48 protein-coding genes and 1 pseudogene (1 of these 49 running past the window's edge) are annotated in these 57,671 nt (G+C 40.6%); 10 read left to right on the top strand and 39 right to left on the bottom strand.

Translation table 11 applies throughout. From position 1 onward, the window contains the following. Nucleotides 1–70: 70 nt before the first annotated feature. From hemG to pepQ, 4 genes are read right to left on the bottom strand one after another with little or no spacing between them, the layout of a single operon-like run. Nucleotides 71–595, bottom strand: coding sequence for a menaquinone-dependent protoporphyrinogen IX dehydrogenase (hemG, locus tag PSF28_RS19345; protein ID WP_210835753.1), 525 nt, complete (start codon nt 593–595; stop codon nt 71–73). A 60-nt stretch (nt 596–655) separates the two neighbouring features. Beyond that, complete coding sequence (gene trkH, locus PSF28_RS19350) at nt 656–2,107, bottom strand: Trk system potassium transporter TrkH (RefSeq protein ID WP_004914863.1); 1,452 nt, start codon at nt 2,105–2,107, stop codon at nt 656–658. A gap of 28 nt (nt 2,108–2,135) precedes the next feature. Further along, entirely contained in the window at nt 2,136–2,750 is a 615-nt protein-coding gene (locus PSF28_RS19355; RefSeq protein ID WP_210835755.1) for an IMPACT family protein, read from the bottom strand. After that, complete coding sequence (gene pepQ, locus PSF28_RS19360; RefSeq protein ID WP_210835757.1) at nt 2,750–4,084, bottom strand: Xaa-Pro dipeptidase; 1,335 nt, start codon at nt 4,082–4,084, stop codon at nt 2,750–2,752. Before pepQ ends, PSF28_RS19355 begins: the two co-directional genes overlap by 1 nt. 257 nt (nt 4,085–4,341) lie before the next feature. Here pepQ and fadB point away from each other — a divergent pair, with 257 nt between their 5' ends. Then, nucleotides 4,342–6,534, top strand: coding sequence for a fatty acid oxidation complex subunit alpha FadB (gene fadB, locus PSF28_RS19365; protein WP_272685498.1), 2,193 nt, complete (start codon nt 4,342–4,344; stop codon nt 6,532–6,534). A 4-nt stretch (nt 6,535–6,538) separates the two neighbouring features. After that, nucleotides 6,539–7,705, top strand: a complete 1,167-nt coding sequence (gene fadA / locus PSF28_RS19370) for an acetyl-CoA C-acyltransferase FadA (protein ID WP_272685499.1) — start codon at nt 6,539–6,541, stop codon at nt 7,703–7,705. Nucleotides 7,706–8,207: 502 nt separating this feature from the next. Here fadA and fre read toward each other — a convergent pair. The 3 genes from fre to pepE all read right to left on the bottom strand — a co-directional run bounded on the left by fre (nt 8,208) and on the right by pepE (nt 11,233). Next, nucleotides 8,208–8,909, bottom strand: a complete 702-nt coding sequence (gene fre / locus PSF28_RS19375) for an NAD(P)H-flavin reductase (RefSeq protein WP_210835763.1) — start codon at nt 8,907–8,909, stop codon at nt 8,208–8,210. A gap of 10 nt (nt 8,910–8,919) precedes the next feature. Next, nucleotides 8,920–10,395 carry a 4-hydroxy-3-polyprenylbenzoate decarboxylase gene (gene ubiD, locus PSF28_RS19380; RefSeq protein ID WP_272685500.1) on the bottom strand — a complete coding sequence of 492 codons (1,476 nt, stop codon included), beginning with the start codon at nt 10,393–10,395 and terminating at the stop codon, nt 8,920–8,922. Nucleotides 10,396–10,507: 112 nt separating this feature from the next. Then, nucleotides 10,508–11,233: a dipeptidase PepE gene (gene pepE / locus PSF28_RS19385; RefSeq protein ID WP_210835767.1), complete on the bottom strand. Its 726-nt coding sequence runs from the start codon at nt 11,231–11,233 to the stop codon at nt 10,508–10,510. A gap of 165 nt (nt 11,234–11,398) precedes the next feature. On the opposite strand from pepE, the gene rfaH reads away from it, so the two are divergent. After that, on the top strand, nt 11,399–11,893 hold the full coding sequence (gene rfaH / locus PSF28_RS19390) for a transcription/translation regulatory transformer protein RfaH (protein ID WP_272685501.1): 495 nt from the start codon (nt 11,399–11,401) through the stop codon (nt 11,891–11,893). A 76-nt stretch (nt 11,894–11,969) separates the two neighbouring features. Here rfaH and tatC read toward each other — a convergent pair whose 3' ends face one another. From tatC to ltnD, 17 genes are all read right to left on the bottom strand, one after another. Beyond that, nucleotides 11,970–12,737 carry a Sec-independent protein translocase subunit TatC gene (gene tatC / locus PSF28_RS19395; protein WP_004914879.1) on the bottom strand — a complete coding sequence of 256 codons (768 nt, stop codon included), beginning with the start codon at nt 12,735–12,737 and terminating at the stop codon, nt 11,970–11,972. A 3-nt stretch (nt 12,738–12,740) separates the two neighbouring features. Beyond that, a complete protein-coding gene (gene tatB, locus PSF28_RS19400; protein WP_210835778.1) occupies nt 12,741–13,286 on the bottom strand; it encodes a Sec-independent protein translocase protein TatB in 546 nt (181 codons plus the stop codon). A gap of 3 nt (nt 13,287–13,289) precedes the next feature. Further along, nucleotides 13,290–13,571, bottom strand: coding sequence for a twin-arginine translocase TatA/TatE family subunit (gene tatA / locus PSF28_RS19405; protein ID WP_096865125.1), 282 nt, complete (start codon nt 13,569–13,571; stop codon nt 13,290–13,292). A gap of 113 nt (nt 13,572–13,684) precedes the next feature. Beyond that, entirely contained in the window at nt 13,685–15,319 is a 1,635-nt protein-coding gene (gene ubiB, locus PSF28_RS19410) for a ubiquinone biosynthesis regulatory protein kinase UbiB (RefSeq protein ID WP_210835784.1), read from the bottom strand. Next, complete coding sequence (locus PSF28_RS19415; RefSeq protein WP_210835786.1) at nt 15,306–15,959, bottom strand: ubiquinone biosynthesis accessory factor UbiJ; 654 nt, start codon at nt 15,957–15,959, stop codon at nt 15,306–15,308. The genes ubiB and PSF28_RS19415 overlap by 14 nt, the downstream gene beginning before the upstream one ends. A 1-nt stretch (nt 15,960) precedes the next feature. Beyond that, nucleotides 15,961–16,716, bottom strand: a complete 756-nt coding sequence (gene ubiE / locus PSF28_RS19420) for a bifunctional demethylmenaquinone methyltransferase/2-methoxy-6-polyprenyl-1,4-benzoquinol methylase UbiE (RefSeq protein ID WP_047756010.1) — start codon at nt 16,714–16,716, stop codon at nt 15,961–15,963. A gap of 75 nt (nt 16,717–16,791) precedes the next feature. Then, the gene (rmuC, locus tag PSF28_RS19425) at nt 16,792–18,147 is read right to left on the bottom strand and encodes a DNA recombination protein RmuC (RefSeq protein ID WP_210835788.1); all 1,356 of its coding nucleotides are present in this window, start codon (nt 18,145–18,147) and stop codon (nt 16,792–16,794) included. A gap of 107 nt (nt 18,148–18,254) precedes the next feature. After that, nucleotides 18,255–18,785 (bottom strand): DedA family protein, encoded by a 531-nt coding sequence (locus PSF28_RS19430; protein ID WP_004914898.1) that lies wholly within the window; start codon nt 18,783–18,785, stop codon nt 18,255–18,257. Between the two features lie 150 nt (nt 18,786–18,935). After that, the gene (locus PSF28_RS19435) at nt 18,936–19,718 is read right to left on the bottom strand and encodes a tyrosine-protein phosphatase (protein ID WP_210835791.1); all 783 of its coding nucleotides are present in this window, start codon (nt 19,716–19,718) and stop codon (nt 18,936–18,938) included. Between the two features lie 274 nt (nt 19,719–19,992). After that, entirely contained in the window at nt 19,993–20,751 is a 759-nt protein-coding gene (gene udp, locus PSF28_RS19440; RefSeq protein ID WP_004914901.1) for a uridine phosphorylase, read from the bottom strand. Between the two features lie 289 nt (nt 20,752–21,040). Continuing rightward, entirely contained in the window at nt 21,041–22,417 is a 1,377-nt protein-coding gene (locus PSF28_RS19445) for a GntP family permease (RefSeq protein WP_004914902.1), read from the bottom strand. A gap of 10 nt (nt 22,418–22,427) precedes the next feature. Next, complete coding sequence (denD, locus tag PSF28_RS19450; RefSeq protein ID WP_272685502.1) at nt 22,428–23,387, bottom strand: D-erythronate dehydrogenase; 960 nt, start codon at nt 23,385–23,387, stop codon at nt 22,428–22,430. Nucleotides 23,388–23,450: 63 nt separating this feature from the next. Further along, entirely contained in the window at nt 23,451–24,218 is a 768-nt protein-coding gene (locus tag PSF28_RS19455; RefSeq protein WP_210835795.1) for a DeoR/GlpR family DNA-binding transcription regulator, read from the bottom strand. Between the two features lie 12 nt (nt 24,219–24,230). After that, the gene (gene otnI / locus PSF28_RS19460) at nt 24,231–25,010 is read right to left on the bottom strand and encodes a 2-oxo-tetronate isomerase (protein ID WP_272685503.1); all 780 of its coding nucleotides are present in this window, start codon (nt 25,008–25,010) and stop codon (nt 24,231–24,233) included. 10 nt (nt 25,011–25,020) lie between these two features. Continuing rightward, nucleotides 25,021–25,662, bottom strand: a complete 642-nt coding sequence (gene otnC, locus PSF28_RS19465; RefSeq protein ID WP_004260842.1) for a 3-oxo-tetronate 4-phosphate decarboxylase — start codon at nt 25,660–25,662, stop codon at nt 25,021–25,023. Beyond that, complete coding sequence (otnK, locus tag PSF28_RS19470) at nt 25,655–26,932, bottom strand: 3-oxo-tetronate kinase (RefSeq protein WP_272685504.1); 1,278 nt, start codon at nt 26,930–26,932, stop codon at nt 25,655–25,657. The genes otnC and otnK overlap by 8 nt, the downstream gene beginning before the upstream one ends. Next, nucleotides 26,929–27,837, bottom strand: coding sequence for an L-threonate dehydrogenase (gene ltnD / locus PSF28_RS19475; RefSeq protein WP_210835801.1), 909 nt, complete (start codon nt 27,835–27,837; stop codon nt 26,929–26,931). The genes otnK and ltnD overlap by 4 nt, the downstream gene beginning before the upstream one ends. 382 nt (nt 27,838–28,219) lie before the next feature. On the opposite strand from ltnD, the gene PSF28_RS19480 reads away from it, so the two are divergent. Next, entirely contained in the window at nt 28,220–28,609 is a 390-nt protein-coding gene (locus tag PSF28_RS19480) for a YidB family protein (protein ID WP_004914918.1), read from the top strand. Between the two features lie 56 nt (nt 28,610–28,665). Here the strand turns inward: PSF28_RS19480 and metE are convergent, their stop codons facing one another. After that, a complete protein-coding gene (gene metE / locus PSF28_RS19485; protein ID WP_272685505.1) occupies nt 28,666–30,939 on the bottom strand; it encodes a 5-methyltetrahydropteroyltriglutamate--homocysteine S-methyltransferase in 2,274 nt (757 codons plus the stop codon). 108 nt (nt 30,940–31,047) lie between these two features. On the opposite strand from metE, the gene metR reads away from it, so the two are divergent. Further along, entirely contained in the window at nt 31,048–32,004 is a 957-nt protein-coding gene (metR, locus tag PSF28_RS19490) for an HTH-type transcriptional regulator MetR (protein WP_210835804.1), read from the top strand. Here metR and PSF28_RS19495 read toward each other — a convergent pair. From PSF28_RS19495 to PSF28_RS19505, 3 genes are all read right to left on the bottom strand, one after another. Next, nucleotides 31,889–32,788, bottom strand: coding sequence for a carboxylate/amino acid/amine transporter (locus PSF28_RS19495; protein WP_117163035.1), 900 nt, complete (start codon nt 32,786–32,788; stop codon nt 31,889–31,891). The genes metR and PSF28_RS19495 overlap by 116 nt on opposite strands. 57 nt (nt 32,789–32,845) lie before the next feature. Next, nucleotides 32,846–34,495, bottom strand: coding sequence for a Na+/H+ antiporter (locus tag PSF28_RS19500; RefSeq protein WP_272685506.1), 1,650 nt, complete (start codon nt 34,493–34,495; stop codon nt 32,846–32,848). Between the two features lie 263 nt (nt 34,496–34,758). After that, the gene (locus PSF28_RS19505) at nt 34,759–36,105 is read right to left on the bottom strand and encodes an NCS2 family permease (RefSeq protein ID WP_004914933.1); all 1,347 of its coding nucleotides are present in this window, start codon (nt 36,103–36,105) and stop codon (nt 34,759–34,761) included. A gap of 614 nt (nt 36,106–36,719) precedes the next feature. Between PSF28_RS19505 and PSF28_RS19510 the strand changes: the two genes are divergently transcribed. Then, complete coding sequence (locus PSF28_RS19510; RefSeq protein ID WP_272685507.1) at nt 36,720–38,408, top strand: hypothetical protein; 1,689 nt, start codon at nt 36,720–36,722, stop codon at nt 38,406–38,408. A 47-nt stretch (nt 38,409–38,455) separates the two neighbouring features. On the opposite strand, the gene PSF28_RS19515 is transcribed toward PSF28_RS19510, so the two are convergent. Both PSF28_RS19515 and PSF28_RS19520 read right to left on the bottom strand, forming a co-directional pair. After that, complete coding sequence (locus PSF28_RS19515; protein ID WP_140172661.1) at nt 38,456–39,739, bottom strand: MFS transporter; 1,284 nt, start codon at nt 39,737–39,739, stop codon at nt 38,456–38,458. A gap of 94 nt (nt 39,740–39,833) precedes the next feature. Further along, nucleotides 39,834–40,586 carry a sulfite exporter TauE/SafE family protein gene (locus PSF28_RS19520; RefSeq protein ID WP_210835810.1) on the bottom strand — a complete coding sequence of 251 codons (753 nt, stop codon included), beginning with the start codon at nt 40,584–40,586 and terminating at the stop codon, nt 39,834–39,836. A 211-nt stretch (nt 40,587–40,797) separates the two neighbouring features. On the opposite strand from PSF28_RS19520, the pseudogene PSF28_RS19525 reads away from it, so the two are divergent. After that, nucleotides 40,798–41,356, top strand: a pseudogene (locus tag PSF28_RS19525) (helix-turn-helix domain-containing protein). Here the strand turns inward: PSF28_RS19525 and PSF28_RS19530 are convergent. The 4 genes from PSF28_RS19530 to ivbL form a co-directional block, all read right to left on the bottom strand. Then, nucleotides 41,353–42,015 (bottom strand): hypothetical protein, encoded by a 663-nt coding sequence (locus PSF28_RS19530; protein WP_272685508.1) that lies wholly within the window; start codon nt 42,013–42,015, stop codon nt 41,353–41,355. The pseudogene PSF28_RS19525 and the gene PSF28_RS19530 overlap by 4 nt on opposite strands. Before the next feature lie 194 nt (nt 42,016–42,209). Next, nucleotides 42,210–42,494: an acetolactate synthase small subunit gene (ilvN, locus tag PSF28_RS19535; RefSeq protein ID WP_070927583.1), complete on the bottom strand. Its 285-nt coding sequence runs from the start codon at nt 42,492–42,494 to the stop codon at nt 42,210–42,212. A 2-nt stretch (nt 42,495–42,496) separates the two neighbouring features. Further along, nucleotides 42,497–44,194, bottom strand: coding sequence for an acetolactate synthase large subunit (ilvB, locus tag PSF28_RS19540; RefSeq protein ID WP_210835831.1), 1,698 nt, complete (start codon nt 44,192–44,194; stop codon nt 42,497–42,499). 102 nt (nt 44,195–44,296) lie between these two features. After that, the gene (gene ivbL, locus PSF28_RS19545; protein WP_109912586.1) at nt 44,297–44,386 is read right to left on the bottom strand and encodes an ilvB operon leader peptide IvbL; all 90 of its coding nucleotides are present in this window, start codon (nt 44,384–44,386) and stop codon (nt 44,297–44,299) included. A gap of 333 nt (nt 44,387–44,719) precedes the next feature. Between ivbL and PSF28_RS19550 the strand changes: the two genes are divergently transcribed. The 3 genes from PSF28_RS19550 to PSF28_RS19560 all read left to right on the top strand — a co-directional run bounded on the left by PSF28_RS19550 (nt 44,720) and on the right by PSF28_RS19560 (nt 47,945). Further along, nucleotides 44,720–45,892: an MFS transporter gene (locus PSF28_RS19550; RefSeq protein ID WP_210835814.1), complete on the top strand. Its 1,173-nt coding sequence runs from the start codon at nt 44,720–44,722 to the stop codon at nt 45,890–45,892. Between the two features lie 239 nt (nt 45,893–46,131). Further along, nucleotides 46,132–46,539 carry a helix-turn-helix domain-containing protein gene (locus PSF28_RS19555; RefSeq protein WP_117163030.1) on the top strand — a complete coding sequence of 136 codons (408 nt, stop codon included), beginning with the start codon at nt 46,132–46,134 and terminating at the stop codon, nt 46,537–46,539. A 584-nt stretch (nt 46,540–47,123) separates the two neighbouring features. Further along, nucleotides 47,124–47,945, top strand: coding sequence for an abortive infection system antitoxin AbiGi family protein (locus tag PSF28_RS19560; protein ID WP_272685509.1), 822 nt, complete (start codon nt 47,124–47,126; stop codon nt 47,943–47,945). A gap of 537 nt (nt 47,946–48,482) precedes the next feature. Here the strand turns inward: PSF28_RS19560 and avs4 are convergent. From avs4 to PSF28_RS19585, 5 genes are all read right to left on the bottom strand, one after another. Then, nucleotides 48,483–53,246: an AVAST type 4 anti-phage nuclease Avs4 gene (avs4, locus tag PSF28_RS19565; protein ID WP_272685510.1), complete on the bottom strand. Its 4,764-nt coding sequence runs from the start codon at nt 53,244–53,246 to the stop codon at nt 48,483–48,485. Between the two features lie 74 nt (nt 53,247–53,320). After that, nucleotides 53,321–53,581, bottom strand: coding sequence for a hypothetical protein (locus PSF28_RS19570; RefSeq protein WP_080348002.1), 261 nt, complete (start codon nt 53,579–53,581; stop codon nt 53,321–53,323). Between the two features lie 151 nt (nt 53,582–53,732). Further along, complete coding sequence (locus PSF28_RS19575) at nt 53,733–55,766, bottom strand: integrase (RefSeq protein ID WP_272685511.1); 2,034 nt, start codon at nt 55,764–55,766, stop codon at nt 53,733–53,735. Beyond that, nucleotides 55,759–57,321 carry a site-specific integrase gene (locus PSF28_RS19580; protein WP_272685512.1) on the bottom strand — a complete coding sequence of 521 codons (1,563 nt, stop codon included), beginning with the start codon at nt 57,319–57,321 and terminating at the stop codon, nt 55,759–55,761. Before PSF28_RS19580 ends, PSF28_RS19575 begins: the two co-directional genes overlap by 8 nt. After that, nucleotides 57,308–57,671 carry the 3' portion of a tyrosine-type recombinase/integrase gene (locus PSF28_RS19585; RefSeq protein ID WP_272685513.1) on the bottom strand. 884 nt of this gene lie beyond the right edge of the window, so 364 of the gene's 1,248 nt are visible here — the last part of the coding sequence; the start codon falls outside the window, past its right edge — the gene reads right to left on this strand; it ends in the stop codon at nt 57,308–57,310. Before PSF28_RS19585 ends, PSF28_RS19580 begins: the two co-directional genes overlap by 14 nt.

The following is a 57,671-nucleotide window of genomic DNA, read 5'->3' on the forward strand; positions in this document are numbered from 1 at the left end:
ATTTATTTTACCAAGCGATGATTTATTAAACAAATCACACAAAATAACTACGTTTTGTTGAAATTACGAACTACAAATCATCAAATTCAACCGCGAATTCAGCAACCTTTTCCCAGTTAGTATATTCAATCTCTGTTTTTGGATCGGTTGGACCATCCGTCATTTTCATTATTAGACGAATCATCATTCTATCAAACCATGTATAGCGTGGATAAAACAGCGCTCCGGCAAAAACAGACTTCAATGTCGGCTTCCAAGGACATGCTTCTAAAAACTTTCGCGTATATGCGTTGGTTTCTACCGTATTCTTGCCTTCTTTTCTTGCCGTCAAATTTACAGCAAAAAAACCCGTCTTCATTGAGTTCAATTGATTTTGATGAGAAAGCACGAAGCGTTGTAGCTTTTTATTAAAGTGCCCATAACGAATGGATGCCCCTACTAATACTTTATCGTAGCCTGATAAATTAAGCTGTTGGTCAGTATTTAAATCACGAATATCACATTCACGACCAGAGTTTCTCAGTTGCTCCGCTATTTTTAGAATAATTTTTTTAGTTTGCCCATCCGTACTGGAGTGTAAAAGTAAGTAGCTCATTATTGTTCCTAAATTAATATCATTTCTATATAGGTAATATTATTTATTAATTGTACCCAACTATTCACGCCAAAAAGTGGGAGTCAGTAGCACTAATAAAGTGAAAACTTCCAAACGCCCAAATAACATCGTGACAACTAATATCCATTTCCCTGTAGGGTTCATCGTTGTGAAATTATCAGCCACAGTCCCTAACCCAGGCCCTAAGTTATTCAGTGTCGTTGCAATTGCTGAAAAAGCAGAGAATTCATCAACCCCTGTAGCAATCAGTAATAATAAGCTGACAACAAAGACCAGTGCATATGCAGAAAAGAACCCCCAAACAGCTTCGATGATCCTTTCAGGTAATGCGCGTTGCCCTAATTTGATTGTGTAGACTGCATTTGGGTGAACTAGGCGCTTTAACTCACGCGAGCCTTGTAAGAAAAGTAACAATATACGAATAACTTTTAACCCACCACCTGTCGAGCCTGCACATCCTCCAACGAATGCGGCGCACAATAGCAGCATAGGTAAAAAAAGAGGCCAACCAGAAAAGCTATCTGTCGTAAATCCAGCCGTTGTCGCCATGGACACGACTTGGAAGAATGCCTGATCAAGTGTTTGACCAAAGCTACTATAAACAGAATGGAACATAAGTACTAAGGTACAAATAACCACCAAGACAAACTGGAAGCTAATAAACATTCTAAATTCAGGATCGCGCCAATAAATCCCTAAACTACGTCCAGTTAATACTGCAAAGTGCAAACCGAAGTTACAACCAGAGATAATCAGGAAAATACCAATGATAGTGTTAATCGCAGGACTATTGAAATAACCAATACTGGCATCATGAGTTGAAAACCCACCAATAGCGATAGTCGAAAAGCTGTGAGAAATAGCATCAAAAACATCCATACCGGCTATCCATAAAGCAACTGCACAGGCAATCGTTAGCAGTACATAGATAAGCCATAATGTTTTTGCTGTTTCTGCAATACGAGGCCGCATTTTATTGTCTTTCAAAGGACCAGGCATTTCTGCGCGATATAGCTGCATTCCCCCGACGCCCAAAAGTGGCAAAATTGCAACGGCAAGTACAATAATCCCCATCCCCCCAAGCCATTGAAGCATCTGCCGATAAAATAAAATAGCTTTGGGCAGGGAATCAAGCCCTGTTAGCGTTGTCGCACCTGTCGTCGTCAAGCCTGAAAACGATTCAAAAAAAGCATCAGTTACTGAAAGATTAGGTCTTTCAGAAAAAATAAAAGGCAATGCCCCTACGCTTCCCAGTACCGTCCAAAATAAAACAACAATAAGAAAACCTTCTTTCGCTTTCAGTTCGTGCCGGCTATTACGGGTTGGTAGCCACAAAAAAAGGCCAATTAGCAAAGCAGTGACAAAAGTCTGGCTAAAAGCTCGCCCTGCACCATCACGATAAATTAGCGCAACAATACCAGGAATAACCATGGTAAAAGAAAAGATGATGACAAGCAGCCCGACTATACGGGTTATTGCACGAAAATGCATTCGGCAGGTTCCTTGATAAAACTGTTTACTATTGTGATTCTGACGTGAGCGTTATGGCTCCACGGCTTATATCGCGTAATTTATCATTGACTTCCTGCTCAAGAGTAGCAGGAATTGCAATTTGTAAAGAGACAGTTTCATTATAATCACTGTGTAAAACCGTGCCATTCACCTGGACAAGCAGTTGTTCAATCGCATTAATCAATGAATAGTCACACACTAAATTAAAGATTTTTTGTGGTACTTTTGTCTTTGTTGGTAATATTTTTAATGCTTGCTGAGCACCATTTCCATAAGCTTTAACTAGCCCACCAGTGCCTAGTTTTATCCCACCAAAATAACGTACAACAACACAGGTAACCTCCCCTAGGTTGCTACCTAATAGTTGCGCCATGATGGGTTTTCCTGCTGTTCCTGTCGGCTCCCCGTCATCAGAGAACCCCAATTTTTGTGAATCATCAGGCCGACCAGCAACAAATGCCCAGCAATGGTGCCGGGCATCTGGGTATTGAGCTTTAATCGATTGAATGTAATCTTTTGCCGCTTCAATACCATCTGTATGAGCTAAATACGTAATAAATTGGCTTTTTTTGATCTCTTCTGTAAAAGAAATGGTTTCAGCCGGTATTAAATAAGGTTTCATTAACGTAAATGTAAATCTCGAGTCATATTCTCAATACGATTTGCATGGATCACGATATTATCTTCAATACGAATCCCACCGTAAGGTTTGAAGAACTCAATTTTATCCCAATTAAAGTGCTGGCTGAACTCTCCATTTCTCCATTCAGATAACAGAGATTCAATGAAGTAGAGCCCTGGCTCAATAGTTAACACCATTTTAGGTTCTAAAACACGAGTACAACGCAAGAATGGATACATTTTAGGAGCGGCGAGATGAGTACCACTATCATCTTGCATAAAACCAGCAGCATCATGAACTTGTAGCCCAAGAGGATGGCCTAAACCATGAGGCAAAAACGGCGTTGTTAAGCCACATTCCACCATCGACTCTTCGCTAATACCTTTAACAATATCATGTTTAATTAGTATCTTAGCAATCCTATGATGCATATCCACGTGATAATCTGTATAGCGAACCCCCGCCTTAATCGTATCAATTAAAGCAAGCTGTTCTGTATTGACATCTGCAACCAATTCAGCAAATTCGTCTTTACCTTTCGCCGCATAAGTTCTTGTAATATCAGCAGCATAGCCATTATATTCAGCGCCTGCATCAATAAGAAAACTGCGTAATTCGTTCGGCACAGTTTGCTGTAGTTTAGTGTAATGTAATACCGCCGCATTTTCATTCAGCGCAACAATGTTACCATATGGCACATTAGTATCTCGATGGCCGGTAGATTGTAAGTAACTGACATTAATATCAAATTCGCTCATACCTGCTCGGAATGCTTCGAGAGCTGCAAGGTGTCCATTTACTGCCATTTTTTGAGCTTCTCGCATACAGTAAAGCTCATAATCTGTCTTATAAGAACGATGATAATGATAGTAATCTAAAACCGATTTGGGATTGATATTATGTAAGGAAATCCCTAAAGATTCTGCTCGTGCTGTTGCTGAGCCTATATAGGCGACATTTTCTTTTGATAAGCTTGCGAGAAACGTTTTGATGTCATCCGCATTTTTTAAATGGATTAACTCAATATCTTTAGTCCAAAAACTGTTTGGTAGTGGCTCAACACTATGCCAATAGTCAACGGGAGAATAAAACCATAGCTTAGGCTTATTTATACCATCAACTAATAACCATGAATGTGGAACATCGGTAACAGGTACCCACGCTTTGAAATGAGGGTTAACTTTAAACGGATAGTCGCTATCATCAAGAAAGATGCGTAGGGGTTCACCTGAATGAATCAATATGGCATCTAATTTGCTGCGCTGTAAAACTTGCTGAGTTCTGTTTTGTAACGTTTTAATGTGTTCAGCGTAGAGTGCAGTCAGTTTTTCCATTTCCTTCAACCTTTCAGCATTAATTAGAAAAATTAAGCTTACCACGTTCTGTTATTAACGGATATGCACTCTGTTGCAAACCCTAATTAATTAATTGATATATAATACATTTATCATTTAAATCATTAATTATTTCACTTAATTGCTGTGACCAACCTTCCATTTTTGTCATTAATCATTTGCAATTAATTAACATTCTAGTCACACTCTTTTCATCTGGTCGTACCAGATAACACTACCACGTAGAGGAGAGCAGAATGCTTTATCAAAGTGACACTATCTATATTCAATGGTTGAAACAAGGGATTGCAGAACTGGTTTTTAACTCACCAGGGCCAATTAATAAATTGGATACCCACACCGTTGCTTCACTTGATGAAGCCGTGTCTGTTCTTGAGCAACAAACCGAGCTGCAAGGTGTAATTTTCCGTTCTGATAAACCCGCTTTTATTGTTGGTGCTGATATCAAAGAGTTTCTGTCACTCTTTGAAGCATCAAAAGAAACACTAAGCGATTGGTTACACTACGCTAATAGTATTTTTAATCGTATTGAAGACTTGCCTGTTCCAACGATTTGCGCCATTAATGGCTATGCACTAGGTGGTGGTTGTGAATGTGTTTTATCCACTGATTTTCGTATCGCCTCTCCTGATGCCCGAATTGGGCTTCCTGAAACAAAACTTGGGATCATGCCTGGCTTTGGTGGTTCTGTTCGGCTACCTCGATTAATTGGTTTGGATAGCGCATTAGAAATTATTACTGCGGGTAAAGATATCGATGCCTCTCAAGCTTTAAAATTTGGCCTTATTGATGCCGTTGTTAATACAGAAGCTCTCGCACAATCAGCGCTACAAGTCATTGAATCTGCAATTACCGGAGCCTTCAATTGGCAGCAAAAACGCCAACCTAAACTTAGTCCTCTGCAATTGAAGCCTATTGAGCAAACGATGAGTTTCAATGTCGCTAAGGGAATGGTGTATAAGGTTGCAGGCAAACACTATCCAGCCCCTATGGCTGCGGTGAATACAATAGAAAAGGCAGCAAACTGTACTCGCGATGAGGCCTTGAAGCATGAAACAGCCGCATTTGTTCCTCTAGCACATAGTGATGTTGCACGTGCGTTAGTGAATATTTTTCTAAATGACCAACAAGTTAAGTCAAATAGTAAAAAAATCGCACAACGTGTTGATATTCCAACACATGCCACCGTATTAGGTGCAGGAATTATGGGCGGAGGCATTGCTTATCAGTCTGCCAGCAAAGGCGTACCTGTTTTAATGAAAGATATTAATGTTAAGTCATTAGAATTAGGGATTGAAGAGGCACAAAAGCTATTAAATAACCAATTTGAGCGTGGAAAAATTACAGCTATAAAAATGGCGGCAACCTTATCATCTATTCATCCTTCATTATCTTACAATGGTGTAGAAAATAGCCAAATCGTCGTTGAAGCCGTTGTTGAGAACCCGAAAGTCAAAGCCGCTGTATTATCTGAAGTTGAGTCCTTAGTAACAAGTGAAACTATACTGGCTTCAAATACATCAACGATTCCAATTTCAATCCTTGCTAAATCACTAAAGCGCCCAGAAAATTTCTGCGGAATGCACTTTTTTAACCCTGTGCATCGAATGCCATTAGTCGAAATTATTCGCGGAGAACAAACCTCTGATAACACGGTTGCTAAGGTTGTTGCATACGCCAATAAAATGGGGAAAACCCCTATTGTTGTCAATGATTGCCCTGGCTTCTTTGTTAACCGAGTACTTTTCCCTTACTTTGCTGGCTTTAACTTACTGTTACAAGATGGAGCTGACTTTAGAGAAATAGATAAAGTCATGGAAAAAGAGTTTGGCTGGCCCATGGGGCCTGCTTATCTCCTTGATGTGGTTGGTATTGATACTGCCTTTCATGCAGAGCAAGTTATGGCTCAAGGTTTTCCTGAACGAATGGGAAAAAAAGGCAAAAATGCCATTGATGTGATGTATGAACAACAACGCTTTGGCCAAAAAAATGGCCAAGGGTTTTATCAATATGAAAAAGATAAAAAAGGGAAACCGAAAAAAGTTGATGACCCGCGGGCTGATGAACTACTTGCTACTATTTGCTCAACAAGACGCTCTTTCACCAAAGAAGAAATTATTGCTCGAATGATGGCTCCAATGATCAACGAAGTTGTTCGTTGCTTAGAGGAAGGCATTATCCAAAGCCCTTCGGATGCAGATATTGCTTTAGTTTACGGTTTAGGCTTTCCACCATTTAGAGGCGGAGTATTCTGCTATTTAGATACCTTAGGTAGTCAATCTTACTTAAAAACAACGGAGTCTTTACAGCATTTAAGTCCTCTATATCATGCGCCTAATGGCTTAAAAGAAAAAGCATCTACCAATGCAAGATATTACCCACAGCCACCAGTAGTGGCGATTGATGTCAAAAAAGTTGCGAGAGGTTAATTCTATGGAAAATGTCGTCATTATTGATGGAATACGTACACCTATGGGCCGTTCAAAAGGTGGGGTATTTCGCCATGTTAGAGCTGAAGACCTTTCTGCGCACCTCATGAATGCGATTTTTGAACGTAATCCAAACGCAAGTAAAAAAGAATTGGATGACATCATCTGGGGTTGCGTTCAGCAAACACTAGAGCAAGGGTTTAATATTGCGAAAAATGCAGCATTACTCACAGATATACCTCATACGGTTCCTGCCGTTACAGTAAATCGCCTTTGTGGTTCATCAATGCAAGCGATACATGATGCGAGCCGGTTAATTATGACTGGTGATGCAAAATCAGTACTCATTGGTGGAGTTGAGCATATGGGCCACGTCCCAATGACTCATGGTATAGATTTCAACCCTAAACTGACTTTACGCGTTGCTAAAGCCGCAGGCGCTATGGGACTGACCGCTGAAATGCTTGCCAAAATGTATAAAATTAGCCGAGAAGAGCAAGATGCATTTGCATTAAGGTCTCACCAACTTGCAGCCCTAGCAACGGAAAAAGGGAAGTTCAATAACGAGATCGTTCCAATTAGTGGCCATGATGCCACAGGTAACCTCATTTCAGTAAATTATGATGAAGTGATTCGCTTTGATGCAAACCTTCAAAGCTTAGCCGCTCTTCGCCCCGCCTTCGACCCTATTAGTGGTACAGTGACTGCAGGTAATTCGTCTGCTCTATCTGATGGTGCATCTGCGATGCTGCTAGCCAGCGAAAGTTATGCCACACAGCAAGGCATTAAACCTCGAGCTAAAATACGCGCAATGGCAGTTGTTGGCTGCGACCCGTCGATCATGGGATTTGGACCAGTACCAGCAAGTGAACTTGCTTTAAAGCGCGCAGGACTAACTTTAAATGATATTGATATTATCGAATTAAATGAAGCTTTTGCGGCGCAATCTATTGCATGCTTAAAAGGCTTGAAGCTATCAGAAAACCAACTAGATGATAAAGTAAATCTCAGTGGTGGAGCTATTGCGCTAGGCCATCCTTTGGGATGCTCAGGGGCAAGGATTTCAACAGCATTACTTAATCAATTAGAACAAAACGATAAACAATTTGGTTTAGCCACCATGTGCATCGGGTTCGGCCAAGGTATTGCTACAATTATTGAGCGTGTTTAACAATTTAGTTTTAGTTTTCGCAAACATTGTATTTTGTCGATGTTCCCGCCTAGTCAGGGGCGGGTTTTTTTGCCTTTTTCTGGCCAAATAGCCACGAAAAATTTAAAGATTATCGATAGGCGGTAAGTGAATGAGGCCCTAGGAGCATACAAAAGTATGTAACTAGGGCGAATGAGCGAAGCCAACATCTCTACAATTTGAACGGGTCTGATTTCACGCAAAAACTATGACGAGTTTAACCCTCATAGTTCAGATTATCGATAGGCGGTAAGCGAATGAGACCCTAGGAGCATACAAAAGCATGTGACTAGGGCGAATGAGCGAAACCAACACCCCTACAATTTGAACAGATCTGATTTTACGAAAAAACCATGACGAGTTTAACCCTCATAGTTCAGATTATCGATAGGCGGTAAGTGAATGAGACCCTAGGAGCATACAAAAGTATGTGACTAGGGCGAATGAGCGAAACCAACACCCCTACAATTTGAAGTAGGACGGGTTAAATGAATTCGTAAGCATCTCCAAAGAGTTGTTCTGCCTTAGCTCCTCGCTCATTACAAAACCGCTCTCTCGCTATTTTAGCCATTTCAAAGCGACCTGCGATATAGATATCATGACTGGACAAATCGCCAAAATCTTCTAATACTGCGCTCAGGACTGTTCCTGTTCTACCACGCCATAGTTCGTCTGGTTGCTCTACAACTGGAGTGATCTTCAAATTAGGGTAATTTTCACTGAGAGCCTGCAATTCACCAAGGTCATATAAGTGCTCCAATTGGCGCCCCCCCCAATAGAAAGTTATGTCACGATTCGAGTTTTCAGCTAAAGCTGCAAGTAATACAGAGTGGGTATAGGAAAAACCAGTTCCACCTGCAATTAAGATCATTGCGTTACTGCTATTTTCCCGAAACCAAGCTTTACCGTGAGGAATGTCAATATTTATACGTTTCTGGTCCAAAATTCTATCCATGACAGCCATTGCGTATAAATTAATCTCGGAAGCACCAATATGTAATTCAATAGTTTCTTTATTATTCGGTGTAGAAGCCATTGAAAATGGTCGCTTGTCTCTCTCATCCATCACGACCATTAAATATTGACCTGCTTTAAAATGAAAAGGACCATCTGGCAACAAAATCACCCGATAAACCGTATCCGTGATAGATTCAACAGATGTTACTTTACAGCTTAAAGTTGCCATGGTTTCCCTCTTATTTTGTGTCAAAAATATTTAACTGTTCCCAAATATCATCAATGCGAGATTTAACGGTCTCTGTCATTACAATAGGACGCCCCCACTCACGATCTGTCTCACCTGGCCATTTGTTGGTGGCATCAAGCCCCATTTTTGAGCCTAATCCTGATACAGGAGAAGCGAAGTCGAGATAATCTATGGGTGTGTTTTCCATCATTACTGTGTCACGAACAGGATCCATACGGGTTGTAATTGCCCAGATGACATCTTTCCAGTCTCGTGCATTAATGTCATCATCACAAACAATAACAAACTTAGTGTACATGAATTGGCGCAGGTATGACCAGACTCCCATCATGACTCTTTTAGCATGTCCTGCATATTGTTTTTTCATTGTCACAACGGCAAGACGATACGAGCACCCTTCAGGAGGAAGATAAAAATCAACAATTTCAGGGAATTGTTTTTGAAGAATGGGAACAAGGACTTCGTTTAAGGCTTCCCCTAATACTGCGGGCTCATCTGGTGGCCTTCCCGTATAAGTTGAATGATAAATTGCATCACGACGCTGAGTCACATGAGTCACAGTAAATACTGGGAAATTATCTATTTCATTATAATAACCAGTATGGTCACCATAAGGGCCTTCAGGGGCCATTTCACCCGGTTCAATATACCCTTCTAAAATAATTTCAGCGCCTGCAGGAACTTCGAGGTCATTCGATATGCATTTAACAACCTCGGTTTTATTACCGCGCAGTAATCCCGCAAAAGCGTATTCTGATAATGTGTCAGGAACTGGTGTTACCGCGCCTAAAATGGTCGCAGGATCTGCACCAAGGGCAACTGCAACAGGAAATTTTTCACCGGGATGTGCTTGGCACCATTCTTGAAAATCCAAAGCGCCACCGCGATGAGATAGCCAACGCATAATAACTTTATTTTTTCCAAGAACTTGCTGACGATAAATACCTAAGTTTTGCCTTTCTTTATGTGGGCCTTTAGTTACTGTCAGCCCCCATGTAATTAGAGGAGCAGCATCTTCTGGCCAACAATGCATAACAGGGATTTTTGTGAGATCAACGTCTTCACCAACCCAAATTTGCTCCTGACAAGCCGCTGAACTTAACCGTTTAGCTGGCATATTCAACACTTGTTTAAATTTTGGAAGTTTATCAAAAAGGTCACGAAAACCTTTCGGTGGATCGGGCTCTTTCAGAAAAGCCAGTAATTTGCCTACATCATGTAAAGCTTTTATGTCTTCTTGCCCCATCCCCATCGCAACACGTTTAGTTGTTCCAAACAGGTTACACAAGACAGGCATGTTATAGCCTTTGGGATTTTCAAATAATAGGGCCGGTCCCCCTGCTCTTAGTGTACGATCTGCAATTTCTGTCATTTCCAAATAGGGGTCGACTTCCATTGTAATGCGTTTTAGCTCGCCTTGTTTTTCAAGTTGCGAGATGAAATCTCTAAGGTCACGGTATTTCATTATCTTCTTTTACTGTTACAGAGGGAGTCCCATTATAAGACGTCCGGCCAAGGTTACAAGTTACTGTCTAAAGCACTTAAAAATCAATCTTTTTCTGGTTTAGTATACCATTTTACTGGCAATCAAAAGGGACTAATTTTTCTAATAGTAATGTATTAAATTGCTCTGAGAATGTTTTATTATGCTGAAATAGTTTAAAACCTTCATCTTTTCCACTGAAATAATGAAGTTCATTACCTTTAATTTGTAACCCACTTCCTTCCCTGAGTGCAACAACAACTTCATGAGGATTAATCACACAAAATTCTTGTAATCGCTCATCACGAGTTTCTCCCATATGACCAGAGATGTGTGCATCAATATAATGAGGATTAATTTGTAATGGGAATAACCCCAGAGATGGCATAATTGCTGCGTTACTTACAGGCATATCATTCGTAGTACGAATACTTGGCGTCGCTACATTACATCCTGCGCTCCAGCCGATATATGGCACGCCACGTTCACGAACTGCGCGTTGAATCGCAACGATCAATCCATTCTCATGTAGGCATTTATTCAACCACCAAGTATTGCCACCACTTACAAGAATGCATTCTGCCTGTTCAATCGCGTCCACTGGACTAGAAAAATGCTCAATTGACGTAACTTTTATCCCCAATGCTTCGGAAAGCTGCTCTGCTCTTTCGTCATGTGAGCCGCGAAGAACAGCATAAGGAACCAAAACTGCTGACTTTATATTCTTACGAGTAATCATTTCTTTGATTCGAGGTAAGGCGTAACTTAGCCATACAGGATTGCCTGCTAGCTTGCCGTTACTCAACAAAAAGATATCCATTATGTCTCCTACTGATTTGGTTTTTGCATTACAGTTATCATAAGACTATATTCGATTAATATAGACTGATGAATATCAATGATATGGTGCTGTTATTCATTAGTCACATTGTTATGTCGTAATTTGTTATCATAAACATAGTTTTGTCAGATGGAATTCAAAAAAATGGAAAAATGGTATTTGCTTTATTGCAAACGAGGCCAAATTGAGCGCGCTATGGAGCATTTAAATCGACAGAATGTTGTTTGTATGACGCCCATGACTGAAATGGAAAAAGTGGTTAGAGGAAAAAGAACGACTGTGCAAGAAGCTCTGTTTCCAAATTACTTATTTGTGAAATTTGATCATAATGAAATTCATACGACAACAATCCAATCAACGAGAGGGGTCAGCCATTTTATTCGTTTTGGCCAATTGCCGACGGAAGTCCCTGAAGAAATTATTGAACTACTACAACAAACTCCTATTAGTTATTCCGTCGCACCAGATATACCAAAGCATGGTGACCAGGTGACTATTACCGAAGGTATTTTTGCGGGTGTACAAGCTATTTTTGGTGAACCTAATGGTGAGTACCGTTCTATTCTTTTACTGAATATTTTAAATAAAAGCGTACCCAAAGTAGTTGATAATACACAGTTTAAAAAAAATATAGATTGAGTATTGAAGCAATAAAAAAGCCCTTCCTAGAGGGCTTTTCATCATTCTGTATTGAATAACAATAGGTTAATACAAATCAGGACTCTTCTTTTTCTTCTTCCTCTGCACCTTCTTGTCGATTTCTACCTTTTCCAACATAGAAATTGGATAGTAAAACACCGAGCTCAAAGAGCAAATACATAGGAACAGCAAGTAAAGTTTGAGATAGTACATCTGGCGGCGTTAAAAACATCCCAACGATAAATGCCCCGACTAAAATATAAGGACGTTTACGTTTTAGGGCTTCAGGTGTAGTGACGCCTGTCCAACACAGTAAAATAATTGCAATAGGGACTTCAAATGCAGCACCGAAAGCCATGAATAATGTCATGACGAAACTAAGGTATTTACTGATATCCGGAATAAAATTAACGCTATCTGGCGTTGTTTTAACAAAAAAACCAAATGCGAGCGGAAAAACAACAAAATAGGCAAATGCCATTCCCAAATAGAACAAGAAACTACTTGAAACAAGCAAAGGCAACATGAGTTTACGTTCATGCTTGTATAAGGCAGGTGCAATGAAAGCCCATATTTGATAGAGAATAACTGGGATCGATACAAAAACCGAAACCATCATTGTCAATTTAATTGGGGTAAAGAATGTAGACGCCACATCCGTCGCACTCATTTGCGAACCTACTGGCAGCTTATCAATCAAAGGAGCTGCAACCAGCCGATAGATATCATTCGAAAAATAAGCAAGCGCAGCAAAAACAATTAAAACTGTAATTAAACAGTTGAGTAGCCGTTTACGAAGTTCAATGAGGTGGCTAATAAGTGGTTGTGTATCATTTACAGCCATGTGTTATTTTTCACTTTCAGTTTGATTAGAGTTTTTTACATTAGCATCGAGTGACTCTACTTTTTTCACGGCTGCTGAATCTTCCGGTTTCTCATCCTCCTCAACAACTGCCGCCATTTTGGCTGCATGTTCAGGGTTTGGATCAGACTCTTCAGGTTGCTGAGTATTATCTTTCGCTTCCTTTACAGCACTATCGTAACTGTCAGTGATCTCTTTTGCTTTGTTTAACTCTGTTTCAATATCATTAGTTGTCGCTTGGTAATCGCTTTTAAGCGATTGTGCCGCTGTACGCAGTTCTTCCATAGACTGCTTAAGTTCCGGAGAAAGCGCTTCTAAATTCGCTTTTTCTTCCACCTTTTTCAGCGTTTCTTGCAGCTCCTGCAGCTTTAATTCTTGCGATAACTCGTTTTGTACATTTGCAGCCATAGAGCGCATCGCACGGATCCACCCAGCGACAGTTCTCACTGCCACTGGTAACCGCTCAGGGCCTAATACAACGAGACCAATAACTGCAACAAGCAACAGTTCACTAAAACCTATGTCAAACACGGTTTAACCCTGCTCTTTGTTTTTGCTCTCAACTGGGCTTTCTTTCTTTTCAGCAGCCTGTTGTTCCGTAATATTTTTAGGTGCGAAGTCAGCATCTTGCTTTTCTTGCTCTGCTTTTGCTTTTTCGTCATCGCTCATTGCTTTTTTAAAGCCTTTGAGTGACTCCCCCAAATCCGAGCCTAAAGAACGCAATTTTTTGGTGCCGAAAATTAAAATAATAAGCAAAGCAATGATAATGAGTTGCCAAGGACTACCGAAAGCAGCCATTGCAATAGTTGATTCCATTGTTAATACCTCTATAGTTTTGGGATCAATTGTTGTTAGATCTATTATATACAACCAACACAAAATACGGAAATGTTCACAGCCTTATAAACTTGTCGCAAAACAAAGTTTACTTAATTTCCGCCTGTTTTACACCAACCAAACAACCAAGACAATGCTCCTGCCACCATAAACACAATACCAAACGGGGTGAGATTCGAAATAAGGAACATACTCCCACAGAGAATAAATGTGGCACCTATACCTAAAAGGTACTGAGATTTACGCTGTTTATTACGCTGACTTTTCAGTTGTTGCGTTAGTTGGTCTATGTTTGATTGTAAGTACTTATGTTGCCGTAATGCACCATAAATTAAATCAGGAATTTCAGGCATTTTTTCTGCCCAATACGGTGCTTTTTCTTTTAATGCTTGAGTAATTGCTGGTATCCCTACTTGGCTATGAACCCAATCCTCAAGGAATGGTTTTGCTGTTTTCCAGAGATCAAGCTGCGGGTAAAGCTGCCGACCTAACCCCTCAACATACAATAATGTTTTTTGTAATAATACCAACTGTGGCTGAACTTCCATGTTGAAACGACGTGCCGTATTAAATAAATTCAATAACACTTGCCCAAACGAAATTTCAGCCAATGGTTTTTCAAAAATAGGTTCACATACCGTACGGATAGCAAACTCAAAGTCTTCCACATTCGTGTCTGAAGGAACCCAGCCTGAGTCAACGTGTAGTTCTGCTACTTTGCGGTAATCACGATTAAAAAAAGCGATAAAGTTTTCTGCCAGATAACGTTTGTCTTCTTTGTTCAATGAACCGACTATTCCACAGTCTATTCCTATGTATTGAGGATCTTCTGGATGATCGTAACTAACAAAGATATTTCCTGGGTGCATATCTGCATGGAAAAAACTATCGCGAAAAACTTGTGTAAAGAAGACCTTAACACCACGTTCCGCCAGCAGTTTCATATTGGTTCCTTGCGCTTTAAGCGCAGCAATATCAGAAACTGGGATCCCATATATACGTTCCATGACCATCACGTTTTCACGACAATAGTCTGGATAGACCTCTGGCACATACAGCATTGCGCTGTTTTCAAAATTACGCCGAAGCTGAATGGCATTTGCTGATTCACGAAGCAAATTCAGCTCATCAATCAACGTTTTTTCGTATTCACGCACGACTTCTTTAGGTCTTAACCGTCGCCCATCTGGCAACAACGGAACCCAATTGGCAATGCGGTACATTAATTTAATGTCAGCTTTAATAATTGGCAAAATATCAGGGCGAATAACTTTGATGACAATATCTTTGCCATTTTCTTTTAATGTTGCGGTATGAACCTGAGCAATAGATGCTGAAGCTAAAGCTTGTTCATCAAAATCATCAAACCACTGTTCTAAAGGACCTTCGAGAGATTCTTCAATATAGCTTCGTGCTAGTTTGCCATCAAAACTCGCGACTTTGTCTTGCAATAGCGAAAGTTGATCTGCGATTGCGGGAGGGAAAAGATCTCGACGAGTCGATAGCATTTGGCCAAATTTGATCCAAACCGGCCCGAGTTCTTGTAGGGCGAGACGAAGCCTTTCACCCAATGCTTTGTCTTTATGCTTATTTCTGATCCAAAAGAAACCTAAGCGACCAATTCTTAATGGTAACGTTAGTTTAATTTTGGGGATTAACTCGTCTAATCCGTAAGAGAGAAAAACCCGAATAATGAAGTAAAGTCGTTTTATTTCACCGGGTGTCATTCTTCTCCTCCAACTGGCTTAACCGTTGCTCAAGCGCACTCATTGAATATTCCACTTGCTCGACTTCATCACTAAAATGAGCGAGTTCAAGCTGGTTAGGAGCCATTTTCCATTCTTCAACAATGGCGTCTTTGATATACGTTTTTTGCCGTTTTACTAAATGAGATGCAAAGCAAACACCTTTATTCAGGAACTTACTAAGGCCCTCTGCTGCAACATCACCAATGTAAGGTGACAGATAATGAGCAGGGTTCCAAATAGCTAAGTCAAGCAAAGAAGACCAGTGCTGTACAATTTGCATATCACCTTCAATCACGATATCACCACGATTGATAAGTTGAGCTAATTGCTGTTTGTCTTTCAATTTAACGAGCGTAAAGATGGATGTTTTTATGGTACAGTCCGCAGGTTCAACCCACTGGCTTAACACATCAACATGATTTTCAGCAAAAACGAGTGTCAACGTTTTATTCAGTTCTTTAAGTTCAATTGCCATAACTTTGCCGGCCAAACGCATCCTAGCTGGCTGTAGAACTTTTTCTTTGAACAACATGTGATTAAGAGAGGTTTCCATCAATGCTGTGATCAAAGAATACAAAACTGTATTTTGGTTTTCGGTATGTGTTGATGGTGCTTCCATCTTAGAATTTAAACCCTTTATGCAATGCGACAATTCCACCTGTCATATTGGTGTAGGAAACCTGTTCAAACCCTGCATTTTCCATCATACCTTTTAGTGTTTCTTGGTTTGGATGCATGCGGATTGATTCAGCTAAATAGCGATAGCTATCGGGATCATTAACTATCGCTTGGCCAATACGAGGGAGTATATGAAATGAATAGGCATCATAAGCTTTATTCAGTGGCTCAATAACTGGTTTTGAGAACTCTAATACCAATAAACGCCCACCTGGCTTTAACACTCGGAACATAGAGCGTAGCGCTTTGTCTTTATCGGTGACATTACGCAGGCCAAAAGAGATAGTAATGCAGTCAAAATAGTTATCAGGGAATGGTAGCTCTTCCGCATTGGCTTGCACGTAATTGACATTACCGACAATACCAAGATCACGTAATTTCTCACGCCCCATTTTTAGCATTGAATCATTAATGTCTGCGAGTATGACTTCGCCTTTTTCGCCCACTAAACGTGAAAATTTAGCGGTTAAGTCACCCGTTCCACCCGCAAGGTCGAGTACCCGCTGATTACGACGGACACCACTTGCCTCAATGGTAAAACGCTTCCAAATACGATGAATACCAAACGACATCAAATCATTCATTAAGTCATATTTTGATGCTACTGAGTGAAAAACATTCGCTACTAGGCCAGCTTTATCTTCTTTGCCGACAGTACGGAAACCGAAATCAATGGTTTCTTTAGTTGGTTCAGTCATTTCTCTTATGCCTGCTTATCATTCAAACTTTTGTAGGAAGTGTAACAGTCTTTGAGCCAAAACCCTATCAGAAGTCTAAGATTCCGCACAATTAGGCGTATCAGACCGCTCAACCAATTGAGGCGAGATAGGTTGCTTAATTTCGACTCCTAACTCTTTAAAACTTTCCGCCTGGCTAATTAAATTTCCACGCCCTTGAGCAAGACGCTTCATTGCCGATAGGTAAGTATTATTGGCTTTATCAAGACTGGCGCCTAAAACCTGCATATCATCCACAAACAAACGCAGCTTGTCATACATTTTTGCTGCTCTATTTGCTATCTCCTGAGCATTTTGCCCTTGGCGTTCATACCGCCAAATATTATTAATCGTTCTCACTGCCACTAACAATGTGGAAGGACAAACTAACATAATATTCTGTTTAATTCCTTCATCAAGTAACTCGGGAGCTTCTTTCAAAGCCAGTAAATACGCAGGTTCAATAGGGATAAACATTAAAACGTAATCCAGTGAACGAATTCCCGGTAACTGGTGGTAATCTTTACGACTCAACATACGCATGTGATTACGGATAGATGCCACATGATTTTTTAACGCTTGTTGCTGTTCATGTGGATCTTCGCTATTGAAGTAATGTTCATAGGAAACCAGCGACATTTTTGCATCAACAACCACATCTTTCCCTTCTGGAAGATGAATAATCACATCCGGTTGATAACGGCTATTATAACTTGTATTGATACTAACTTGGGTTTCAAATTCACTTCCTTCACGTAAACCTGAAACTTCGAGGATCCGAGTAAGAATGGTTTCCCCCCAGTTCCCTTGAATTTTGTTATCCCCTTTCAGCGCTCGTGTCAGGTTAACTGCCTCTTTGGTCATTTGATTATTGAGCTGCTGTAATTGACGAATTTCATAGGCTAAAGTGTGGCGCTCTTTGGCTTCTTCACCAAAACTTTGTTGAACTTGCTGACGAAATCCTTCTAATTGCTCACGAAAAGGTGATAACATCGCCAATAGGCTTTTCTGTTGTTGCTCAGATGCACGACGCTCATTTTGTTCAAAAATACGGTTAGCTAAGTTTTCAAACTGTGCCGTCAGCCGTTGTTCACTGTTTTGTAAAATGCGCTGTTTTTCTTCGTTGGCTAGCTGGTTCTGTTCAAAACGGGTGATTACCTCGCGAAGCTCTGCTTCTTGCTCTCGGTTAATATCCCTTTGAGTACGCAGTTCTTGATCTAGCCTGTCGTATTCTTCTTTCCATTGCGCGAGGTGAATATTTTTTTCGTCACTTGCCGCAAGTTGGCGGTTGAGTTGTTGCAGTTCCTGATCTTTTTGCGTAATTTTTTGGGCAATAGAGAACCACGTAGCCAAGCCACCAATTAAAACGCCACTCAACGCACCAATAACAGCATATAAAAGAGAGGTATCCACGGTTAAATCCTTACTTTACAAAGTCTAGTGTAAGGTAATGGGATACTGTATAAGTGTCCAGAGGTAATTTAGCCATCGAAGAAAATTTTGCGAAGCGCTTCGCAAGCTTAGCCTATCCAGCTCGCAAACCATTTCAAGCCTAATGCCCCAGGCGCTAGAATACCAAATGCCCAAATCATCGCAGAAGCGATATTAGCGAGTTGGAAATGCCGTTGTGGCATGGCGCAAATCCCTGCAACCAAGGGAACAATGGCTCGCAAAGGCCCGAAGAAGCGCCCAAAGAAAATGCCCCAAATACCCCATCGGTCAAAGAAACGTTGCCCTTTATCAATCATTTGCGGGTTACGAGAAATCGGCCACATATGGCGTACATTTTCTTTGTAATGATAACCAAACCAATAAGAAAGCCAGTCTCCAAAAAAAGCACCGAGTGCTGCTGCTAACCATATTGGCCAGAAAGTAATATTACTTTCACCAATCAAAGCACCGAGCGCGAGTAAAATGACCGTTGCAGGTAACAGAAGCGACAAAAATGCCAGAGATTCCCCAAAAGCCAGAAAGAAAATAATAGGAAGCGCCCATACTTCATGTTCGCGTGTAAAGTCCGTCACTATGGTGACAATTTCATTGAGTGTCACGGTCAGTTCCTTTCATTAGGGGATAATCAGAATACTGTAGCGAAAAAGTGGTAAATCAACGTTAAACAAAGCCAAAACACCTTTGGAAAAACCGAGTTGTGGATAAAGAAAAACGGATTATCCGACAACTCATATTCCAATTAGAGCAACTTAGTCCAGAAACTGGCTTTGCAGTGCTTCTCGTTGCGGCCTTCCTAAACCAAAATCTTTTTCTAGCCATTGGTCAACATTGCCATACTGGCTTTCAACACTGTTTAGTGCTGTTCTCAAGAAGTCTTCACGTACCGAATAGACGTACTCAAATTTTTTCACGATGCTTTCGTCCATCGTTTTTGCATGCTCTTCAAGTAAGTGTTTGCGGTAAGGTGCGAGTGTTTCATTAGTCAGTAAGTAATCTTCCATTACGGTGTCTAAATCTGCACCTAAAGCAAATAACACGAGCGCAGACCCGACTCCTGTACGGTCTTTTCCTACCGCACAGTGTTGTACTATGCCACCTTTTTCTGGTTGTTTGAGTAAATTGACTAATTGATGATAAGCAGGATTGTTCAGTGGTAACAATTCATATAAACGGAACATAAAGGCTTGCGGATCAAATTGTTCCAATATCTCTGGCGTTAATTTATCTAAATTTGCGGTGACTTCTTTGGCTAGCGGATTTGCTGGCGCATGTACATAATGCGCTCCTTGCCAAATGACATCAGGTTTATCTAAAATTTCAGCTTCATCACGATAGTCAATAATTTGGAAAAGATTTTGTGAACGCAAAACCGCTTCGTCTTCCTGTGTTAATCGGTCTAACGCACCGGAACGAAACAGGACACCGGGCTTGATTTTGCCACCGTTAGCAAGTTTTTTACCACCGAGGTCACGGAAGTTAATACCGCCCTTCAAAGGCAGAACAGAAGGATGAAGATAAGGTGTTGTTGACATAATAATTCCTTTTCGCCCTATAGCTTTCATTCCAGTTAGCAATAAAACAAACGTAACCTGAATAATTTAAGGGCACATAATATTGATAATTGTTTTTATGACAATAACAGATCTAGCAAATAAGAGGATCAGAATATTTCCTGCAAATTGATTAGTAATTGCCAAATCTATCGAGGAAATAAAGAGAAATGAAAAGTGGGTCAAGGGACTAAGCCCGCTTACTTTTTGTCCACAACCGAGTGAAAGTCAAGTAAACGGGCCAGTAAATCACGGACTACAGTAAGCGGCGTGCAGCTTCAACCACAATACTTAATACGTTACCTTCAGTTTTCTTCAGTAACGCTTCATTTGGAATTTCTTGTTGAGTACGATTCACGATAACACCCGCAACCATACCAGCTCGTAACCCTTTACTACTAGAACACATAGTCAGCAATGTGGCTGATTCCATTTCGTAGTTCATTACGCCCATGTCTTGCCACTCTTTCATCGAACCTCTGAAATGACGCATCACACGGCCAGTATAGGTATCATAACGCTCTTGACCTGGGTAGAAGGTATCCGATGATGCAGTAACACCAACATGAACGGTCGCACCGGCATCTTTCGCTGCGGCATAAAGCGCATTGGTACAGTCAAAATCAGCAACGGCTGGGTATTCTAATGGTGCGAAGTGTTGGCTAGCACCGTCTAGGCGCACTGCCCCAGTTGTCACCAAAACATCACCGACATTGATATCTTCTTGGATTGCACCTGTTGTACCAATACGTAAGAAAGTACGGATACCAAGCTGTGCAAGTTCTTCAACTGCAATTGACGTCGATGGACCACCGATACCGGTTGAACAAACAATGACGGCTTTTCCGTCGAGTTCACCACGCCAAGAGGTGTATTCACGTAATGACGCAAGGTGCACAGGGTTATCCATCAGACGTGCAATTTTTTCAACACGGTTAGGATCCCCAGGAACAATCGCTACGGTCGCACCCTGTAAGTCACTTTTCTTTAAACCTAAGTGGAAAACGTCAGACATTTCAAACTCCTTTACACAATGGCATCATTAAATCAGTCAATACTGATTAATCGTTATTTGTAATATAGCGAGAAAACGATATTTTTTTAGTGATGAACATCACTTTTAATGAAAACAATAAAATATTGATTTCATAATTTAGTGATATACATCACATAAATTCATGGGTTTTATTTCTCTTTGAATTCCATTGCCATCAGTATAGATGAAAGTTTGGCATAACGACAAAAGCGCCCCTAATTGCTGGGCGCTTTGATTATTTGGCAGAACTAAAACTGATAACGCTATGTTAGAGAATTACATCAAGAACGAGGACACCAACTAGGCCTATCGCCCACGCAATGGTGGTCGGAATAGACCAAACAATCATTTGTTGTTTAACGTCCTTAATTCCCATCATTCTGTTCACCACCCAGTACAGGCTGTCGTTGAAGTAACCGAAGAACAGAGACCCCATGGTTGCCGCTTGCGCAGCGACCAATAAGTTAATATCCGGTATTTGGCTAATGATTGGTGCAGAAATAGATGCTGCGGTAATCATTGCTACCGTACCCGAACCTTGAATCAAACGAACCAATGTCGCGATGATAAACGGAATCAATACTGGTGTAATCGGCAGATTTGCAACATGTTCAGCAAGAATATTTCCTGTGCCACTATCACGCAGTACCGCACCTAATGCACCACCCGCACCCGTAACTAGCAGGATAATACCCGCTGCTTGTAAGCCTTCTTCCATACGGTCGATGACTTCTTCTTTTGTTGCTTTTGGCATTAATGTGTAAACAGAGATCAACACACTAATTGATAATGCAATAATTGGTGCGCCTAAGAATTCAAATGTTTGGAAATACCAATTACTTTCCATACCTTGGAAAGATTCTGTTTTGAGAATTAATCCATTGATAGCATTGATAAAAATTAACAAAATAGGTGTAATAATCGGTAAAAGCGATAAGAACAGGCTTGGTAATGGCTTATTCGCTTTTTCTTCCATATAACGAGCATGAACTTCTTTCAGGTCTTCGCTGCCCGTTTCATCTGGCATAAATTCAGGGTACTTAGTCCCTAACCATTTTGCGTAAAACACAATACCGATAACACAAGGGATAGCCAGGCTCATACCCGCTAGGATCATGGCGCCAACATCGACACCAAAAATCCCTGCCACGCCTAAAGGCCCTGGTGTTGGTGGAACGGTGTGGTGTGTCACCACTAACCCACCAGCGAGTGCAACGCCTAAAGTTAGTATGCTACGTTTACCATTTTTGGCTAATGCTTTTGCCAATGGGTATAAAATCACAAAAGCAGAGTCAACAAAGATAGGAATACTAACAATATAACCCGTAATCGCTAACGCCCATTCTTCACGTTTTTTACCTAACCATTTGATAAAGCTATAAGCGATTTGTTCAGCAGCACCTGAAACTTCCAGCACCCTTCCCATCATTACCCCGAGTCCGATAACAATACCGATGCTACCAAGTGTTGACCCAAAGCCTTTTGTAATGACTGTCACTGTCTCTGCGGCGGTCAAACCACCAGATACACCCGCGATTGCCGCAGCAATTAGCATGGCTAATAACGCATGAACACGCGTGCGTAATACTAAAAAGATCAGGACAAATATGGCCACTGCGAGGCCAATAACAGGAATATAGGACATAGGCTATCTCCTACTTAGACGAGCCGTGGTGAGTGATAAACGAACGGATCGCATCACCAAACGAGCCATCTGCACGGAAACCGAGATCCAATGCACGGCTGATATCAAATTTACCCGGCCAGCTCGCCACAATGCGGTTAATGCCTTCATCAGGTTCAAAACGAATAAGATCCACCGCTTCTTGCCCTGCAACATCACGCAGTGCATCAATCATGCCTTGAACAGTAACGGTAATACCTGGTAGGTTCACAGTGCGAGATTTACCGAATTTCTCAGCAGGGATACTGACCGCTTGAATAAAGTTATTAATCACGGTTTCAGGGCTGGATAACCATAGCGCAAGGTCAGGGGAGACAGGGCAAACACTTTCAACCCCATTTAATGGTTCACGAATAATGCCGCTTGCGAATGAAGATGCCGCTTTATTGGGTACACCAGGACGAATACTGATGGTTGGCAAACGCATCACCCGACCATCAACAAAGCCTTTACGTGAATAGTCATTGACCATCAGTTCACACATTGCTTTTTGAGCACCATAGGACGATTGTGGGTTAACGACACACAAGTCTGTGATGACATCCGGTAGCTCACCACCAAACACGGCAAGAGAACTGGTAAACATAAATTTGATTGCTGGGTTCTTGGCACGAGCAACTTCCAATAATTGGCGAGTAGCTTCGAAGTTAACCTTCATACCCAAGTCAAAGTCACTTTCAGCGTGGCTACTCACGATAGCGGCAAGGTGGAAAACCACATCAGTTTGTGCATCGATCAGTTTATCGGCCGCGCCTGCTTGCGTTAAATCTAGCGCAACGCAACTGACTCTGGCATCTTCAACTGGTGATGTAGGGCATTGAATATCGGCTAAAACAAGGTGGTCAAATTTTAAACCCTGGCTATTTTTAAGCAAAGCAGCGGCTAGCTGCTGGCCCAGAAAGCCTGCGCCACCAGTAATAATAACTTTCATTGTAATTCTCCTTGCTATAGCCTTTTAGCTGGCTATGCAGTTTTAGGTAAGATTATTTATGCTTTATGTCTTGATTAAATGAAGTTTTATGTTTTGTTCTGTTATCCGCTGCACCACATCAGCTGGCAACTGGTCATCGCAAATGATGTCGTGCAATTGATTCAATGGGCAAACACGAAACATGCCATATTTGCCGAATTTGCTACTGTCTGAAACCAATACACAGCGACGGGCAACATCCAATAGCGTTTGTTTTATCTGAACTTTTTCTTCATGTGGGGTAGAAACCCCGTGCTGTAAATCCCATGAACTGGTGCTGATAAAAGCAATATCAACATTGAGCGTTTTCAGCATCATCGCAGCCGTATTTCCTACACTAGAATGGTTACGTTTATCCACCAATCCCCCGGTGTGGTATAGGTTTAGCTGCGATTTATTCATTAAGTACTGCATAATCGAAAAATCATTAGTGACAATCGTTAAGTTAAAACGCTCACCGAGTACGCGCGCTATCTCAAAAGTGGTGGTTCCTGCATCGAGATACACCACTTGCCCATCTTCAACTAATGAGCTGGCAAACTGACCAATTTCACGCTTATGGCGATGATGCAACCGCGCCTTTTCACTCCAAGGTAGCTCTTGGCGCAACACATCATTTAACTTAACGCCACCACTGATACTGAGCACCTTCCCTTCTTCTTCTAACATCCGAATATCACGTCGTACTGTCATATGAGAGACATTCATTAGATCAACCAAATCACTGATCGATACGGTTTGATGTTCATACACGTAACGGTAAATAAAATCACGACGCTCAGAAGGGAGCATAGGTTCTCCTAATTATGAATTTGCTTGTTTAAGCCAGCCTAATCCATCTTCGGTGCGGCCTGCAGGATGGTATTCACATCCTAACCAACCCTCATAACCCATTTCATCCAACTGCTTAAAAATCCATGGATAATTGACTTCACCGCTATCCGGTTCATGACGATATGGGACTGACGCTATCTGAATGTGACTAAATTTACCCCATAAACGTTCAATTGTTTTCAATAAATCACCTTCCATAATTTGGCAGTGATATAAATCCAACTGGATAAATACATTTTCACGATTAATTTCAGGCAGTAATGCTTCCGCTTGTTTTTGCGTCGTCAAAAAATACCCAGGCATATCGCGGGTATTGATGGGTTCGATAAGCACACGAATACCGTGCTCAGCCATCACATCTGCCGCATATTGAATATTTTTGATAAAGCACGCGGTTTGCTGTTCAAGTGTATAATTTTCATTCACTTTCCCCGCCATCGCATGAACTTGTTTACAGCCTAATGCTTTTGCGTATTTCAATGCAGTTTGTACGCCTTCGGCAAATTCGTTCTCACGACCCGGGATCGAAGCCATACCGCGCTCCCCCAAAGCCCAATTTCCCGCAGGCATATTAAACAGGGCCTGTGTTAAATGGTGTTTACTCAGTTCACCCGCAATGACATTGGCATCTTCTTCATAAGGGAAGAGATATTCAACACCGTTAAACCCCGCATTTGCAGCACGTTCAAAGCGCTGTATAAAAGGCACTTCGGTAAACATCATGCTTAAATTTGCAGCAAATTTAGCCATTTTCGCCTCGCTACTTTTGTGGATAACGACTTTCGAGCTGTTCAACTTGCTCTTGCGTTAATGTTGTAAAGCCATGTGGGCGTAATGTGATATATAAGCGAGCGGTATCTTCTAACTCTTCTGCATTGAAGAACGCTTGCCTTAACGTTTTGCCACCCACGACCGGACCATGATTCGATAGCAATACCGCATTATGTGTCGGTGCTAATTTTGCAATTTCCTCACCAATTCGGTCATCCCCCGGTGGCAAGTATTCAATCAATGGCAATTTTCCCACTCGCATCACATAATAAGGTGTGATTGGAGGTAAACAATTTTTTGTATCTAACCCCGGTAAGCAAGACAACGCGGTTAACCAAGGTGAATGAAGATGAACAACTGCTTGGCAATCAGGGCGTTGCAAATACATCGCCATGTGCATAGAAACTTCTTTTGTCGGTTTATCTCCCCCGATCCAATTTCCTTGTGCATCGAGTTTACTCAGTTTGTTAGGGTCTAAATCACCAAAACTGGAGTTTGTCGGTGTCACAATAATCGAACCATCAGGTAACCGAGCACTAATATTTCCTGCACCACCGCTGCTGTAACCACGGTTAAACATTGATTTAGCCCAATCGACTAACTCTTGGCGCAGCGCCTTTTCATCACTCATTAAACATCTCCTGTGCAAACTGGAAGAAATTTTCTTGGCCGAAATTACCTGATTTCAACGCTAACCAGTTACCGCTTGCTAAGTCCTGTACCCATGGCACACCTGGGGCGATTGGTGAGCCAATACTTAATTGTTCTGTCCCAAGGCTTTGAACCACTTTTCCTGATGTTTCACCACCAGCAATAATAAAGGTGTCATACCCTTTCGCTTGCAACAGCACAACGACCTCACCAAAGACCTTCTCAACCGCGAAACTCGACTCCGCAGCACCGTATTTCTCTTGTGTTTTTTTCAGTAATTCAGGTGATTGAGTGGCATAAAGCATTGGCGCCAAACCCGTTAGTTGCTGTGCTTGCACCCAATCTGCCAATGTTTTGGCATACTCAGGGTTATTTAAACACTCACCCACATCCAACATTTTTGCAGGAGCAACTTGCTGATAAGCCTGAACTTGTTTGTTAGTCATTACCGAGCAACTTCCCGATAAAATAACTGTTTTTCTATTTTTACCTGTTGGCTTTTCACCTCGTTGCGTTGTACCGCCCCATGGACATTGGCTATCCACATTGGCCAGTGCAGCACCGAGACCGGAACCCCCTGTCAACAATGGCATCGCTTTAACCGCTTGTGCGATAGGGAGCAAATCATCCATTGTTAAGCTATCAACAACCGCGTAACTCACACCTTGTTGAGCTAACTCGGTCAGTTTTTGGCTAACAACGTCGCTGCCTTTTTGAATATCCTCAAGTTTGATTAAACCAGCTTGACCTTTTGATTGTTTTTCCATCACACGCAATAAATTTGCGTCAGTCATTGGCGTTACAGGATGGTGCTGCATACCACTTTCATTGAGTAGCTGGCCATTCACAAACAAATGTCCATGAATCACCGTTCTACCGTTAACGGGTAGCGCGGGGCAAACTAATGCTAAGTTTGTGCCCAGTTGTGCCATTAATGCATCTGTAACGGGGCCAATATTGCCTTTTTCGGTTGAATCAAACGTCGAGCAATATTTAAAGAAAATTTGCTGGCAATGCGCTTTTTGTTTCAGCCAATTACCTGCATTGGTCGATGCACTGACGGCTTCATCGACAGGACAAGAGCGGCTTTTTAAACTAATCACTATCGCATCAACATCTTGTGGTACTGGTGTGCTCTCATCGGGTTCATTCAGTAACTGAACAACCTTCCAACCGTTTTGTACCATAAAGCCTGCAATATCTGTCGCACCGGTAAAATCATCTGCTATTACGCCTAACTTCACTGTCATGCTTTTTTCTCCGGTAAAGTAATACCTTTAAATGTTTTAATCACCGCGCTGTCATCCTGTTGACCTAAGCCTTCATTGCTCGCTGAAATAAACATTTGATGAGCTGTTGAAGCAAGTGGTAATGGGAAATTTAATGCTTTTCCTGTTTCCATCACTAGCCCTAAATCTTTGACAAAAATATCCACTGAGGATTTTGGCGTATAATCACCGTCTAAGACATGTTGCATACGGTTTTCAAACATCCATGAATTTCCAGCTGCATGAGTGACAATGTCGTACATCACGTCAAGCTCAATACCCGCTTTGGCGGCTAAAGCCATACTTTCTGCCGCAACAGCAATATGTACCCCAGCTAATAACTGGTGAATCGTTTTGACGGTTGAACCTAAGCCAACTTCATTCCCTACGCGGTATAGGCGCTCAGAAATAGCGTCAAATACAGGTGAAAGTTGCTCAAATAAAGCTGGCTCTCCTGAGGCCATTACGGTCAATTTTCCTTCAGCCGCTTTAATTGCCCCCCCTGAAATAGGCGCATCCACAAGGGGTAATTGATATAAGGCAAGGCGCTGAGCGATGTTTTTGGTTTGCTCCGCGGAGAGTGTGCTATGCAACACTATAATTGTACCGGGACGTAGTTGTTCAGCCAGAGGCTGTTCACCCGAAAACAAAATGGCTTCAACTTGACGACCATTAACCACCACCAGCAACAAAGCGTCAATTTCATGGGCAAATTCCGCTGCATTTTGCCCCACTGCAATTGCTCCTGCATTAAATAGGCTTTTGCATGCATCTTGGTTTAAATCAAATCCATAGGTAGGAATGTTATTTTTTATAAGAGATTGTGCGATCCCCATCCCCATAGAACCTAGGCCAATCACGCCAATTTTATTAACGAAATTTCCCATAATGACCCCTGATGTTGTTAATCTTCGTGACTGTTGTGAATTTTTACACAATAAAATTCACAAACACATGACTAACATCACATTTGAGATAATATAAAAAACCAACAAATTAAATCTAAACAATTGAATTAAAACAAAATAAAAGAAAGCTCACCTTAAACACACGTTCACAGGATGATGTGATAAAAAATGTGATGCATATTATGTTTATTCACGTTTAATTCACAAATGATAAACCGTGGTTTTTCTACTGGGCTATATTCAATGCATCATTTCTATTGACCTAAAACTTAAATTGCTGAAAATAGCCGACTACAATTTTTTGAATAATGCTCCATACTATGAATGAGAGCATAAATTGGCGGATTGCCTAGGAGATAACATGGGGTTGTTTGAGCAAATGATGGGTATGGTTGCAGGCGATAAAATGCAACAGTTTCAATCAGTAATAAACTGGGTTGAGAATCAAGGTGGCCTTCAAGGTGTTATCGAAAAATTTAATGAACAAGGCTTAGGTGGTGTTATTGCCTCGTGGATCAGTGAAGGGAATAATTTACCTATCGATGCCAGCCAATTAATGCAAGTTTTTGGAAATGCGAATATCCAAGAATTGGCTCAACAGGTAGGCTTAGAACCTCAAGCAACCTCAGAAATGATTGCTAAATATCTTCCTCAGTTAGTTGACAGTGCCACACCAAATGGTGAAGTTCCAGAAAACCTCGATCTTGCTTCTATCGGTATGAATTTACTGAAATCCAAATTATTTGGTTAATATTTTCTAAAAAGGCAGGTTTCCCTGCCTTTTTGACACACTAACTAGTCGCCATTTTACTGCTCATTTCTAAGCTGTTTCGCTGCCTCAACCATGTTGGCTAATGCTTGGCGAGTTTCTGGCCAGCCTCGTGTTTTCAAGCCGCAATCAGGGTTAACCCATAAGCGCTCAACCGGAACACGCTTCGCCGCCTTTCTTAATAGCGCAACAATCCATTCCACATTAGGTACATTTGGTGAGTGAATATCGTACACTCCTGGACCAATTTCATTTGGATAATCAAAATCTTCGAATGCATCTAACAAATCCATATCTGAACGTGATGTTTCAATCGTGATCACGTCGGCATCCAATGCAGCAATGGAATCCATGATGTCATTGAATTCGCAATAGCACATATGGGTGTGAATTTGCGTGTCGTCATCCGCAATCGCAGCACTGAGTTTGAAAGCATCAACGGCCCATTTAAGGTAAGCCGCCCACTCGTCTCGACGCAATGGTAACCCTTCACGCAGTGCAGGCTCATCGATTTGAATAATACCGATACCCGCTTTTTGTAAGTCGTCGACTTCATCACGCAAGGCTAGCGCAATTTGTTTCGCAATCGTTTCACGGCTCACATCTTCACGTGGGAATGACCAACACAGAATAGTGACTGGGCCGGTTAACATCCCTTTGACCGGTTTTTCCGTTAAAGACTGAGCATATTTTGCCCACTCTACTGTAATCGCTTCTGGGCGACTAATATCACCAATAATCACCGGCGGTTTTACACAACGTGAACCATAACTTTGCACCCAACCATTTTGGGTAAATACATAACCATCAAAGTGCTCACCGAAGTATTCCACCATGTCATTACGTTCGGCTTCACCATGTACAAGAACATCGATATCTAAAATTTCTTGTTCTTTAATGGCTTGCTTAATATGCTCACTAATATTGGTGCGATAGTAGGTTTTATCCACATTCCCTTTTTTGAAGTCTAAACGTAATGTTCTGATTTCACTTGTTTGAGGAAATGAGCCAATCGTGGTTGTCGGCCATAATGGTAAGTTAAAGCGTTGACGTTGGCGTGCTGCTCGCTGTGGATAGTGGCTATAACGTTCTGTATCCCCTTCGCTGATTGCCGCCAAACGCTGAGCCACTGAAGCATTATTCACACGGGCTGATGTTCTACGCGCTCGAATAGGTGCGCTGTATGTATCTAATTCAGCAATATGGCTGTCTGTTGGCTGATTTAACGCTTTTGTTAACAGAGCAAGTTCTTCACATTTTTGGATAGCGAAAGCAAACCAGCTTTTCACTTCAGCATCTAAACGTGTCTCATCATTTAAGTCAATTGGGCTGTGCAGTAATGAACATGACGTTCCTACCCATATATCACGCTGGCCTAAGAGCGGCTTCACCTGTAAGAATTTTTCCCCTAAGTCAGCCTTCCATACGTTACGACCATTAATAATTCCTAGTGATAATACCCAGTCTGCTGGCAGTATTTGGTGTAATTTTTCAATATCATCAGCGCCTGCAACCACATCGACATGTAGACCTTGCACAGGGAGTTGCTTAATCAAGTCTACATGATGACTAATGCCATCGAAATAGGTGGTTAGCAGTAATTTGATTTGGCCTGACAGCGCTTGGTAAGCCTGCTGATAAGCTTGCTGCCATTGCTCTGGTAAATCTAACACTAATGCAGGCTCATCAATTTGCACCCACTCAAGGCCTTTTTCTGCCAAACGCGACAGGATCTCCTGATATACAGGCAATAATTCATTCAATAATGATAAGCGATCAAACGGTTCACCTTTCACTTTACCTAACCAAAGGTAAGTAATAGGACCAATGATAACCGGTTTTACATTATGGCCTAATGCTAATGCCTCATCGACTTCATCAAACAGTTGTGTCCAAGACAGGGAAAATTGTTGCCCTTTTTGAAATTCAGGCACGATGTAGTGGTAGTTAGTATTAAACCACTTCGTCATCTCGCCTGCTGGAGCAGGTTTGCCCTTTGGTGCGCGACCGCGAGCAACACGAAATAAGGTATCTAAATCAATCGAACCATTTTCATTTTGATGGCGTGGCGGCACATTGCCCAATAGCAAACTGGTTGTCAGCACTTGGTCATACCAAGCGAAATCACCAACGGGTAATAGCTCAACGCCCGCATTTTTTTGTTGCTGCCAATGGCGCACACGTAACTGATAACCGGTTTCTAATAGTGTGGTCTGATCAATTTTACCTGCCCAATAATCTTCTTGTGCACGTTTGAGCTCTCTTTTTAGACCGACACGTGGAAATCCAAGTGCATGATTTATAACAGACATATTGACCCCTTAAAATATTTAGCCGTCTAGATGTTTACACATCCATAATCAACAGGTACTGTATAAAGCACAAGCGCAAATTATTCATTGTCACCGTGAAGGTTTCTCATGATCGAATTAAAACATCTAAAAACATTGCAAGCGCTCAGCCAATACGGTTCATTAGCGGCAACAGCAACACACTTGCACCAGACACAGTCTGCTTTATCACACCAATTTAGTGATTTAGAGCATCGGCTAGGTTTCCGGTTATTTGTTCGTAAAAGCCAACCATTGCGCTTTACGCCACAAGGGGAAGTCTTATTACAATTAGCACAACAAGTCCTGCCATTAGTGAAAGATGCCATTCGAGTATGTAATGAGCCTGGGGTTTGTGCGTTACGCATCGCTATTGAATGCCATAGCTGCATTCAGTGGTTGACCCCTGCATTACAGCAATTCAGGCAAACTTGGCCTCAAGTTAGCGTCGATTTCAAATCTGGGGTGACGTTCGACCCACAGCCTGAGTTACTTTCAAGGGAATTGGATATCGTGATGACCTCTGACATTTTGCCAGATCAAGGCATCCACTATACGCCAATGTTTGATTATGAAGTAAAATTGATTGTGGCGAATGACCATCCGTTAGCCAAAAGACCACATATTGAGCCCCATGATTTGGCGGATGAAACGTTGCTTATCTACCCAGTACAACGGGATCGCTTCGATGTTTGGCGCCATTTTTTGCAACCTGCAGGCGTGTCACCTAACGTAAAAAATGTTGATAACACATTAATTTTAATCCAAATGGTCGCAGCTAAAATGGGTATTGCCGCACTGCCTCACTGGGCGGTTGATTCATTTGAAAAGCAAGGGTTGATTAAAACCAAAACCTTGGGTAGCGGTTTATGGAGCCGGCTGTATGCAGCTTGCCGTGAAGGAGAGCAGCACCAGCCAGCTATTGAGGCGTTTACTGAGACGACGACGGATCACGCTGTGGAGAACTTGTCTTATGTGAAGGCCGCGAAAGGATCCAACGCTTATGCACCCAAAGAGAAGCAACTATTAGGCTCGATCCTATGGTAAAACTCAGCCAATCCGGATGTTGTTGCCAGATAGCAAAATTAACTAATAACCCCGCTGGGACCATCATGTTATTCATAATAGCAAGGGTTCCAGCATCCACTTTGGTTGCGCCATAGTTCCACATAAAGTAGCCAATGCCTGAAGCTGCAATCCCCAACCAGAGTAAGACCCCCCACTGGAGAGTTGTTGTCGGCATCATCGATTTATTACCAAATAGCAACCACCCAAGTAATGCAATTAACGTTGCACCAAGGTAAAACCATGAGAAAGCCTGATGTTGAGGGATCGGATGCACCTCCATCAAACGTTTATACCCCACCTGCCCAATCGCAAAAAAGATATTTGCTAGCTGCACAAAAAGCAAACCTAACCAAAAAGATTCGCTCAAGTGGTCATAGCGAATAATTGCCGCGCCAATGACCGCCAATAGAGAGCTAAACAAATAGCCTTTACGCAGCTTTTGCCGTTCTAGTAAATCATAAATTAACGTGACATATAGTGGTGTTAATACTGTAAAAAGCAAAAATTCGGCAACAGTAAGGTATTGATAAGCATGGAATACAAATAAGTACATGATGCCAAGTTGGCAAGCGCCCACTAGCATATAGAGTGCAATCACTTTAGCGCTAAACTGGCGCCAACGTAGGAAAGGTAAAAAAACGAGCGAAGCTAGTGCCACCCGTACAAGTACTGAAAACCAACTATCTACTTGGCCCGCAAGGTATTCGCCGATAAGACTAAACGACGCTGCCCAAAGCAGCGTCGTGATAACAAGTAACCACATAATGCTGTATTTCGCCCCAAACTTAACAATGTCGGCTAGAATACTCGCTTTTTGGTTTTAATGCTCTTTTTCGATCAAGACGGCTTCTAATAAATCCAGATCAACCAACAACGTTTGTAGCGTTTCATTACTGATTTTCTTAGTTGCACGTAAGTGATAAAGCTCACCACGCTCCGCACGTAATGCCGTCAAACGGAAACGTCGTTCAAGGTCTTCAATCAGCAAATTATGATCAATTTCATCTTGCCCTGCCGTGCGTCGTCTTAGATAACCTGTCACACGGGAAGCGACTTCACTGATATCTTCTGAATCGAGTTTTTCATCAACGTCTGCAGATAAACGTTCCTGCATCTTATTTAAACTGACAATCGCCACTTCTGCCATTGCGGCTTTTGCCATTCGAATTTCATTGGCATCGACTTCTTTGTCTCCCACGGTAAAATTACGCAGCAGAAGCGGTAAAGCAACCACACCTGCAAAAATGGAAAATAAGATAACCCCTGCGGCAATAAATACTAGCTGGTAACGCGCTGGGAATGGTGAGCCATCGGTTAAAAATAACGGAATAGAAAGCACACCCGCTAAGGTAATCGCCCCGCGTACCCCTGCAAAAGAGGCTAGCCAAAGCTCACGTACGGTATAGTTAGCAAATTGCAGTGGCTTTTTCTTTAAGAATAAACGGCTAAACCTTTTCATCAGCCATAGCCAACAGAAACGCAATAGCAGTAGAGCAAAATAGATGATGGCTACTGCCGCGAATAGCATCCAGGTTTCTACGCTTGGGTCGAGATCGGCTTGGATAACAGACGTTTCCCAAATACCGGGCAATTGAAGCCCTAACATGATGAAAACCAACCCGTTAAAGACAAATTCAAGCATCGACCAAACGCTATCAGCACGTAGTCTCATCGCTAACGGAGCGTTACGGATAACCCCGGATTTTGTGATGGTCATACCGGCCGCAACAGCGGCTAAAATACCTGAAAAACCAATATGTTCCGCTATCATGTATGACGCAAATGGTAGCAATAGCATAAACACAATTTGGGTTGCAGGATCATCACCACTCCAACGGCTCATTAGACGCAATGATTTACTGTATAACCAAGTCACGATAATACCCGCGAGTAGCCCACCAATCGCGACCTTGAAAAATTCAATGGTGACGCCAGAGGCACTAAATACCATCGTCCCCATAGCAATTGCTACTGCAAATTTTAATGCTACCAGACCAGAGGCATCATTCATCAATGCCTCCCCTTCTAGCACACTCATCATCCGTTTAGGGATACGCCCCTTTCCGACAATGGATGATAAGGCAACGGCGTCGGTTGGCGATAACACCGCCGCTAGAGCAAATGCTGCAATCAATGGAATACCTGGCATCAGCCAGTAAATTAAATAACCAATCCCAATCACTGTAACCAGTACAAGAACCAACACTAAAATAAAAATTTCTCGACCATTTTGAAAGAATTCGCGTGTTGGCGTTTTCCACCCATCAACAAACAGCAAAGGTGGAATTAACAGAACCATAAAAAGTTCTGGGTCAAAGGTGACATGTAGGCCGAATTGAGGCCAAGCTAATAGCGCACCAATAGCAATTTGAATGAGAGGAAGAGGAATACGAATAGGAAGAATTTTAGCGGCAACCCCTGAAACAGAGACAGCTAAAATCAAAATAAGAATAGTAAAGAAAATTTCCATGTTGCCCTTACTGAATTAACCTAGCGACTAGAACCTAAAATATTGCCTGCCGCCGCATAGTAAGAGATAGCACCGTCCAGACCATGATTATTAAAACCCAGCCAGTCACCAGTGGAAATCATGCACATCCACTTGATTAACCGCCTTCTCTCTATTTTATCCCTAGCCATCCATTTTCGGGGAAAAAATTGAGACTTTACGATTAATTAATACAATAAGTTAAAAAGGTGGCAACATTAGCCACCCTCTTGAAAGAATATACTTTAAATTGCCAATCCTGAAGCGTAAAACGCCACTAAAAGTACCGCGATAATGACAGTACCAATATTCAATTTGCGCCATTCACCCGCACAAATACGACCGATAACCAAAGCAGCAAAGCCCAACATGATACCTGTGACGATATTGCAAGTCAGAACAATGAATACCGCACACAATAAACCAGACATTGAATCTACAAAGTCATCGAAATCAAGCTTAGAGACATTACTTAACATTAAAAGCCCGACATACATCAATGCCGGCGCTGTTGCATAGGCAGGCACCAAATAAGAAAGTGGCGATAAAAAGAGAATGAGTAAGAACAGTACGCCAACAACTACTGCGGTTAAGCCTGTACGACCACCAGCAGCGGTACCCGCTGCAGATTCAATATACACCGCCGCAGGAGATGCGCCAATCGCCCCCGCAAAGATACTGCTCACTGAGTCTGCGGTTAACGCTTTACCACCATCAATAATTTGGCCGTCTTTATCCAATAAATTGGCTTGTCCTGCCACCGCGCGAATAGTCCCCGTTGCATCAAAAACAGCTGTCATCACTAATGCAAGTAAGCTTGGCAATACCATTGGCTGCAATGCGCCCATGATATCCATATTGAAAACCAATGAAAGCCCATCATCACCCAATGAAGGCAACTTGAAAAAGCCTTGATATTTAACCGCAGGATCAAAAATTAAACCAATAATTGAAATTGCAATAATAACAAGTAATACGCCACCCGGAACGCGGCGTTTTTCTAAACCAAAAATGACCGCTAACCCAGCCAATGACATTAATACAGGGAAAGAAGTAAATTCACCTAGAGCAACAGGCAGGCCTGCATTTGGGTTTTTAATCACTAAACCCACCCCATTAGCCGCAATTAACAGTAAAAATAAACCGATACCAATACCTGTGCCATGTGCAATACCCATTGGCATATTGCGTAAAATCCAACTACGGATACCTGTAACAGAAATGATGGTGAACAAACACCCCATTAAAAAGACAGCGCCCAATGCCACAGGAATACTAATTTGCTGCCCTAACACCAAACTAAACGCGGTAAATGCAGTCAGTGAGATAGCACAACCAATTGCCATCGGTAGATTGGCCCATAACCCCATCAATAAGGAACCAAAGCCAGCTACTAAGCAAGTTGCAATAAAGACCGCTGTTGGTGGAAACCCTGCTTGCCCTAACATGCCAGGTACAACGATGACAGAATAAACCATCGCTAAGAATGTGGTTAATCCTGCAATGATTTCACGGCGAACTGAAGAGCCGCGCGCTGTTATCTTGAAAAATGAATCCAATTTGCAACTGGATGAAGCCTGTTGGCCTGACATGGTATACCTCTGCTGTTTAATGGAAAACGACGACCTTCAAATACTGCTAACGACTAATTTTCACGTTGACGTAAACGATTACGTTTTTAAGAAAAAACAAACTAACTGAGAAAAAATCCCAATAAAAACAGTTACGCAATCGTTTGGTTTTTAAAATAGAATAAAACGTATCGTGAGGAGAGCAATTATCATTCTAAACAGGGGGGATGATCAAGCATTTTTAGCATTTCTTACCCGTTTGTTCTTTTTTACTCCCAAATATACAGGCTTTTAAGCAATGAACATTATTTTCAAATAATGATTCTTTTTAGTTACATTTATTTTACGTAAAAATAGCTAAATACCTTTCCATATAATATCTGTTTAAAGAGGAAGGTTATTTCTTTGATACAATCCAAGAATATTTGCTTACAAAACCAATAGCTAAAAACTTATTTACTGGTGGTAATATGCGTCTGTTAAAAATGTGGCTAAAAATCCATTTCTTATTGTTTTTCATTAAAAAAAACATCATTCGCTGAGTAAATATATATTTAAGTATATAAACTCAATTATTATCAATCGCAGTTATAGTTTCAATTTAATCAAGTAAAAAACACATAAAACGTATTAAAATGTCAAATAAGAATGCACCATTAATCATATTACAGCGGAGTATTTTACTACTTTTCATTAGTTTTCTTGCTCTGTATTTATTACCGGGAATATATAGTCATAGCCCTTGGAAGCAAGATGAAAATTATAGTTTTGGTATTATTCAAACTATGTATGAAACTGGTAAATGGTTAATTCCCACAAATGCGGGTGAACCATTTATGGAAAAACCCCCGCTTTATTATTGGGTTGCTGCGATTTCCTCTCATTTATTTTCAAGCTTTATGCCACTTTATGATGCAGCCCGTAGTGCAAGCTTAATTTTTTCGGTTATCAATTTTTCATTTTTTATCCTTTTGGCGCGTCGCTTTTTCCAAGCCACAGACTTCACTGATACTCGGATTTGGGTCGCTTTTGCACTGTATGCCTGTGCTCCCGGTATTATCAGGCATAGCCATGATATGTTTACCGACGTTGCACTAATGGCAGGAACAACTATCGGCTTGTATGGGTTATTGGGGCTGATACAACAACAAAAAATGTGTATGTCTGCACTTTGGTTATCTATTGGAACCATCGTCACCATGTTGTCAAAAGGCGTTTTCATTCCTGGCGTTCTCTGGATTTGTCTATTTTTATCACCTATTTTTCTTACTCAATGCCGAACTAAGCGGTTTTGGCTATACAGTTTAACGGCGGGGTTAATCGCGCTTATCGCCATTTTACCTTGGCCTATCCAACTGTATCTTCAGCATCCTGATTTATTTCTCGTGTGGTTTTGGGAAAACAATATCGGCCGCTTCTTTGGCTTTTCGGTTGAAAAATTAGGGGCAAAAGCTAATTTAACTCGGATTCCAGCGGCAGTATCTTTATTTGCCTTTCCTTCCGGTCTACTGGCTGTCGCTTACTTTCTAAGGCACCCTATTAAGCGTTTATTTAATTCAAACGAGTTTTTGTTGGCGCTATTTCCTTTATTAGGTATCGTTTTTTTACAGATTTCAGCATCTGGTCGCGCGCTATATTTACTGCCTTTTATTGCACCCATGGCCATTTTAGGAACCCAAACACTACTCAATTTCCCTGAAAAAATTCTTAATGGTATCGCTCGCTTTGCGGCTGTTTTATGGTCTGTACTCATTCTGTTTTTATGGCTCTGCTATTTCATCACCTTGGCTGGTCATCAACAAGAATGGCTAGCGCCATTTAGCCGCTGGCTTCCCATGAGCTACCAGATGCCCTTTTCTTCCATTGCATTTATCAGTGGTCTGTTGATTACATTAGTGTGGTTTTTACGCAATAAAATTATTCCAAACTTTATTTCACCGGCTTTTCACATGATGAAAAATTGGTTATTAGGCTTATGTGCCGTTTGGGGGATAATTTTAACCTTGTTTTTGGGATGGATAGACTACGCAAAAGGTTTCGAAGGGGTTTTTGTCGATTTAAACCAGCATTTAGCAGGCCAATTTACAAAAAACGATTGCATGGCTTCTGATAATATTGGCGAGTCTGAAGCACCAATGCTCTACTATTACACTGGCGTATTACACCAACGCCAAGACCGCTTTGAAAAACCTGAACAATGCCGCTGGTTAATTGTACTCTCGAAAACAATCCAACCTGCACCGCAAGGCATGGAATTATTCTGGCACAATCATCGGCCAGATGAATTCCGAGAAAACCTTGTTGTGTATAAAGTTATTGAGTAATCTATTTATGGTGCTTGCTAACTGAAGTAGAGCACCACAAATGCACTTTATGGGCTGACTTGTTCAACCATTTGAGCGCTATATTTTTCTCGTGTGAACCATAAAAATACTGCCACAGACAGAACCAATAGCACCGGTAAGCCCACTGGTGAGATTGAAGTCGCCACTCCCGCCAGTAATGGTCCTGATAAATTACCAATTCCCCATAGCATGGCCGCCGCTGCATTAGCGATGATCAATTCATTCCCTTTGAAATATTGGCCGATTTGTACCAAAGCAATCGTATAAATTGCCCCTGCCGTCGCCCCTAAGATAAATAGCAGCACCCAAATTAGATAAGGTTGAGTAATAAGGAAGGGTAATAATAAGCTAGCTGCGAGTGTGATAATGCCGCAAATTCGGTACAGTTTTTCTCTATTCATATGGTCGGCAAGCCAACCAAAAGGTAACTGCATAATGGCATCGCCAGCAAGGATGGCGCTAATCATTAATGCAGCAACCGCCTCTGTATGCCCCATTCCCATGCCATAAATTGGGAACATCGATAAAATGGTTCCGTCAAAAAAAGCAAAAAATAAAATTCCACCACAAATACCCGGTGCAATTTTTACAAATTGAATAATTGAAAAATTAGATTTCGCGGCATTTTCAGCTAAACGGTCACCGACTTTTTGATCCATTAAAATAAATAGCACTACAGAGATTAAATGGATCAACGTACAAATCAATAAAGGCGATTTATCTTCCACACCATAATAAGCAATGAATGAAGGCCCAAGTAGCTGACTTACTGTGAAGACGGTGGTATAGATTGCTAAGATCCGACCCCGCTTATTTTCAGGGGATAATTCATTAATCCACGTTTCTCCCAAACAAATCATCACGCCACTCGCTAGCCCCGTAACTAACCGTAATGGAAATAATAGCCAAAGTGGTAACGTGCTCAATAATGGCAATAAGCTAATGGCAGAAACGAGGGTTGCCAATAGCATTGCCTTTCGCTTACCTGACCAACGCACAATACGTTGAACTACAGGGGCAATTAAAAACATACCTAATGCAGGAGCCGCCGAAATAATGCCTATATACAACTCATTGAAACCATAATTATTTAGTCTAAGAGCCACCATTGGAATACTTAGCCCAATAACGATACCAATGACAGCAATACTCATGGTGATGGTAAAAATAGCAAAAGATGGGGAACGACGAAAATTTTGTAAACGCTGATTATCAGAGCTCATGTTGAAATTAACCCGTTTCTTTTTAGCAAAAAAACAGATTTTAACTCCATAAAATAGATTATTATGAAAAATAAAAAACCGCATCATTACTAGTAAAACTAATAATGTTTGTGGTGATTGTAACACGACTCATATATTCTGCTATTTATCTTTATAAAACTATTTTTAATATTCTAAATACTTAAAGAACGAAAAAATATCGATAAAGCAGCACAATACCTGATAATAAAATTATGACATTAATAACTTTTAAAAAACTTTCACGTGAAATTTTTAATGTTATATGCCGACCAGCCCATGTACCAATTAACATGGCAGGGGAAAATGCTAAAGCAATCAATAAAATATCTAGGTTGAGATACACACCCATAACTAAAAATATCACTACTCGAGTCAGCGTGCTAAAGCCAATTAACGTCATTTGAGTGATACGAAAACGTTGTTTGTCTTCAATTCGGCTAGATAAATACATGGCATAGATAAAACCACCACTACCAAATAAAGCACTAAAAACACCACCCACTAAACTAAATGGGATAACCAACGCTTTTGAAAAAGGTGATTTTGATTTTTTAGAAAAGAAAGCATGTAATACATAACCAACAACAAATAACCCAAGTAATAATACGAGTATATCGGGACGAGTTTTTAATAAAATCGCAGCACCCACTAAACTACCAGCTATCATTAATGGAATTATCCATTTAATTTCCTGATAATCTGCATTTTTACCATCTTTAAGTAAATTTAAAACTGCCGCGGTTAGATCTATTAGCGCAAGAATTGGAACAATCATGTTTAACGGCAAATACATGGCTAATACAGGAGTTGCAATAAGAGCAGAACCAAACCCCGCCATGCCAAAAACCAAATAAGCAAACAGCAATGTCGAGAAACAAATCGCCATTTCTGGTGATAACAATTCAAACGGCATGACCTTAACTCCAGAAGTTTTTTAACGTCCTCACTATAGATTTTTTCAAATACATAAAATAGTTTTATTTTTGTAGGATTTTAAATTTCAAATCTATATCAAAAAACAAAATAGCCGCTTTAAATACAATATACAACTAAGAGTGTATAATTTACTTCTCTGAGTGATACAGAACTAGCACAATAAATTAAAATTCAGGTAAAAACACATTGTGGATAAAAAAATTAATTTAAAAATAGGGCAGAAAATTCGGTTACTTAGGCAAGCAAGGGATCTCTCGCTTAACGAACTATCTCGTTTATCAGGAATCTCGAAAGCCGCTTTATCCAAACTGGAATCTGGTGATTCAAATCCACGCATCGACACATTAGAGTCGATCGCCATTGCTCTACGCTTCCCACTAAGCGATCTGTTTACACGGCAACATGAAGCTTATCCCTACTTGCTTAAAGCCACTCCTAGTGAAAAAGAGTATTCACAACAGTTTAAGTTTCGCATTAGCATGGGAAATATTTCTGAATATCTGGCAATTAACCATGAAACGAGGCGCTATCATTAATAGCCCCGCCCATATGAGTGGAACTCACGAACACATTATGGTGAATTCTGGCTCACTCATGTTGCGGTTGCATAACGACCAAAATATCCTCTTGGAGGCGGGGGATTTCTATGCTTTCAGTGGTGATTTCCCACACAGTTATCTATGCATGGAAGGGGAGCTCCAAGCCACCGTCGTCATGACATACTCTCATCTTAGTGATAGTGTTTAAATTATGGCATGTTGTGCATCATAACTAATGCGCAACGTTCCCTTTTTAAATTTCATCGACTTAATTGAAAAATGCTGAATATTATCTAGCGAAGAAACATGCGTTCCACCACAAGGCATTTCTTCAGTTTGGTCGATGTAACTGATCCGCAAATCACCCTTTTGCTTTATTGTAACGGGCCGTCCACTGCGAATGCTTTGGTTAACAATATCTTCGATATATTGGCTATCAAGTTTATCAAAAGGAGTGACATCACCTTCCATCATGCTAAATTCTACTCGAGATTCATCAGGAAAATGATGGCCTTTTTGTGCCAGCCAGCCAAAGCGACGTAATTCCCAATTCAGCAAATGACCTGCGGTATGTAGCGCGGCGTAACGCTGACGTTTTTCCTTATCTACCCTTGCAACCACATTATTTTCTTGGCTAAAAGTAACGCCTTCAGATAGGTATCCTACAATTAAGCCACTCGATTGTTTCTTAATACGAACAGAAATATCATTCACCCAAGCTGTATCCATGGGCTGCCCACCACCTTGTGGGTGGAAAATATTGTCTTTTAGAGCCACCCAATAACCTTCATCATCATTCCCTTGCGCCAGTAAGTCCGTTTCAATTTCACACAGATAAGTGTCCGACAAATAGATGTTGTTTTGCATAAATTTATACCTGTTTATTATTCAATTTACCAAATACAAAGCTGTAATGTATTCAAAAAATCATTATTCAGCAACTGAACTCATATCATTTCTGTTCGTTTTAAGAAACTCCAATTATCGCTATGATTAAACATAAAAGAAAATAGCCCATACTGTTATGTATGGGCTATTAGGTCATAAAATTTGCCTCAGAATTACTGCAAATAATTTTGCATTGTTTCGAAAAGACGCAAATCATCACTAAAGCGTACTTCCCGAACATCTTCTAATTTTTCAACTTGGTTAATCATTTGCGACAAACGCTCATCTTTTTGTACTAATAGCCATATACGGCTTTCATCTTTATCTTTAATTGGCATACATAGAATGCCATCAACATTAAATGCTCTGCGCGCAAATAAACCACAAATATGTGACATTACACCGGGGTGATTACGAACAATTAGCTCTAAAGCAATCGGATGATGTTCAAATACCATAATTACGCTCCAATCATATCAATGTTAGCTGCACCTGGTGGAACCATTGGATATACCTTCTGATTCACATCAATCAAGGCATGGATCAAACATGGACCTTTGGTATTCATTATCGCTTCTAATGCCATTTCTGGATCTGCTTCATTATTTAAATCGCAAGTTTGCAAGCCAAACCCTGCCGCAATCTTGATAAAATCGGTTTGATACGGATAAGCTGCAGCAAATATGCGGTTTTCAAAAAATAAATCTTGTTGTTGATGTACCATCCCTAACGCTTGGTTATTCATTAAAATAATTTTGATATTCAATTGGTGCTCCGCTGCCGTTGCCAGCTCTTGAATATTCATCATCAAACTGCCATCACCGGAAAAACACACAATGGTTTTTTCGGGTTTTGCCAACGCTGCACCAATGGCCGCTGGTAGCCCAAAGCCCATGGTACCTAACCCGCCTGATGTCAGCCATTGACGAGGTCGAGACAGAGGGTATGCTTGAGCCGCCCACATTTGGTGCTGCCCAACATCCGTTGTTACAATTGCATCTTCACCTGCCGCACGTGCCGTAGACAGAACTAAGCCATAATGGTTCAGCGGGTTATCAGCCTCGCTAAAATTCAATGGATATTGCTCTTTTAATTGATTCACTTGCGCCATCCAATCTGTGCGCGCATTGCGTTCTACTAAAGGCAATAATAATTCCAATATTTGCCCTGCATCTGCATGAATAGCGATATCTGGACGCTTAATTTTGCTGATTTCTGCTTTATCAATATCCACATGGATGATTTTCGCGTTAGGACAAAATTTCTCTGCTTTACCTATTGCCCTATCATCAAACCGTGCACCAATCACAATCAATAGATCCGATTCTTCCATGATCATATTAGTACTTGCGGCAGCATGCATACCTAGCATCCCTAAATATAACGGATGCCTCATCGGAATAGTGCCAAGTGCCATTAATGTCATGGTTGTCGGTAATGAAGCCTTTTCCGCAAAAGCGATCGCTGTTTCTGTCGAATCAGAACTAATTACCCCACCACCAAAATACAGCACAGGGCGTTTTGCGTTATTAATCATTTCAGCCGCTTGCAGAACTTTTTCCATATCAAATGCGGGTGCTTTATCTTTCGGTAATACTTCTGGTATTTCAGTTAGTTCAATTGTGGCAGTTTGCACATCTTTTGGAATATCAATCCAAACAGGCCCAGGGCGGCCTGACTCTGCAATACGAAAAGCATCACAAATCACTTGTGGCAATTCATTGATATTACGAACCAAATAATTATGTTTTGTTACTGGAATCGAAATACCATAGGTATCAACCTCTTGAAAGGCATCTGTACCAATCATTGACGAAGAAACTTGAGCCGTAATACAAACCAGCGGGATAGAATCCAGTTTTGCATCAGCAATAGCAGTTACTAAGTTAGTTGCCCCAGGTCCACTTGAAGAGATACAAACCGCGGCCTTCCCCGTGGTACGTGCAATTCCCTGAGCAATAAAACCGGCACCTTGCTCATGGCGAGCCAGTATGTGGCGGATTTTCTGGCTTTGACCTAATGCGTCATAAAAGGGTAAAGCCGCTCCACCTGGAATGCCAGAAACGATGGTAATACCATGTTTTTCCAGTAAATGTACGATTAATTCTGCACCCGTAAAGCGGGTTTTATGTGGTGTTGTGGTGCCCGATTCGCTCATCATAATTATCCTTTGCTAGCCTGCGGATCCGAGCGAGAGGTGATAAAAAACCCCGCTCGGTTTGCGCCGGCGGGGTTTCTAAATCTGCGTGATTTGTACCCGTTACGGCGCTAAGCCCACGACCACCACCACACGCACGACCACCGCGGCACGTGGCGCGGTTAGTAGTAGGTTTAAGTGATTAGTCGTCATGTTCACGGGTTCTTCCTATTTAGTCTGTCTAATTTATTGATTATTGTTTTTCAGTGTCTTTTATTAAGAAAACATAAATTTCCCAGCATGACAATCATTTTTTCTTGTTTTATCCCAAAGGGATAGTAATTGAGACACTCATCACACATTGAAATAACAGCAATATTATCTATTAAAATAAAAAAATATAGCATTAATCACTACTTAAAATACCATCTCAGACCTTGACTTAAAGTCAACTTTAAGTTGTATCCTTTGCACCATTCAGAGGGATTATTCCCTCAATGTAAGAAATATAACCAATTGATTTTTACTTAATAGACAGAGGGATATATGCCAAAATCCGTTTGGTGGTTAACCATCACACTTGCATTATTTATCACAGGAAATGCGATTGTCCTTTCTGTAGCAGTAGTTATTGGCGAAAAACTGGCTACCAACCCAACTTATGCAACTATTCCACTGGTAAGCCAGTACGTTGGCTTAATCTTAGCAACTATTCCGATCGCATTTTTAATGCAAAAATATTCGAGAAGAGTGGGCTTTATTATTGGTAATATCGGTGGGCTAATCGGTGCAGGCTTCTCTATTCTTGGTGTGATAGAAAGTCATTTAGTGTATTTTTCCATCGGGTTGTTTTTCACTGGGATTGCTATTGGTACTGCACAACAATTCCGTTTTGCCGCAATTGAAGAAGCACCAATTTCTTTACGAGCAAAAGCTATTGGCCTTGTTATGAGCGGAGGTATTGCTGCGGCCTTAATCGGACCAACATTAGCCATTACCACCCAACGCTTTTTTACAGAATACCCGTTTGCAGGGCCGTTCATCACGTTAGCTGCCATTTATGTGATCGCATTTATTCTATTACTCGTTGTGCCTTTAAAGAAAATAGTGAAAACGCCATCGGATGAAGCGTTAGTCAAACGCAACTACAGTGCATTGTATTCACAACCTATTTTAAAATTAATCGCTATTGTCAGTGCAGCTGGGTATGCCATTGTGGTTTTTACTTTTGCCTCGATACCGTTATCTATGAAACAACATGACTTCGCCTTTTCCTCTATTGCGATTGTATTTCAATTCCATGTATTAGGTATGTTTGCACCGTCATTTTTCACTGGAACATTAATTCATCATTTAGGGGCAAAACGCATTATTTTCTGCGGTATCGTACTGTTAATTTTATCAGCAACGATGAACCTGCTAGGTAACCATTTTTACAATTATTTGTTGGCGGGTATATTTGTGGGTGTTGCTTGGAATTTGCTTTTAATCAGTACCACCAACCTACTACCCCATACATATGAAATGCATGAGCGAGCTAAAGTACAAGGCATGACTGATTTTCTTATCTATTTTTTCGGTGGAATAGGCAGTTTAGGGGCAGGCGTTCTTTTCTTCACTCTCGGTTGGCAGACGATGAATGTTCTATCTGTAATCATTTCAACTACAATTTTAATTAGTTTTTGGAAGCTAAAAAAATATATCCCCAAACACCAATGAAAAGTTATATCACTGTACGATGGTTTTATATTCAGAGAGCGTAATAGTTTCATCTATTGTTAATCGATATGATGAATATATCTCCTTAAGATAAACTCTACTGGCTATAAACTAATTAAAAATCGGTATTTTGTCTGTTTTGCCAATTAACAAACTGAATTCAATTTCGTTTACTATTTATTTATTGGCTATTGACTGAATGAGGGATAAGATTAAAAAGTAACTAATAGGAAGATATTATGTATAAAGAAATCCCTGTTCCCTATAATGGGAAATACACAGAATTTCAATCTACAGTTGTTAATGAAATATTAGTTTGGATTGAAATGAATTTAACCAGTCGTCTATTACTTGATGATATTGCACTAAAATCAGGATATACAAAATGGCATTTACAAAGAGTATTTAGAAAAGTTGTTGGTATGCCTTTAGGTGAATATATTCGCCGAAGGAGGATCTGTGAAGCTGCTAAAGACCTATGCTCCACTGAACTTCAAGTTATTGATATTGCATTAAAATACCAATTTGACTCCCAGCAATCTTTTGCAAAGCGATTTAGAGCTTATTTAGGTACGTCACCGTCAATCTACCGCCTGTCCGGTGAAAGCCAAAATGACCCATTACTACTGGAACCTAAAGTAGCTTGATACGCTAATATGAAAATAAAATTTATATTTCCTTTTTTAATAACACTACCAATACAAAGCCCCATGTAAGTTAATTACTGGGGCTTTTTCTATTTTTTATTTATTTAAGAAATTCTTAATTTAAAATTAATAAACTCTTAATGTTTCAGTTCTTTATTTGTTTTATCATTCCAATAAAAAACAATATTTTCTAGATATAGATTATTTATATTTATTAAAAAATAAAGGCTTCACAAGGAAGCCTTTATTTTATTTATACATTCTAAGTCTTACTGATTAGAACGGTTCAGATAACCTGATACTTATAAATCGTAAAAAAAACCTTTTTTATCAGAAGCTAAGAGATAGGGAATGATTGAACTGTTAAGAATTTAGTTAAAATATAAACTATCAAAGTGCATAATTTTACTTTTTTTGGTGACCCAGCTCGGACCTTTGATTCAATCTGGCATAGATATTGGGAAGAGATCAAAAAACCGGAAATCTCAAAAAGTGCGAGGAACTAAACCAAGTGTGCTTACAGTACAAAGACAACTATGATAACCTTTGCTAAGTCAGGTTTTACACTATGGAACAGTTAATATATGAGTGCTATAGAAAACCAAGAAACAGTTATACAAGCAGTTAATAGTTTACATCCAACAACGTTGTTTCACTTTACTAAAAATGAAGAGGCATTCTATAGCATTTTAACAGAACTCTATTTTAAACCTTTCCTTGCCCGTGAACGCATAGTCGGAGTAAAAGGAAGAAGAAATTTCGCAGTACCAATGGTTTCATTCTGTGACATCAAGCTGTCTCAGATTAAAGATCATAGTGGAAAATATGGTGAATTTGGATTTGGGTTAACAAAAGAATGGGCTGAGAAAAATGATCTCCATCCTGTTCTATACATGAATCAAGGCAGTGAATTATTTTCAAAGTATAATAAAAGAATTAGAAAACTAAAGGATGCGTTAATTCCTCTATGGTCGAAAAGGCATATCCTTGATAATAAAGAGCGTAAGTATTTTGAAAGCCTTAAAGAAGAGTACGCTGACCTTTATAATTTATTACGTTATATGAAAAATTATAAAGGAAAATTAGAAAGGACGAACGAAAAACCCATTGAGAATTATATCTACGCTGACGAAAAAGAATGGAGATATGTACCGCATCCATTTGTTGGCGATTTATGGCCTAGCCTAAATTTAGAGCGAGTGGTGGAACCTAACCAGAAGGCCGTCTTAAGTAAAAAGTTCTCTGAATTTGGTATTAGTTTTTCTTTCGATGACATTAAATATATACTTGTTCCTGATGATAGCAACATTTCCAAATTGATAACTTGCCTTATGAGTATAAGAAATTATGATCCTTATATAATAAGTAAAGTTTTAACGATGGATAAGGTAAAACAAGATTTTTAACACTTCTACATAGAAATTTCATTAATAAACAAGAAATTAGCTTTCTTGAGGACAACTTTACCTAAAGCTGAAAAGTGCCAATTAGCAAACTTTCATCCCATAAGCTATGATATAGCACTCACTTTATTGATAAATACCGAGGTATTCATGAAAGGTCAGGTCGATATCGAACTCCAAAAATTGATACGGGCGCGGTATAACACCGCGGTAGAAAATTGGAGTGAATGGAAATGGTTAGAAATCGGGCATGGCGTCGTCATCATATATCTCGGTTAAAATCTAAGAGAAAAACATATCGAATTGTGTTGGCTAAAACTGAAAAAGTTGTAGGGAAAATTTACTGCACCCCTTGTGCTTGTTCTTGTTATTTTTGTGGTAATCAAAGAATTCATCACGGAGTGAACATTCAAGAGCAACGAGCTTTGCTGCGTTTTACTGATTGACTTATAAAATATTAATCTTTTCGATAATAAAAGGCTCCAATCCTTGGAGCCTAAATTGGAAAAGCTCTCATTAAAATTATTATTTTCAACTACATCACAGAATATTTTCCCGTGACATATAACCAACAACCGATCCTTTCTCTACCAAAAAATCTAATATTACTAAGACCTCTTCTTTCAACTGTTTGGTTCGTCTAATTCTCTCACGCTCAGTGTTGATATACCGCCTAACCAAACATTCCAAATAATAGACAGTATCATTTTCCAATTTATTTTCCCATAACTTTTTATTAACCGACAATATTCCTGAAAGCCAGGTTATACCTTGATTAAGATAGCAACTGGCAATGTTATTCAATGATTTGGCAAGAGAATATACAGTTGAAGGGCAATGACCCATAGTCCTAGATACATCGCAAAAGAATTGACTATTGTTATCTTTAAATGTGTGCCAACCATTTGAATTTTCTTTCCATGGAGATTCAGCAAAAAGGTAACTTTTTATAATTTTATCTACATACCAATACCTATCTCCATCCTTGCACAAAGTAACCACTTTATCAAAAAACAAATCCCAAACCTTCCAAAATTTTGTGTAAGTATTTAATCTATCTTCGACGAGAATAAATTTTTTAAATAACTCTGAAATAGGCTCTGAACCGTTGAAACCTTCAAGAAAAGGTTTTATATAATCAGGAATATCGCTCACGGGCGCATGAAGCGTAAAGTAGGCAAATCTTTCCAAGAAAGACTGCCGAAGAGCGTAATCAACTCTATCTTCTCGAACACTTGACAATAGGCTTGTAGAAAATCTTTTAACAATTAAGGAAACCAATTGCTTATGTTCAATATTGACAGTATCAACTGGAATTAATTGGAAAGCCGTGTTCAAAATATGCAGATCAACTTTATCGATACTTCCCAAATCATCTATAGATATTTTATTATCGATGACATTTGATATGCAATGCTTATAGTTATTTAAAAACACCTTATTAATTTTTATTTTTTTAATGTCATAGTCTGCTTGACGATAACTTTCATGAATGATTTTTCTTGAAAAGATTACATATTTTGGCTTTAAAATCAAAAAACCAAACAATAGAGACTGCATATCATCAAAATAGTCTAGCCATAATTTATGAATCACCATACTAGGAAATACTGAGTAGCGCCCACTTGCCATTCCAATAGAGTGGTCATTAAACAGTGTCAAAAGTAATATTGTTTTTATAGTCTCCCTTTCGATTGGATAATTATGATAAATCACAGGTAAGGCTGAAATTGCCGAGGTTGTTCCATCTAGCACCTGATAATTATAGCCTTCCTTCAACGGAAGTTTAGAATACGCTAGAACAATATCTTTACAGTATTCTCTCTCTTCATTATTCAGCTGATTAAAATTCTCTAATAGTAATATAGAACAAACGTCTGCTGGTATATTACTGTTTAATAGTCGGAAATCTTCATCCTCCTCCTCATTAAGCTTGTTTATTATTTCTTTGGTCTCTTGTATCGCAATTTGCGGATTTTCCTCATACATTCCATAATTCTTATAACGTTCATCCTTTTCTCTTTTATAGCTTGCCCATAGCTTCAGCGTCATATACTTCATATGCTCGGAATTTTTCTTTATTGCTTCCTCACTATATTGCTTTAGTTTAGGGTCAATCTCAGGATTGAATGATATCTCAATCCCTTCATCTTTCTCCTTAGTAGTTATATTCATCTTTCGCCGATCCATTCTTGCCAAGCAGAGCCTCCACGTCTTATCGGCTTCAGTTTCTTGAGCTTCATCTGGAAGCTGATTATAGTATTTGTCGAAAATATCCCATAGCACTTGTTGCCTTTCTATGGCATCTTTCTCCGTTACATTTTCACTTCTGAAAATTTGATAATGCAAGGCAAGATTTTCAAGATAAGTATTTCTATGCACATCATCGCAAGCTTTAATTCTATCTTCTTCGTGCAAAGAGTTTCTGTAATCTGCACCGCCAAAGCCATCCCTGAGGGAGATTAATGAACTTTTATGTGTTCTGTCTAGAACCATTCGATTCATATCAAAATGGAAGAAATCCTTTGTTTGGAATAGTACTTTAGCTACATTGAATGTCTTCTCAGGGAATGCAAGTACAATACTAGTAACTACTGCGGAGATAGAAGCTGACTTGGTATTTCTCAACAAAAAGAGAAGCCAACTTTCCAACACTTTCGAGTCTGCATTTTTAAAATTCTCAAGAAAAATTTTTTCCAATGCCATATGAATTGATGAAAGTAAGTAGGTAGAGACCTGTGTTCCTCGATATGAGCACCACAGACGATTGCATATATATTGCTTTATAAACTTTCCTTCTTCAATAAAGACATCGACTTCTTCAATTTCGTTTTTAGCAAAGCGGGAGTGGGCAAAACATATCGTTGTCTTGTTCGTAAAATCAAGAATAAAGTCTATTGTTTTTTTGAACTGTGATTGTAGCAACCAATATATAGGAGTCTGATATGGACTTTCTGGATAATAGTCATGATGAGACCTAAATAGACCGAACTCATCTTCAATATCCATATGGTGATAACGTTCGCCTTTTTCTTTAAGTGGCCGATACCAGAACAGATCTGCCAATTGTAGAACATATTCCGGGAGAGATACCCAAACCGGATGTGAATCTAAGTCAGTAAGGATTAAGGTCATAAGATCGAAATATGGGGTACCGTGCTCGTTCCACCTATTTTTTAGAACCTTAACTAAAACCTCTTCCATTTCAGGTTTAATCATGGCCGCCCCATGAAGAATCGTATGCAGAATATTTTTCTCATTATCCCTTCCGGATAAATAGACATCCTCATCTATAGTCCATTGATAATATTTTAGGGCTATCAAACTAGATAATCGAGTCGTTTCACCCACTTTGTTTCTTTGATTCCACTCTTGAATCACCGGAAGTATAAAATTAATATTTCTGAACCCAATTTCATCTAAATTTTCATGGATAAATTGGATCGCACTCTGCCAACCAGTTCCCTTAGGCTTAGTAAGAACATATTTAATGGAAAGTAGATCTGAATTACTTACACCTAACTGTTTAAGCAGATCGTAATCAACGTCCTTGCAAGCAAGCCTCAATAAGAAAGTAAGTCTTTTTAAAAGATTCTGGTCACTACTAAGTAAATATCGTTTAAAGTAATTAAAAAATATGCCTGAATTGTCGGAAAGAAGGACAGCTACCCATAACTCGTCTTTCCAAAATTTTGATATTCCTTCTCCACAGACTATTTCTGCGATAAAAGGCTTTATGGACTGGTCATCTAAAAGCAATCGTTCAGATATCCAATTCCGAAAACTACGGCGAACAGGAAGTGATTCTCCTATCTTTTCGAAGAACTCGTTATTGTTCGCTTTACGGATATAATCGACGGAAATTTTCTTTTCTAATGCCCATTCCTCATATATATCATGTGTAATGAAGTAACCAGCAGCTTCATAGCCGACAATTCCGTCTTTAACTAACGCATCTAAAATTCCAGTATCACATGCCGGAGAGACAAAAAATTGGCCCTCACTAGCCCGCTGAAAAGCAGTCGCTAAGAAACACTGCTCCCGAGAAGGTTTATTTTTGACGACAATCTTATTCCAAAGCTTTTCTTTGAAGCTCGCATAATCGATGCTTTCACCGGTATAGAACCTCAGATATTCACTTAGATAAAATGGATTTTTGATTAGTTCTAATAATCGAACATCTTGAGGAAGGCTAAATCCATTATTATCAGATAACTCTATTAGCTCGTCGCGTTCAAGGTTCTTTATTACTAAGTTTCCAGGAGTTATCTTATAAATATCTATGAAAGCATAGTTCAGATCTGCCAAGTAGTTGTTACGGGTTGTGAAAATAACCTGCCATTTATCCTTTATTAAAACAGTCAGGAATTCTTTAAAAGGATCGATATTGGTCAATTCTAAAAGCTTTTCAGCAGAATCTACGACTATGACTTTACGTAATTCGTCTTGATGAGCATTAGAGAAATCGGCTAAGCCATGCGCACCGAATAGCTCATTAATGCTGTCCTTTTTAAACTCACTAGCCTTAAAGACATAGAAAGGAGTGCATTGTTTTTCAGCTTCATAAATTTTTTTGATAACTGCTGTTTTTCCAACCCCACCTTCTCCGCTGACGATGACAATTTTTTTCTGAACTAGATTCTCATGTAGAAGTTCAATGCAATGTCGTCTGTCAATTTCAATACTTCTGTCTTTGAACTCTATATTGGTTTGAATTTCATATAAAACATTTTCTGTGTGCTTGCGCTTTTCTTCTAATAAATCAAAGATGCTTTCATTAAGGGAGAAGAAATGTTTTGCAATCTTTTCATTCTCAACTATTACAAACGGTGATTCAAAAAAACTAGCAACTCTCCATACTATTTCGATACCCGACTCATATGCTTTCTGATCAACTTCAATTTTTATTTTGGGATCGTTACTATTTCCGACAGTTTCAAAATAATTATCAGCGTTCTTATCGTCTTCAGGCTCATGAGACTTTCTCCCCTGCCCCCACTCTTGATTAGTATAGAAAATGATTTTACTTAATCCTGGATAAGCCTTTTTGCTTTTCCCAATCATTTCTATAAGATCAGCTTTGTTATCCGACAATTTTGTGTCATAGAATTTAGATTGCCAACCGATAAGTTCATTATCTTTGGTTATTGGATTAGTTTCGATACCAGATTGATTCTTATATCTAAATATACCTGCGGGTATTTTGAATTCTTGACAGAACAATAAGTAGCAAAACCACTCAAAATTATCTTGAGGATTCTCATTAAATTTAGCTTTAAAGTTATCCCAGTTTGGTTTGACCATTTAATTATTCCCCTATTTTTTGTAAATAACTGCCCCTACACAGAGAAATGCACCCTCGATATCGTACTCAGCAACTATCTTCTTTCTCCATCAGAGCGCTCACGGTCAATCTTTGTCAGCTGCGCATTGAGTTGATGTTCTGTCATTCCATGTTTGTATGCATTGTATTGCCAGATCACAAACTGTTGTTTGTACCTCCGGTTCTCTTCCTTAAGCTCTTCGATTTCGCTTTCAAGATTCACAATCCTAGCGGCTGCAATGTTCAAACTAGCTGGACGCGGATTTTTGGGGCCACGGCCTTTAAGCGCCTCTTTCTTTGTTTGATAGGCAGTCACTATTGCCCCATGTGCATTAAGGGACTGTCTTGACGGCAACTTTCCGACCAATGGTTCTGCCGCCTCTCAAATTGCTGACCAGGACAGTTTTGATTCCTGCCATCCTCGAATTAGATTCACGATGGCGTTAATGTCTCTATTGTCCAGATGCTTAGCCAAGGCCACCTCCTAACAAAGTTGTCAAATCATCTAACATCACAGCTTCTTCACTTTTTTTGCCTTTTTGCTTGATGGCCGCAATAGACGTCTTTGCGACAACACGGCGAAGCTGGCTGAAATCATTGCCCCGGAGCTTAATCTGGGTACCATTTTCAATGTCTGGATTCTCTAAAATAGCGACTAACTCACGAAGCCGGGTGACAGTTTTCTTGTGGTATTGATACCAGCGATCAGCCCCCATCTCGCCGCGTTCTACCGCTGCATCAGCAATACAAAACATTCGTTCCGACTTCACCAAACTTTTCTTAATTCGATCCAATATTTCTGTATCCTCGCCTTTGATACAAACCTGCTCAGTACAATTGACGCAATCTCGGAACTTCTCGCAAGGGCCCATGGTGTAATCATGCACGCAGTAGCCATACTCCGTCACATGGACTGCGGCATGATCTAACGTATTGAACTCTTGAATAGTCACAGGAAGGTGCTTAGCCACATCTCCAGCAGGCCCAAATAGACCTTTTGAGGGATCGAGGCGTTCAGACATGCCAACCAACTCATATTCAGTCATGTGGTTGTAAGCTCGATTCTGTTTCATATCTGCCCGACCAGACCACTTGGCAATTTCCAAGTTTGAGAGCCCACCACGCTGAGCTATGGTGTTAAGTAGGTGCCGAGCTTGGTGCGAGGTTAATTTAACCCGTTCACCGTTTTCAGCATGGTAATTATAGCGATCAAAGATACTGGCATGTTTTCCATTCAAAGTCTCCCGAGGCGTCAGATCATTATTAAAGAAGTTATTGGTTGGTTTATACAATTCAATCGGTATACATCGGCGATTCCCGTGGAACTGATTTACATTAAGTGCAAACAAAGCATTGCTGTACTTAATTCCCTTGTCTTTATCAAACCACGGAAAACCATCAGGCAATCGCGCCATAGCATGGCGCCACAGGCTTTTTAGTGTGTGCGAACCATCTTCTTGAGCTAACCCTCGATTAAAGAGAGAAGAACGACATTGTTTTTTGGATTTACAAGCAAGACCGAGAGCCATACAAGACTGTTCCATTGTCAACGGCTCATCATCAGCGACATCAGGACAGTTAGCATGGCGGTAAAATTTATCCGGGTGTATCTCAATCCACTTGGCCAGCTGTCGAGCATTCTCAGATAACATTTTGGTTCTAGCGATAGCTGTTTTAGCAACGCCAACCATTACAGTGGGTATCCATTTAATGCCCCCTTCATAGCCTTTACCTGCAAAGAAACGCCAACCATAGCGTTCTATATCTTCGCTATCGGTTTCAAACACCTCACAATCTGCAGGAAGTGCTAACACTTCAGAAATGCGCGAAGGAGCAGACATCAACATAGCAAACACCGATGTTGTAAATATGTCTCTTTCATCCATTGGATCGTTTGCAAAAATTTCCGCAAGCGCGTTGAGGGCAATATCACTCGGTAGTTTCTTTTCCCTATTTTTTTTAGCCTCTCTGCCTGTTTTGTTTTTGTCCTCTGCACGCCTAATGGGATTAACCCAATTTTGCACGGCACTTGATACAAGTCGATTTTCAACGACAAACTTAGCCAGCCGCTCAATCTCTCGGCCACAATGATATGCAGCACCATCAGAGTAGTGCTGCCTTGCCAATTCAGATGCTTCATCCAGTACTGAAATCGACAGACCATCAATATTTGCATTTCCATTTACTTGAATTAAAGCCGCCTCAATCGCACGGAGGGCCTTACTTTCATTCTTTGTCCCTGTGGGATGATGTCCCTGCTGGTAACGAAAATAGGCTTTGGCGAAATCAATGAACGCAGGGTCTTGTACCTCTCCCTGCATAGGTGTTCGCGTAATAATGCCTAGCTTGGCAAACACTGTTATGTTTGGCCAAACAGGAGCTTCCCAATTCAGATCGGAACCGAATACAATCAATTGTACTCGGCACTTGGATATGAATACTCCAAGGTTTTGTGCTGCTGTCAGCGTAGCCTTTGGTTTAAACTGGAAAATCTCAGCCATTGGCGATTGCTCCCTGTGGACTAAGCTCTTCACGACGTTTTGCACAACGCATGATCACATCTGCCACCGCGATAATGCTGCGATCAAGTATGGCAGCAATCTGGATATCGCCGGTTATCTCTTTCACCCGTTCACGCTCGTTGAGCAGCCCCTGATAGACATCCTCATGGGTGCCATCCAGCCAAGGCTGGAAATGCATGCAGGTGTAGCAAGGAATAGGAACATTGGCACCACAAAAACCATGCTCCCCACAAGTACCTACACCATGGCCTATCTCGGTCCTAATGCGACTGGCAGGGTCGTTACCTCGATGCGCGCCCCTCTCTGAATCGACAAGTACCCCGACAAAGGCCTGGGCGTATGGTGCTAGTTGGAAGCCAACCGCCTCATCAAGCTTTTTCACATGTTCGGGAATGTTCTTGATGTAAACGCCGGCGTTTTGGGTATCCGTATGGTCAAGTAGTTCCGCAATCACCAATTCGCCAAATCCTTCCTTGGCAGCTCGTGTGCCCGTGGTATAGCGAAAACGACGAGCATTGATATGTAATAGCTCACCAGTACGTTCTGACCGGATATCAGATTTTTCTATGATGTACTGGAGTGTGTTGGTTATCTTTGCTGCGGGAATGTGGAGTTTGTCGGTAGCAAACAGTTGGCGGAATTCATAAGGAGACTGGACGGTAGCTAACACATCAAGATCTGGAAACAGAGGGATTTGCTGTCGGTCATCTTCCTGCAATTCAAACCCCAGACGATTCTCAACCATTGCAATTGCATTCTTTGCCTGAGTGTTCAGAATTACCCATAGTTCCGGTGATATCGCAAAGAGCTTGAAGTTTATTCGAAAAGAACTGCTGCGCTGCTTGGCTCGCGGCACATTCAAAACATAGAATGGCTCTCCCTTTTCATTTTTACCGCAAAGCACATCGACCGCATGAAGCAGCGAGATCTGGATGGGTCGTCGTCCTGTATGACTGATGCTAAGTGCCAAAGCCAACTCCGCTATGGTAATTAAGCTCTTTTCATAAGCCCGAACAGCCCCCTCGTTAAACGCTGTCAGCTCATTATCCGTCAGAGGCCCTTCTTGAGGATCCTGACGCTTAACCGCATCTCCCTTACGATTACCCTTCAGCCTCCAGCCATCCAACAAACTGATCACATCTTTGCTGATACCGGGATAACCAAGCTGGTGCCAAGTTCGAAGAAAGCCACGTATAGTTGCCAGATACCATTCCGTCGCAGGCAATAGTCTCGCCCGATAATTAATCAATACCGTATCAGTAATTTCTCTCGCATGAGTCTCTCGCAGCATGTGCTGAAACCGCATAATAATGTTCAGAGTATGAGGAGCAGATTGAGTAGAAGCATAAAATGCTAGCGTGCGTAGGCAGCCATTGAGCCCCTCACCTGACAAGTAATGGTGAATATCTGCAAGAGTGGCGTGGGTATTTTTATCCAATATCCACGATGTATCATATAAGTGAAAGAAATAGCCATTGGCCCTAGCACAGATTCGCTCGGACACTAATGCCGGTAGGAACTTACTCGTCATCATTCTTCATGTCCTTTGGCAAGCGAGTGCCATTACCTTCCTGCAATGCCAAAGCGGCCTTAAACCCTTTTTGCTGAATGAAACGCTTGTTGTAAGTCGCTGCAGTTCCCGAACTATCTCTCCAACCCATTAAGTAAGAACGGAGCTGCTCTTGGCGTTCCTCGCTGACTTGCTCATTCATGGCATCCATTCTTTCTGAAAACTTTCGATTCCATGTATGGCGGAACGAATGCCCTGTCGCTGCATACAATTGTGGTGATACAGCCCTGACCACGGAAAAGATTTTATGATATCCCCCTTTAGAGATAGGGTTTCCAACTGTTGGCCCTAGCTTATAAGTGACAAAGAGGTAG

It is taken from the genome of Providencia sp. PROV130, from assembly GCF_028482225.1.
In the GTDB taxonomy this organism is placed as follows: domain Bacteria; phylum Pseudomonadota; class Gammaproteobacteria; order Enterobacterales; family Enterobacteriaceae; genus Providencia; species Providencia rettgeri.

Bases quoted from the DNA above. Each gene is read 5' to 3' on its own strand.
- fre (WP_210835763.1), bottom strand. From the start codon at position 8,909: ATGGCAACTTTAAGCTGTAAAGTAACATCTGTTGAATCTATCACGGAT.
- tatA (WP_096865125.1), bottom strand. From the start codon at position 13,571: ATGGAATCAACTATTGCAATGGCTGCTTTCGGTAGTCCTTGGCAACTC.
- PSF28_RS19355 (WP_210835755.1), bottom strand. From the start codon at position 2,750: ATGAAACCTTATTTAATACCGGCTGAAACCATTTCTTTTACAGAAGAG.
- rfaH (WP_272685501.1), top strand. From the start codon at position 11,399: ATGGAAAAATGGTATTTGCTTTATTGCAAACGAGGCCAAATTGAGCGC.
- otnK (WP_272685504.1), bottom strand. From the start codon at position 26,932: ATGACAGTGAAGTTAGGCGTAATAGCAGATGATTTTACCGGTGCGACA.
- avs4 (WP_272685510.1), bottom strand. From the start codon at position 53,246: ATGGTCAAACCAAACTGGGATAACTTTAAAGCTAAATTTAATGAGAAT.
- PSF28_RS19515 (WP_140172661.1), bottom strand. From the start codon at position 39,739: ATGATGCGGTTTTTTATTTTTCATAATAATCTATTTTATGGAGTTAAA.
- PSF28_RS19560 (WP_272685509.1), top strand. From the start codon at position 47,124: ATGAGTGCTATAGAAAACCAAGAAACAGTTATACAAGCAGTTAATAGT.
- PSF28_RS19520 (WP_210835810.1), bottom strand. From the start codon at position 40,586: ATGCCGTTTGAATTGTTATCACCAGAAATGGCGATTTGTTTCTCGACA.
- trkH (WP_004914863.1), bottom strand. From the start codon at position 2,107: ATGCATTTTCGTGCAATAACCCGTATAGTCGGGCTGCTTGTCATCATC.
- otnC (WP_004260842.1), bottom strand. From the start codon at position 25,662: ATGAGTGATGAAAAGGCGCTGCGCCAAGAGTTAGTCGATTGGGCTAAA.
- tatC (WP_004914879.1), bottom strand. From the start codon at position 12,737: ATGGCTGTAAATGATACACAACCACTTATTAGCCACCTCATTGAACTT.
- PSF28_RS19575 (WP_272685511.1), bottom strand. From the start codon at position 55,766: ATGGCTGAGATTTTCCAGTTTAAACCAAAGGCTACGCTGACAGCAGCA.
- PSF28_RS19435 (WP_210835791.1), bottom strand. From the start codon at position 19,718: ATGTCAACAACACCTTATCTTCATCCTTCTGTTCTGCCTTTGAAGGGC.
- PSF28_RS19455 (WP_210835795.1), bottom strand. From the start codon at position 24,218: ATGCTCCCTTCTGAGCGTCGTGATTTTATTTACCGTTACGTGTATGAA.
- ubiE (WP_047756010.1), bottom strand. From the start codon at position 16,716: ATGACTGAACCAACTAAAGAAACCATTGATTTCGGTTTCCGTACTGTC.
- PSF28_RS19495 (WP_117163035.1), bottom strand. From the start codon at position 32,788: ATGTGGTTACTTGTTATCACGACGCTGCTTTGGGCAGCGTCGTTTAGT.
- pepE (WP_210835767.1), bottom strand. From the start codon at position 11,233: ATGGATATCTTTTTGTTGAGTAACGGCAAGCTAGCAGGCAATCCTGTA.
- PSF28_RS19510 (WP_272685507.1), top strand. From the start codon at position 36,720: ATGTCAAATAAGAATGCACCATTAATCATATTACAGCGGAGTATTTTA.
- ilvB (WP_210835831.1), bottom strand. From the start codon at position 44,194: ATGAGCGAATCGGGCACCACAACACCACATAAAACCCGCTTTACGGGT.
- PSF28_RS19500 (WP_272685506.1), bottom strand. From the start codon at position 34,495: ATGGAAATTTTCTTTACTATTCTTATTTTGATTTTAGCTGTCTCTGTT.
- otnI (WP_272685503.1), bottom strand. From the start codon at position 25,010: ATGGCTAAATTTGCTGCAAATTTAAGCATGATGTTTACCGAAGTGCCT.
- denD (WP_272685502.1), bottom strand. From the start codon at position 23,387: ATGAAAGTTATTATTACTGGTGGCGCAGGCTTTCTGGGCCAGCAGCTA.
- metE (WP_272685505.1), bottom strand. From the start codon at position 30,939: ATGTCTGTTATAAATCATGCACTTGGATTTCCACGTGTCGGTCTAAAA.
- metR (WP_210835804.1), top strand. From the start codon at position 31,048: ATGATCGAATTAAAACATCTAAAAACATTGCAAGCGCTCAGCCAATAC.
- ilvN (WP_070927583.1), bottom strand. From the start codon at position 42,494: ATGGTATTTGAACATCATCCGATTGCTTTAGAGCTAATTGTTCGTAAT.
- udp (WP_004914901.1), bottom strand. From the start codon at position 20,751: ATGTCTGACGTTTTCCACTTAGGTTTAAAGAAAAGTGACTTACAGGGT.
- PSF28_RS19530 (WP_272685508.1), bottom strand. From the start codon at position 42,015: ATGCAAAACAACATCTATTTGTCGGACACTTATCTGTGTGAAATTGAA.
- PSF28_RS19555 (WP_117163030.1), top strand. From the start codon at position 46,132: ATGTATAAAGAAATCCCTGTTCCCTATAATGGGAAATACACAGAATTT.
- PSF28_RS19415 (WP_210835786.1), bottom strand. From the start codon at position 15,959: ATGGAAGCACCATCAACACATACCGAAAACCAAAATACAGTTTTGTAT.
- ivbL (WP_109912586.1), bottom strand. From the start codon at position 44,386: ATGACGACTAATCACTTAAACCTACTACTAACCGCGCCACGTGCCGCG.
- PSF28_RS19550 (WP_210835814.1), top strand. From the start codon at position 44,720: ATGCCAAAATCCGTTTGGTGGTTAACCATCACACTTGCATTATTTATC.
- ltnD (WP_210835801.1), bottom strand. From the start codon at position 27,837: ATGGGAAATTTCGTTAATAAAATTGGCGTGATTGGCCTAGGTTCTATG.
- PSF28_RS19480 (WP_004914918.1), top strand. From the start codon at position 28,220: ATGGGGTTGTTTGAGCAAATGATGGGTATGGTTGCAGGCGATAAAATG.
- ubiB (WP_210835784.1), bottom strand. From the start codon at position 15,319: ATGACACCCGGTGAAATAAAACGACTTTACTTCATTATTCGGGTTTTT.
- fadB (WP_272685498.1), top strand. From the start codon at position 4,342: ATGCTTTATCAAAGTGACACTATCTATATTCAATGGTTGAAACAAGGG.
- ubiD (WP_272685500.1), bottom strand. From the start codon at position 10,395: ATGAAATACCGTGACCTTAGAGATTTCATCTCGCAACTTGAAAAACAA.
- PSF28_RS19580 (WP_272685512.1), bottom strand. From the start codon at position 57,321: ATGATGACGAGTAAGTTCCTACCGGCATTAGTGTCCGAGCGAATCTGT.
- PSF28_RS19445 (WP_004914902.1), bottom strand. From the start codon at position 22,417: ATGTCCTATATTCCTGTTATTGGCCTCGCAGTGGCCATATTTGTCCTG.
- PSF28_RS19505 (WP_004914933.1), bottom strand. From the start codon at position 36,105: ATGTCAGGCCAACAGGCTTCATCCAGTTGCAAATTGGATTCATTTTTC.
- pepQ (WP_210835757.1), bottom strand. From the start codon at position 4,084: ATGGAAAAACTGACTGCACTCTACGCTGAACACATTAAAACGTTACAA.
- hemG (WP_210835753.1), bottom strand. From the start codon at position 595: ATGAGCTACTTACTTTTACACTCCAGTACGGATGGGCAAACTAAAAAA.
- fadA (WP_272685499.1), top strand. From the start codon at position 6,539: ATGGAAAATGTCGTCATTATTGATGGAATACGTACACCTATGGGCCGT.